Annotated in this window: 49 protein-coding genes and 2 pseudogenes (1 of these 51 running past the window's edge); 27 read left to right on the top strand and 24 right to left on the bottom strand. The window is 63.6% G+C overall.

The window, feature by feature from the left end:
• The 5 genes and pseudogenes from ACO550_RS31075 to ACO550_RS31055 form a co-directional block, all read right to left on the bottom strand.
• Positions 1-667, bottom strand: partial view of a serine/threonine-protein kinase gene (locus ACO550_RS31075; protein ID WP_315595715.1) — the 5' end (the start) only. Its footprint begins 1,028 nt before the window's first position; only the first 667 of its 1,695 coding nucleotides appear in the window; its start codon is at positions 665-667; its stop codon lies beyond the left edge, outside the window.
• Between the two features lie 25 nt (positions 668-692).
• The gene (locus ACO550_RS31070) at positions 693-1,547 is read right to left on the bottom strand and encodes a PP2C family protein-serine/threonine phosphatase (RefSeq protein ID WP_315595714.1); all 855 of its coding nucleotides are present in this window, start codon (positions 1,545-1,547) and stop codon (positions 693-695) included.
• Between the two features lie 13 nt (positions 1,548-1,560).
• A complete protein-coding gene (locus ACO550_RS31065) occupies positions 1,561-3,192 on the bottom strand; it encodes a trypsin-like peptidase domain-containing protein (RefSeq protein WP_315595713.1) in 1,632 nt (543 codons plus the stop codon).
• A gap of 254 nt (positions 3,193-3,446) precedes the next feature.
• Positions 3,447-6,068, bottom strand: a pseudogene (locus ACO550_RS31060) (autotransporter family protein); the annotation flags it as partial.
• Positions 6,069-6,083: 15 nt separating this feature from the next.
• Positions 6,084-6,377, bottom strand: a pseudogene (locus tag ACO550_RS31055) (Ig-like domain-containing protein); the annotation flags it as partial.
• Positions 6,378-6,920: 543 nt separating this feature from the next.
• Between ACO550_RS31055 and ACO550_RS31050 the strand changes: the two are divergent.
• The 6 genes from ACO550_RS31050 to ACO550_RS31025 all read left to right on the top strand — a co-directional run bounded on the left by ACO550_RS31050 (position 6,921) and on the right by ACO550_RS31025 (position 14,170).
• Entirely contained in the window at positions 6,921-7,310 is a 390-nt protein-coding gene (locus ACO550_RS31050) for a VOC family protein (RefSeq protein ID WP_315595711.1), read from the top strand.
• Positions 7,311-7,556: 246 nt separating this feature from the next.
• The gene (locus ACO550_RS31045; RefSeq protein ID WP_315595710.1) at positions 7,557-8,843 is read left to right on the top strand and encodes a Bcr/CflA family multidrug efflux MFS transporter; all 1,287 of its coding nucleotides are present in this window, start codon (positions 7,557-7,559) and stop codon (positions 8,841-8,843) included.
• Between the two features lie 323 nt (positions 8,844-9,166).
• The gene (locus tag ACO550_RS31040; RefSeq protein WP_315595709.1) at positions 9,167-10,069 is read left to right on the top strand and encodes an amidohydrolase family protein; all 903 of its coding nucleotides are present in this window, start codon (positions 9,167-9,169) and stop codon (positions 10,067-10,069) included.
• Positions 10,070-10,109: 40 nt separating this feature from the next.
• Positions 10,110-11,024, top strand: a complete 915-nt coding sequence (locus tag ACO550_RS31035; RefSeq protein ID WP_315595708.1) for an amidohydrolase family protein — start codon at positions 10,110-10,112, stop codon at positions 11,022-11,024.
• A gap of 115 nt (positions 11,025-11,139) precedes the next feature.
• On the top strand, positions 11,140-12,549 hold the full coding sequence (locus ACO550_RS31030) for a UbiD family decarboxylase (RefSeq protein WP_315595707.1): 1,410 nt from the start codon (positions 11,140-11,142) through the stop codon (positions 12,547-12,549).
• A gap of 220 nt (positions 12,550-12,769) precedes the next feature.
• Positions 12,770-14,170 carry a solute carrier family 23 protein gene (locus ACO550_RS31025; protein WP_315595706.1) on the top strand — a complete coding sequence of 467 codons (1,401 nt, stop codon included), beginning with the start codon at positions 12,770-12,772 and terminating at the stop codon, positions 14,168-14,170.
• 21 nt (positions 14,171-14,191) lie between these two features.
• Here the strand turns inward: ACO550_RS31025 and ACO550_RS31020 are convergent, their stop codons facing one another.
• Positions 14,192-15,109, bottom strand: coding sequence for a LysR substrate-binding domain-containing protein (locus ACO550_RS31020; RefSeq protein ID WP_315595705.1), 918 nt, complete (start codon positions 15,107-15,109; stop codon positions 14,192-14,194).
• A gap of 167 nt (positions 15,110-15,276) precedes the next feature.
• Between ACO550_RS31020 and ACO550_RS31015 the strand changes: the two genes are divergently transcribed.
• The 5 genes from ACO550_RS31015 to ACO550_RS30995 are packed head-to-tail and all read left to right on the top strand — an operon-like array spanning position 15,277 to position 20,657.
• The gene (locus tag ACO550_RS31015) at positions 15,277-16,137 is read left to right on the top strand and encodes a xanthine dehydrogenase family protein subunit M (RefSeq protein ID WP_315595704.1); all 861 of its coding nucleotides are present in this window, start codon (positions 15,277-15,279) and stop codon (positions 16,135-16,137) included.
• On the top strand, positions 16,137-16,643 hold the full coding sequence (locus ACO550_RS31010) for a (2Fe-2S)-binding protein (RefSeq protein WP_315595703.1): 507 nt from the start codon (positions 16,137-16,139) through the stop codon (positions 16,641-16,643). Before ACO550_RS31015 ends, ACO550_RS31010 begins: the two co-directional genes overlap by 1 nt.
• Entirely contained in the window at positions 16,643-18,928 is a 2,286-nt protein-coding gene (locus ACO550_RS31005; protein ID WP_315595742.1) for a xanthine dehydrogenase family protein molybdopterin-binding subunit, read from the top strand. Before ACO550_RS31010 ends, ACO550_RS31005 begins: the two co-directional genes overlap by 1 nt.
• Positions 18,925-19,551 carry a UbiX family flavin prenyltransferase gene (locus ACO550_RS31000; RefSeq protein WP_315595702.1) on the top strand — a complete coding sequence of 209 codons (627 nt, stop codon included), beginning with the start codon at positions 18,925-18,927 and terminating at the stop codon, positions 19,549-19,551. The genes ACO550_RS31005 and ACO550_RS31000 overlap by 4 nt, the downstream gene beginning before the upstream one ends.
• Positions 19,548-20,657 (top strand): GTP-binding protein, encoded by a 1,110-nt coding sequence (locus tag ACO550_RS30995; protein ID WP_315595701.1) that lies wholly within the window; start codon positions 19,548-19,550, stop codon positions 20,655-20,657. The genes ACO550_RS31000 and ACO550_RS30995 overlap by 4 nt, the downstream gene beginning before the upstream one ends.
• Positions 20,658-20,765: 108 nt before the next feature.
• Here ACO550_RS30995 and ACO550_RS30990 read toward each other — a convergent pair whose 3' ends face one another.
• Complete coding sequence (locus ACO550_RS30990) at positions 20,766-21,782, bottom strand: AraC family transcriptional regulator (protein WP_315595700.1); 1,017 nt, start codon at positions 21,780-21,782, stop codon at positions 20,766-20,768.
• Between the two features lie 158 nt (positions 21,783-21,940).
• Between ACO550_RS30990 and ACO550_RS30985 the strand changes: the two genes are divergently transcribed.
• From ACO550_RS30985 to ACO550_RS30975, 3 genes are all read left to right on the top strand, one after another.
• Positions 21,941-23,293, top strand: coding sequence for a solute carrier family 23 protein (locus ACO550_RS30985; protein ID WP_315595699.1), 1,353 nt, complete (start codon positions 21,941-21,943; stop codon positions 23,291-23,293).
• 3 nt (positions 23,294-23,296) lie between these two features.
• Positions 23,297-24,697, top strand: coding sequence for an amidohydrolase family protein (locus ACO550_RS30980; RefSeq protein ID WP_315595698.1), 1,401 nt, complete (start codon positions 23,297-23,299; stop codon positions 24,695-24,697).
• 175 nt (positions 24,698-24,872) lie between these two features.
• The gene (locus ACO550_RS30975) at positions 24,873-25,298 is read left to right on the top strand and encodes a TIGR01841 family phasin (protein WP_315595697.1); all 426 of its coding nucleotides are present in this window, start codon (positions 24,873-24,875) and stop codon (positions 25,296-25,298) included.
• Positions 25,299-25,437: 139 nt separating this feature from the next.
• Here the strand turns inward: ACO550_RS30975 and ACO550_RS30970 are convergent, their stop codons facing one another.
• The 7 genes from ACO550_RS30970 to ACO550_RS30940 all read right to left on the bottom strand — a co-directional run bounded on the left by ACO550_RS30970 (position 25,438) and on the right by ACO550_RS30940 (position 34,053).
• Positions 25,438-26,586, bottom strand: a complete 1,149-nt coding sequence (locus ACO550_RS30970) for a hybrid sensor histidine kinase/response regulator (RefSeq protein WP_315595696.1) — start codon at positions 26,584-26,586, stop codon at positions 25,438-25,440.
• Positions 26,583-27,179, bottom strand: coding sequence for a chemotaxis protein CheB (locus ACO550_RS30965; RefSeq protein WP_315595695.1), 597 nt, complete (start codon positions 27,177-27,179; stop codon positions 26,583-26,585). Before ACO550_RS30965 ends, ACO550_RS30970 begins: the two co-directional genes overlap by 4 nt.
• An 8-nt stretch (positions 27,180-27,187) precedes the next feature.
• Positions 27,188-28,033: a CheR family methyltransferase gene (locus ACO550_RS30960; RefSeq protein ID WP_315595741.1), complete on the bottom strand. Its 846-nt coding sequence runs from the start codon at positions 28,031-28,033 to the stop codon at positions 27,188-27,190.
• Positions 28,034-28,059: 26 nt separating this feature from the next.
• A complete protein-coding gene (locus ACO550_RS30955) occupies positions 28,060-31,170 on the bottom strand; it encodes a response regulator (RefSeq protein WP_315595694.1) in 3,111 nt (1,036 codons plus the stop codon).
• Between the two features lie 148 nt (positions 31,171-31,318).
• The gene (locus tag ACO550_RS30950) at positions 31,319-31,993 is read right to left on the bottom strand and encodes a WHG domain-containing protein (RefSeq protein WP_315595693.1); all 675 of its coding nucleotides are present in this window, start codon (positions 31,991-31,993) and stop codon (positions 31,319-31,321) included.
• Positions 31,994-32,032: 39 nt separating this feature from the next.
• A complete protein-coding gene (locus ACO550_RS30945; protein WP_315595692.1) occupies positions 32,033-32,629 on the bottom strand; it encodes a septation protein IspZ in 597 nt (198 codons plus the stop codon).
• Positions 32,626-34,053, bottom strand: coding sequence for a carotenoid oxygenase family protein (locus ACO550_RS30940; protein ID WP_315595691.1), 1,428 nt, complete (start codon positions 34,051-34,053; stop codon positions 32,626-32,628). Before ACO550_RS30940 ends, ACO550_RS30945 begins: the two co-directional genes overlap by 4 nt.
• A gap of 254 nt (positions 34,054-34,307) precedes the next feature.
• Between ACO550_RS30940 and ACO550_RS30935 the strand changes: the two genes are divergently transcribed.
• Positions 34,308-34,778, top strand: a complete 471-nt coding sequence (locus ACO550_RS30935; RefSeq protein ID WP_315595690.1) for a DUF2501 domain-containing protein — start codon at positions 34,308-34,310, stop codon at positions 34,776-34,778.
• Positions 34,779-34,797: 19 nt separating this feature from the next.
• Here ACO550_RS30935 and ACO550_RS30930 read toward each other — a convergent pair whose 3' ends face one another.
• Complete coding sequence (locus tag ACO550_RS30930; RefSeq protein ID WP_315595689.1) at positions 34,798-35,538, bottom strand: FCD domain-containing protein; 741 nt, start codon at positions 35,536-35,538, stop codon at positions 34,798-34,800.
• 192 nt (positions 35,539-35,730) lie between these two features.
• On the opposite strand from ACO550_RS30930, the gene ACO550_RS30925 reads away from it, so the two are divergent.
• The 4 genes from ACO550_RS30925 (at position 35,731) to ACO550_RS30910 (ending at position 40,058) form a co-directional block, all read left to right on the top strand.
• The gene (locus tag ACO550_RS30925; RefSeq protein WP_315595688.1) at positions 35,731-37,029 is read left to right on the top strand and encodes an MFS transporter; all 1,299 of its coding nucleotides are present in this window, start codon (positions 35,731-35,733) and stop codon (positions 37,027-37,029) included.
• A 112-nt stretch (positions 37,030-37,141) separates the two neighbouring features.
• Complete coding sequence (locus ACO550_RS30920; protein WP_315595687.1) at positions 37,142-37,870, top strand: maleate cis-trans isomerase family protein; 729 nt, start codon at positions 37,142-37,144, stop codon at positions 37,868-37,870.
• 26 nt (positions 37,871-37,896) lie between these two features.
• The gene (gene hydA / locus ACO550_RS30915; protein ID WP_315595740.1) at positions 37,897-39,315 is read left to right on the top strand and encodes a dihydropyrimidinase; all 1,419 of its coding nucleotides are present in this window, start codon (positions 37,897-37,899) and stop codon (positions 39,313-39,315) included.
• Positions 39,316-39,320: 5 nt separating this feature from the next.
• On the top strand, positions 39,321-40,058 hold the full coding sequence (locus ACO550_RS30910; protein WP_315595686.1) for an aspartate/glutamate racemase family protein: 738 nt from the start codon (positions 39,321-39,323) through the stop codon (positions 40,056-40,058).
• Between the two features lie 33 nt (positions 40,059-40,091).
• Here ACO550_RS30910 and ACO550_RS30905 read toward each other — a convergent pair whose 3' ends face one another.
• The 6 genes from ACO550_RS30905 to ACO550_RS30880 form a co-directional block, all read right to left on the bottom strand.
• Positions 40,092-41,477: an FAD-containing oxidoreductase gene (locus tag ACO550_RS30905; RefSeq protein WP_315595685.1), complete on the bottom strand. Its 1,386-nt coding sequence runs from the start codon at positions 41,475-41,477 to the stop codon at positions 40,092-40,094.
• Positions 41,478-41,545: 68 nt separating this feature from the next.
• Positions 41,546-42,352 carry a peptidoglycan-binding protein gene (locus ACO550_RS30900; RefSeq protein ID WP_315595684.1) on the bottom strand — a complete coding sequence of 269 codons (807 nt, stop codon included), beginning with the start codon at positions 42,350-42,352 and terminating at the stop codon, positions 41,546-41,548.
• Between the two features lie 151 nt (positions 42,353-42,503).
• A complete protein-coding gene (locus ACO550_RS30895; protein ID WP_315595683.1) occupies positions 42,504-42,941 on the bottom strand; it encodes a universal stress protein in 438 nt (145 codons plus the stop codon).
• A gap of 82 nt (positions 42,942-43,023) precedes the next feature.
• Entirely contained in the window at positions 43,024-44,613 is a 1,590-nt protein-coding gene (locus ACO550_RS30890; protein ID WP_315595682.1) for a gamma-glutamyltransferase, read from the bottom strand.
• A gap of 80 nt (positions 44,614-44,693) precedes the next feature.
• Positions 44,694-45,689 carry a tripartite tricarboxylate transporter substrate-binding protein gene (locus ACO550_RS30885; protein ID WP_315595681.1) on the bottom strand — a complete coding sequence of 332 codons (996 nt, stop codon included), beginning with the start codon at positions 45,687-45,689 and terminating at the stop codon, positions 44,694-44,696.
• 255 nt (positions 45,690-45,944) lie between these two features.
• On the bottom strand, positions 45,945-47,210 hold the full coding sequence (locus tag ACO550_RS30880; RefSeq protein WP_315595680.1) for a 4-aminobutyrate--2-oxoglutarate transaminase: 1,266 nt from the start codon (positions 47,208-47,210) through the stop codon (positions 45,945-45,947).
• A gap of 94 nt (positions 47,211-47,304) precedes the next feature.
• On the opposite strand from ACO550_RS30880, the gene pdxR reads away from it, so the two are divergent.
• Entirely contained in the window at positions 47,305-48,837 is a 1,533-nt protein-coding gene (gene pdxR, locus ACO550_RS30875; protein ID WP_315595679.1) for a MocR-like pyridoxine biosynthesis transcription factor PdxR, read from the top strand.
• On the opposite strand, the gene ACO550_RS30870 is transcribed toward pdxR, so the two are convergent.
• Positions 48,820-50,379: a hypothetical protein gene (locus tag ACO550_RS30870; RefSeq protein WP_315595678.1), complete on the bottom strand. Its 1,560-nt coding sequence runs from the start codon at positions 50,377-50,379 to the stop codon at positions 48,820-48,822. The two genes, pdxR and ACO550_RS30870, sit on opposite strands and share 18 nt — an antisense overlap.
• Positions 50,380-50,531: 152 nt before the next feature.
• Between ACO550_RS30870 and ACO550_RS30865 the strand changes: the two genes are divergently transcribed.
• Positions 50,532-51,083 (top strand): GNAT family N-acetyltransferase, encoded by a 552-nt coding sequence (locus ACO550_RS30865; protein WP_315595677.1) that lies wholly within the window; start codon positions 50,532-50,534, stop codon positions 51,081-51,083.
• Between the two features lie 12 nt (positions 51,084-51,095).
• On the opposite strand, the gene ACO550_RS30860 is transcribed toward ACO550_RS30865, so the two are convergent.
• Positions 51,096-51,530, bottom strand: coding sequence for a nuclear transport factor 2 family protein (locus ACO550_RS30860; RefSeq protein ID WP_315595676.1), 435 nt, complete (start codon positions 51,528-51,530; stop codon positions 51,096-51,098).
• A 389-nt stretch (positions 51,531-51,919) separates the two neighbouring features.
• On the opposite strand from ACO550_RS30860, the gene ACO550_RS30855 reads away from it, so the two are divergent.
• From ACO550_RS30855 to ACO550_RS30845, 3 genes are all read left to right on the top strand, one after another.
• Entirely contained in the window at positions 51,920-52,492 is a 573-nt protein-coding gene (locus ACO550_RS30855; RefSeq protein ID WP_315595675.1) for a cupin domain-containing protein, read from the top strand.
• Between the two features lie 103 nt (positions 52,493-52,595).
• Positions 52,596-54,338, top strand: a complete 1,743-nt coding sequence (locus ACO550_RS30850) for a Na/Pi cotransporter family protein (RefSeq protein ID WP_315595674.1) — start codon at positions 52,596-52,598, stop codon at positions 54,336-54,338.
• Positions 54,335-54,757, top strand: coding sequence for a VOC family protein (locus ACO550_RS30845; protein WP_315595673.1), 423 nt, complete (start codon positions 54,335-54,337; stop codon positions 54,755-54,757). Before ACO550_RS30850 ends, ACO550_RS30845 begins: the two co-directional genes overlap by 4 nt.
• A 15-nt stretch (positions 54,758-54,772) precedes the next feature.
• Here the strand turns inward: ACO550_RS30845 and ACO550_RS30840 are convergent, their stop codons facing one another.
• A complete protein-coding gene (locus ACO550_RS30840; protein ID WP_315595672.1) occupies positions 54,773-55,135 on the bottom strand; it encodes a glyoxalase superfamily protein in 363 nt (120 codons plus the stop codon).
• Positions 55,136-55,346: 211 nt separating this feature from the next.
• Here ACO550_RS30840 and ACO550_RS30835 point away from each other — a divergent pair, with 211 nt between their 5' ends.
• From ACO550_RS30835 to ACO550_RS30825, 3 genes are all read left to right on the top strand, one after another.
• On the top strand, positions 55,347-56,477 hold the full coding sequence (locus ACO550_RS30835) for an ATP-binding protein (RefSeq protein WP_485995065.1): 1,131 nt from the start codon (positions 55,347-55,349) through the stop codon (positions 56,475-56,477).
• Between the two features lie 112 nt (positions 56,478-56,589).
• Positions 56,590-57,048, top strand: a complete 459-nt coding sequence (locus tag ACO550_RS30830; protein WP_315595670.1) for a carboxymuconolactone decarboxylase family protein — start codon at positions 56,590-56,592, stop codon at positions 57,046-57,048.
• A gap of 114 nt (positions 57,049-57,162) precedes the next feature.
• A complete protein-coding gene (locus ACO550_RS30825) occupies positions 57,163-57,561 on the top strand; it encodes a hypothetical protein (protein WP_315595669.1) in 399 nt (132 codons plus the stop codon).
• Positions 57,562-57,671 lie beyond the last annotated feature (110 nt).

Genomic DNA, 57,671 nt, shown 5'->3' with positions numbered 1-57,671 from the left:
TTTCCACCTGGGCGCGGATCAGTTCGTAGTCGCTGGTCGCGTTGAACGGCAGCCGCCCGGACAGCATTTCGTAGAGGACCGTCGCCAGGCTGTACTGGTCGCTCCGACCATCGCCCTCGTTGCCGCGCAACTGTTCCGGCGACGCGTAGGCGAGCGTGCCCACCACATCGCCCTGCCGCGTCAGGCGTTGCGAGCCCTGGATGCGGGCGATGCCGAAGTCCATGATCTTCAGCGTACCGCCCTCGGTCAACATAAGGTTCGACGGTTTGATGTCGCGGTGGATCACGCCCATCCGGTGCGCGTAGCGCAGGCCCATCACTGCCTGGATGACGACGGCGAGGCTGTCCCGTACCGGGAGGTTCCCGAGGCGCTCAAGCATGGTCTCCAGCGTATGGCCACGCACGAGTTCCATCACCATGCACACGGTGTCGCCATCGCGGAACAGCGCGTACAGGGTCGTGATATTGGGATGGTTGAGCCGGGCGAGGCTGGTGGCCTCGGCGCGGAAGCGTTCGAGAAAGCCCTTGTCGAGGCTCAGTTCGGGGCGCAAGGTCTTGATGGCGACTTCGCGCTCGAGTTCAGTATCGAACGCGCCATACACCTCGCCGATGCCGCCACGTCCCAGCAGGGTGCGGATCTCGTAGTGGCCGATTTGCCGTGGCGACATGGCGACTCCACCTTGCGCGTGATGGTCAGACGGCGCGCGTTTCGCGCGTGGTGCGGATCGACTGGTCCGACCGCGCGGCATGCGGTTGGGCCTCGAAGCCGCAGATGGCGACCGTCGCGTTATCCGCTCCGCCCGCCTCGCGTGCCAGTTCCACCAGTTTTCGGCACGCATCGACGGGCGCATGCGAGCTGACTACCGATGCCAGCATCGCAGGGTCGATCTGGTCGCTGATGCCGTCAGTACACAGTACGAGCAGGTCGCCATGCAGCAGCGGCATGCCTTGCGGCGATACGGCAGGCTGGAAATCCCTGGTGCCCAGCACGCGCTCCAGCACGTGCCGCTGGGGATGCCGACGCGCCTGCTCTTCCGTCAGCAGCCCATCGCGCACCATCGTGGCGACCATCGAATCGTCCTGCGTCAGTTGTTGGAAACCTGTGCCGCGGAGCAGATAGATGCGGCTATCCCCCACGTGCGCCACATAGGCCCTGTCGTCGACAATCGCCACTACGCTGCACGTGGTGCCCATGCCTTTGCAGGCAGGATCGGCGCCGGCCCGCTCGCAGATGGCGTCATTGGCGGCTACCAGCGCGGCGGCCAGCGCTTCAGGCGGCGGCCCGGCGCTCGCGTAGTACGCATGAAGCACCGTCCGCAGCGCGATCTGGCTGGCGACCTCGCCGGCCGCGTGCCCACCCATGCCGTCGGCCACGATAGCCAGCGCGCCGGCGACCGCGAGTGGGTCGTCGTCGCGCGGGATCATGCAGCCGACCGCGTCTTCGTTGTGCGGGCGCACGCAGCCGGTGTCGCTCTGCATCGCGCACGCCAGCCGCAGGCGCGAGACGCGTGGCAAGTCTGGCGGCGTGGAGGTGTCCAAGGCGCTCATGGCCGGCATAGCGTCAGTTCAGAAGCAACTCAAGCCCGTACTTGATCGGGACCGCGAACGTGACACGCTCGTCACCGATGGACCGGGAATATGTGAACAGGCCGATCACTTTGCCGTCGCGGTCGAATACCGGGCCACCACTGTTGCCATGGCCGGTCGCGGTCACCGTAAGCTGGTAAACGTCGCCGAGCGTATCGAAGGTCTGCACGTTGTTCTCTGTCTTCACCGTGTCGCCCACCTTGGCGATGATGCCCTCCGTCACAGTCGGTTGCGGAACGAGCTCGACGAGGCTCGTGATGTTGCCGCCTTCGCTCGACTGGATGACTGCATGCTTTTCCTCTGAAATTCCTGGATAGCCAAGCACGGTCACCCGCTCGCCCACGCTCGGGCGCGAGCCGACCGACGCGAGGTTGATGGTCGGCAGCTTGCGCGAGGTATCGACCTTGATCTGTGCGACGTCGGCCTCGGCGGATGACTTCACGAGGCGCGCCTCCACGCTCGCGCGCGTATCCGGAAACCGCACCGACAGCGTCTGGTTGCGCCCATCCAGCATGGCGAGCGACATCGTCCCGACGCCCATCCCGCCCGGCGCCGCAAAGTTCGGCCGGATCATCCGCACCGGATGCTCGAAGTCCCATCCACGCAGGCTACGGAAGGCCCGCGGATTGATGCGGGACATGCTGAAGTCACCCTGCCCCGCTGTCGTGATCTTGATGAGGATGCCGCCCTTCGCGTCGAAGTCCATGAAATCCGGCACCCTCCATCCCTGGGCGACGTGCTTGTTCGTCAGGATAAAGCCCTGGTCTTTCACCACGAAGCCGCTGCCGCGCCCGCTTACTTCGATCGGAATACCGCGGTGATCGTCGTCATCGGTGGTGAGCCAGCGCTGGACCGGGCCATTGTCGATCTGAAGGAAGCAAGGCAGGCGCAGGTTGTCCACGACGCAGATGCGTTGGTAAACCTGTCGTCCGGTGTTTTTGTCGACAATATGCCAGCGCGCTTCCACTACTACGGTGGCGGGACCGAACTCCGCGGCGATGGCTTGCGGGCTTTTGCCGATGAACCCGCCGAAATGGACGAAGGCCGCAATTGCGATCGCCACGATGGCGACCGACACGCCTGCGCCGATCAGCACCTTGTGGCTGATCGAACGCCGCTCCGTCTCCATCATCCGCAGGACGGTTTCCTTGCCCACATGATGGGCGTCGTGATTGCGGCTAGCGGTATCCGTTTCCGGTTCCCGCGCCATCACACGCGTGCCCGCCAGCTCTTTGGCGTTGACGAGCCGCGTCTCGGCGAGAACCGGTGCCGGCCGGGGTTCGAGGTCGAAGGTCAGGCGCGGTCCGCCCTCGCCCAGTTCGATGGTGTCGCCCGGCGCCAGCAGCGCTTCACCGCTGGCAGGATGGCCATTGTGGAACGTACCGTTGCTGCTGCCAAGATCGACCAGGAGGAAGCGCGGCGGATTCTCCTTCCCGATGCGGATGGCCGCATGCCGGCGGCTCACCAGATCGTCGCGCTGCGGGTCAAAGACGACGGCGGCGGCGGGATCCCGGCCGAGGATCAGCTCGTCGAACGCCTCGGCTTCGAACTGCTCGATCTGGTGCGCCTTGGATCCGGAGAGATGCGTGAGGACAATGCGAGTCATGCCGGTCTCCCACCAGGTTGCGGGTCAGGAGACACAAAAACGCCATCCCCTCCGGGCAGCGCCGGACGAAGGCATGGTGTGGACAACACAGCCGATCGACAATCCATTGCACCCCCTGCACTGGAGCAGGTTCCCCCGGGTGCCCGAACCGCGCGAGTTGTGCGCGAAATGTGATGCTGAGGTGGTTCCTCTGCAGAAAAGTATAGGTAATGTCTCCGGTGACTGCGAGCCGCCGCACCGCGACAAAGCTGCGATCAAAATGGCGCCGCCAGCGTCAGTCTCACTCCCTGCTGCAGCCCGCTCATGCCGAGCATCACGTTGTAGTCCAATCCGAACGTAACCGTCTTCGTTCGCATCTTTCCGCCCAACCACACCTGGAAGCGATCTCGGCCAAACGGCGAGCCCTTCACACTGTAGACCTGGCCGACGCCCAGCAGATCGGCGTACGACAGGTTGGCCGCGCTCTGCCCCTCGAAATCGTGCTGATACTCGACGCGAGCAAACGGCGTGAACATGCCCCAGCGGGTCGGCTGCGTGTATTCGCTGCGCAAGCCAAGCGACCCTGACACACTCGTCACCGATTGCCCGAAGTACGTCAGCGAATTGATGCCGGCACCCGATTCGGTGAAAGTATCGAGTTTGCTTGCGGCAACCAGCACGCGGCCATAGGGTGAGATCAGCCAGCGTGCATCGCGATGTTCATAGCCTGATGAAAGCGAGGCAAACCACTGGTGTCCGTCGCGCTTGCCACTGGCAAAGGCGGCCTCATCCACTGCCCAGCGGCGCGAATCAAAGCTCAGTACGCCGTACCCTGCAACGCCATCGACAAAGTAGGATGGCGCGGGTCGATAGCTACCGTACAGCGCCACGCTGAACGCGTCCGCATTGCTGTGCGTCCCGGATGAGCCGATGTCGGTCGCGTCATGCCCGTAGCCCATTCCAACGCCGGCGGTGAACTGATCCGACACGCGATAGTCCGCGCCGGCGGTCACGCCGCCGGTGGTAAACCGGAATCCCGAACGCTGTGCTGCCACATTGGCAAAACCGAAATCGACCGTACCGGCAGTCCAGAATGCGAGGCGGGTGTCGTCGGCGCTGCCGGCCCGCGCATTGTCCGTAGTCGGCAGATCGGGTAGATCTTGCGGGGCATTGCCCCTCGGCTCGTCTGCCGATGCGGCGGCACCGGGTTGCGTGGCACTGGTGCGACGATTCCTTGCCGCGCCGCGTTGGCACTCGTCGCGCGCCACCAGGCCATCCACGCCCTGGCAGGCACGCGGGTCCACGCCATCGACGCGCGGCAGCGCCACGTTCAGCGTGTTGCTGAATGCCGGTCGGCCCTTGCCGTGCAACTGCTCCAGGCGCTGGTTGTAATTGCTGATTTGCGCGGCGGCAAAGCGGCGCGCCGCCTGGATTTGCGCGTTGATCAATCCAGCGACATCGGGGTCTGTCGACGGGTCGCGGCGCGCGGCCACGATCACCTGGAGTTCGGCGGGCAGCGAGGTCGCCACGGCGTTGCTGATCGTGTATGTAATCACGGCAGTGCCCGCGAATGCAGCGGCCGGCGTGAACGTGACAACGAAGTCGCTGCCAGGCGTTCCGCCAATCGTATTCGCCGATGCCACGGTCTTCGGCGCGATACGGCTCAACCGCGCCTCCCCTGCATACTCGGGTACGACCGACACGATGGCGGCGCCTGTGAATGGCCCGCCGGTTGCATTCTCGGTAATGTTAACCGTGGCCACTTTGCCAGCCGAGGCGCTGGCTTGCGCCGAAGCCACCGGAACCGGCACTGCGGCCACGTTCACCGTGATCTGGACCGGTGCCGACTGGCCCGCGGCATTCAGCAGTGCGTACGTAAATGTGATGGCCCCGGAGGACGTCGATGCCGGGGTATAGACGATATCCAGCCCCTGGACCGCAACGGTCCCGCTGGCAGGCGGCGCCACGATAACGACGCTGGTGAATGGGCCATTGGTAGCATTTGCCGCGGCATGAATCGTCACTGGTGTGTTCTGATTCGTGCCTACGATCACCGCCGGTGCGGTTGGAATGCCCTGCCCCGTGCTCAACGAGAACGCACGTGTGGCACTGAACGGCGCGCCTGTGCCGGTACTGCTGTCAGTCACCTGGATCGTGAAAGTACTATTACCGGATGCCGTCGGTGTACCGCTGATCACTCCGGTGGCGGTACTCAAAGTCAAGCCAACTGGCAGCGTTCCTGCGCTAACGGCATAGGTGTATGGCGCCACGCCGCCCGTTGCTGTCAGCGTCTGGCTGTACGCAACGCCGACACCCGGTGCCGGCAGCGTCGCCGGTGACAGCGACAGCGTTGCGGCCGAAACGGTCAGCGTGTAGTTGCGTGAGCTCGAGAACGGCCCCAAGCCACCGCTGCTGTCCGTCGCGGTGACCGTCAAGTTGAAGCTGCCTACAGCGGTTGGCGTGCCACTGAGTACGCCGCCCGCCGACAGTGTCATGCCTGCCGGGAGCGTACCGGCGGTGATTGCGTAGGTATAGGGTGCGGTGCCGCCCGAGGCGGTGATGGTCTGGCTATAGGCCAATGCCACGCCGGCGGTGGGCAACGTGGTGGTCAAGAAGCTAATGGTGGGTGCCGCCACAGTGACGCCATAAGCCTGACTACCGGTGAAGCCATTGCCGTCAGTGGTCGTGATCGTGAAGTTGAAGTTTCCCGCTGCAGCAGGCGTGCCGGTGATGGCGCCACTGCTCGCATTGAGCGACAGGCCCGTTGGCAGCACGCCAGCGGTGACGGCAAACGTATATGCCGCCGCGCCGCCGCCACCCGTCAAGGTCTGAGCATATGCAACGCCCGCGGTGGGATTGGGTAACGTGGCCGGAGCGACCGTAATGGTTGGGGCGGTCACAGTGATACTTGCAGTGGCTGTCGCAGAGGTGCCCCCGCCATTGGCCGCACTGTAGGTGAAACTGTCCACTCCGTAGTAGCCAGCCGCAGGCGTATAGCGAATGCTCGTTCCGGAAGCTGTGGCGGTACCATGGCTAGCGCCGGACACCACGGCCACCGAGGTTGCCGTGCCCGTGATCGATAGTGTCACGTTGTTGTTGGAACTGTTGGCGGCAACCGTCGTCGCCGTGTTGGCAACGGTGGGTGCGGTGAGTGCGCCGGTACAGCGGATCGCAACCGTGCCAATGTGCGTTCCCGTTGCGATCATGAGGCTCAGGCCAGTGGCAGTCAGTTGGCTTGACGTGATGGTCAAGGAATGCAGGCCACTGACTTTCGAGCTACTGTAATAGACGTAGCCATACAGGTTCGTCGTGGCGGCATCCTGGACCAACACGTAGTCACTCGCGAAGGGCGGTATGGTCGCCGTATCTCCACCATCGTCGGTGTAGGACACGGTTACCGTGTCACCACTGGCGAACGAGGCAGCCGGGAAGCTGTTATTGTAAGAGACGGTATCCAGCGAGCCAAGCGCAGAACAGCCGGCGGACATGGCATGCGCTGTAGCAATACCAAGAGGTAGTTGCACTGCCAACAAAACCAACAAGCAAAAAAGAAGCCGGCCAAATGCCAAACTGACCGCCGAGATTGCGCTGCGCAACGTACCCTCCGATATCAAACTGCTCAAGTACGGAAGTACCGCACCGCTTTCCGCTATATATCGGCAGAATGTGGGAGTTCTTGTGCGGCGATCGCACCCTGCCTAAGGAGGGAGCCGGCGGTCTTTGGCGCCACATTTCGCGAGGATAAGAACATGGGCGTACAGCTAAACCACACCATCGTCTGGTGCAGCGACAAGCAGAAATCCGCAAGTTTCCTCGTGGAGCTGCTGGAACTCGCAACGCCAGTTGCGTTCGGCCAGATGCTGGTTGTCCAGCTGGACAACGCAGTCTCGCTCGACTTCTTCGAAAGCAACGACGCGATTTCCATGCAGCACTATGCGTTTCTGATCGGCGAGGATAAGTTCGATCGCGTCTTCACCCGTATTCGGGACAAGGGGCTTCAATACTGGGCCGATCCCGGCAAGCAACGTGCCGGTGAAACCTATTCGCACAACGGCGGACGGGGATTGTATTTCGACGATCCCGACGGCCATCTTCTTGAGGTCATGACTCGTCCTTACAAGATTGGCAGTGCTTCGTAGCGGGTGCGTCACGGCCATGCGTGGAAGGTTGTGCCCTACCCTGAGAGCGGGCTGAAATTTATGCTGCATCAGGCGCTTTTAACTGAGGCAATCCATCCGACGTCTTCGGACGGCCCACGCCGACGCGATTCATGAATGCAGCTCAAGACTGCATGCGTAAATGGCCGCTTAATCTCAAGGTCGACAGTCCGTAGCATTGGGGGTTTCGAGTTGACGCGCTTGACCCGCGCGCGCGCAGAACACCAGATGATCGCCCCCCAGTCATCCCCGACCCCGCTTCGCGCAGGAAACCCCGAGGCAAGCCTGCGCATGATGCTGATACTCAGTGCACTGATGTCGTTCGCCTCGGTATCGACCGACATGTATCTACCCGCGCTGCCCACTATCAGCCGCGTCATGCATGCGAATCCAGCCAGCCTGCAACTGACATTCTCCGCATTCCTGATCGGGTTCAGCGTTGGTCAACTTGTGTGGGGCCCCATTGGAGACCGTCATGGCCGGCGCTTGCCGATTGCCATCGGCCTGGTCCTGTTCATTATCGGCTCGGCGGGATGCGCCATGTCAGTGAACGTCTGGCAGATGATGGGATGGCGTGTGGTCCAGGCCTTGGGCGCCTGTGTTGGCCCAGTGCTGGCACGGGCGATGGTCCGCGACCTGTACGCACGGGATGACGCGGCACGTGTGTTGTCGACGCTGATTCTGATCATGGGCGTGGCGCCGCTTCTGGGCCCCTTGCTCGGTAGCCAGATCCTGGCATGGTGGTCCTGGCAGGCCATCTTCTGGAGCCTGGCTATCGTCGGCTTGCTGACACTGCTAGCAATACGCGCTTTACCCGAAACACTGCCAATCGATCGCAGGACGACCGCACCGATGCGCCATATCATGCGGGACTATGTCGCGCTCATCAGCGATCCACGCTTGATCGGCTATGCCTTCTCTGGGGGATTTTTCTACGCTGGCGCGTATACGTTCGTTGTCGCGACGCCGTTTGCCTATATCGACTACTACCATGTCAGCCCACGCACCTACGGACTACTGTTTGGCGTGAACATTGTCGGCATGATGGCCGCCAATTTCCTTAACGCGCGGTTGCTGAAGCGATTTGGCAGCGAGCGTCTGTTTCACCTTGGTACCTGGGTATTGGCGGTTTCGGGCATCGTCCTCGCGCTTGACGCACGCTACGGTTGGGGTGGCCTGACGGGACTGGTCCTGCCGATCTTCGTGTACATGTCCATGAACGGCCTGATCGTTGCCAACTCCGTTGCTGGCGCGCTCGCGGCGTTTCCCCACAAGGCCGGATCGGCATCGTCGGTAGTGGGCGCCATGCACTATGGCAGCGGCATCCTGAGTGCGGCCATGGTTGGCTGGTTTTCAGACGGCACGCCCTGGACCATGGCTTGGATCATGGGTGCAGCCGGCATTGGCAGTCTGGTCACGTCGCTGTTGTCCCGGCACCTGGCGGCGCGACCTCGCCCTGAAATGGGAGGATTGCCACAGCCCTGCTCAAGACGATGTACCGATTCCATCGGCTAATCGGTTGCCAGTCCCCACGCGGCGTGCGATGGCCTGGCCGATAGCGATGCAACAGGCGGGCCAGATCAGATCTATCCGAACATGGATTCTCCACCAGTTTCTTGCACCGCACCACAACTCACGCTTGACGCGCACGAACGCGACGCTATATAAACAACGCGTGGGTAGAAGCGGTCGATTGAACAGCAGCGGCGCAATGCCGCGAGGTTCATCTGGAGATTGCTCACTGACGGAGTTCCTGTCAGTGATGTCATGACCAGACCGGTCCCACTTCCCTGACACGACTCCAAGTCTTTCACCAGAGTCATCGTTAGGGGATCTCAATGATCATCGACACCAGTTGTTATCCGACCAACCTGGTCGACCTGGCCTGGCGGCACGACGGCGATCCGTTTACCGGCGAGCGCCTGATCCAGATGATGGACGGGCCGTTCACGATCAATGGCAAGCCGCGCCGCATCGACAAGGCATTCATCCAGCCGCCGCAAGGCAACACGATCTATACGTACACCGATGGTGTGCGTTCCGGGTCCGAGTCGATCGACGCCTACATGGCGTACACGCGCGAGATGGTGGAAAAGTATCCGGACCGCTTTATCGGCTGCTTTGTCTACAACCCGCGCTGTGGCGTGGAAAACGGCGTCAACGCGATCGAGCACTATGTGAAGCGGCTGGGCTTCAAGATGGTCCAGTTCCAGGCCAACATGCATGCGTACCGTCCGGACCGTGCACTGGACTGGCTGCGCCCCGCGCTGCAGAAGTGTGCGGAGCTGGGCGTGATGGTCAAGCTGCATACCGGCGACGGCCCGTACAGCATTCCCACCGAATGGGTGCCGATGATCAAGGAGTTCCCGACGGTGAACTTCATCATGGCGCATTTCGGCGTGCAGACCGGTGGTGTGTATTGCTTCGAGCCATTCCAGATGGCCATGGACATGCCCAATGTCTATTGCGAATCGGGCTGGTGCCTGCAGTCGCGCATCGTCGAGTTTGCGAAGGTGCTGCCCAAACACAAGATCCTGTTCGGCTCCGATACGCCGCCCAACGAGCCCGGCATGTGGCTGCGCTTGCTGGAGGTGCTCTGCTTCGAACCGCCGCAGGGCCTCAATCTCGATGAAGACACGCTCGAGGACTACCTCGGCAATAACGTCGCCCGCATGATCGGCCTCGAACCGACGCCGGTGCCGCGCACGCTCGAAGAAGCGAAGGCGCGCCTGGCGGCATGAGCACGGCCCGATCAACGAGATTCAGACGGAGCATACCAACATGATTATCGATACCCACCTGCACCCCACCAACCTCGTCGACGAGGCCTGGCGGCATACGGGCGAGCCCTTCACCGGCGAACGCCTGCTCAAGATGATGGACGGCCCCTACATGATCAACGGCAAGCCGCGCCGTATCGACATGGGCTTTATCCAGCCGCCGCCGGGCAATACCGGTTATCGGGACGGCAACCGGCGTGGCCGCGAAGGCATCCGCGACTATATGGCCTACGTGGCCAGCCTGTGCCAGAAGTATCCGGACCGCTTTATCGGCAACTTCACGTTCAATCCGCGCTGGGGTCCGGAAGAAGGCGCGCAGGAGCTGGAATTCCACGTGAAGGAGTACGGCTTCAAGATGTTGAAGCTGCACGCCAACATGCATGGCTACCGGCCCGACCGCGCGCTGGACTGGCTGCGCCCGGCGATGAAGGTCTGCGCCAAGTACAACATCGTGGTGCTGATCCATACCGGCGACGGTCCGTACACGATTCCGACGATGTTCTATCCGGTGATCCGCGAGTTCCCGATGGTCAATTTCATCATTGGGCACTTTGGCATCCAGACCGGTGGCAACTACTCGTTCGAGGCGTTCTGGATGGCCATGGATACGCCCAACGTGTACTGCGAATCGGGCTGGTGCTTCCAGTCGCGCATCGTCGAATTCGCGCGCCAGCTGCCGCGCGACAAGATCGTGTTCGGTACCGATACGCCGCCCAATGAGCCGGGCATGTGGCTGCGCGAACTGGAAATGCTGTGCGGCCCCGCGCCGCAGGGCATGGATCTGGATGAGGACGGCCTGGAAGACTATATGGGCAACAACATCGCCCGTCTGGTCGGTATCGAAACCACGGCGCCGCCCAAGACCCACGAAGAGGCCCAGGCACGTCTGAAGGATACGTACGCCAGCACGCGCTGATTCGCGCGCCGCCGCACCCTTCCCGTCTGGTCACGCACGGATGCTGCCGCCACTTGGCGGCGCGCCGTGCGCGGCAACGGTATCCCGTTGGTATTACCCCAAGCGGAGCCATGCCATGACTGCCTCATCTGCAAGCCTGCCGGCGTTCGACGACACGTCGCAGGATTTCCACGTATTTCTTGCCGCGTATCGCGCGGCGTTTCCCGACGATGTACTGACCGTGCGCGAGCCCGTCACGGCCAACCAGGAACCCACCGCGCTGGTCTGGACGCTGGCCGCGCAAAACCGCCACCCCGTATTGGTTTTCGACGACGTAGCTGGTCTGGGCACGCCACTGGTGACCAACCTGTTTGCGTCGCGCGAACGTGTGGGCCGCATGCTTGGTGGCGTAGCGCCGGCAGGCATCCACGCCGAGTATCAGGCGCGCAGCCGTCGGCAGATGGCGCCGCGCGTGCTGGAATCTGGCGCGGTCACCGGCATCGTGCAGGAACAGGTGGACCTGACCACCTTGCCGGCGATTCGGCACTTTGCCACCGATCGCGGGCCGTATATCACCAACGCGATCCTGATTGCCGAAGACCACGAACTTGGTTTCGGCAATGCCAGTTATCACCGTTCGATGCTGCACTCGCCGAGCGAGATTGCCACCAGCCTGCATTCGCGCGGCCATCTGTGGCGCATGTACCAGCGCGCCGTCGAACAAGGCAAGCCGCTGCCCGTGGCCATGGTGATTGGCGCGCATCCGCTGTTCATGCTGGCCGGCGCGGCGCGCCTGCCGTATGGCGTGGACGAGCGTCATGTGGCCAGCGGCCTGTTCGGCGCACCGCTTGAAGTCGTACGCACGCCGCGCTATGGCATTGCAGTGCCTGCCCATGCGGAAATCGTGCTCGAAGGGGTGCTCGATCCCACCGCGCGCGTGGAGGAAGGCCCGTTCGGTGAGTTCACGGGATATTCGTCCGACCGTTCGACCAACAACCTGCTGCGCGTGGAAACCGTGATGCGGCGCTCCGACGCATGGCTGGTCGACGTCGTTGGCGGCAACTCGGCGGAGCACCTGAACCTGGGCCGGATTCCACGCGAATCCGAGATGGTGGAAAAGCTGATGGAGCGCTTCCCGTCCGTCACCGCGGTGCACTATCCATCTTCCGGCACGCATTTCCATGCCTACGTGGCGCTGCGCCAGTCGCGGCCCGGCGAGGCGCGCCAGGTCATGCTGGGCCTGCTCGGCTGGGACCCCTACCTGAAGACCGTAGTGGCCGTGGACCACGACGTGGACATCACGCGCGACGAACAGGTGCTGTGGGCCATTGCCACGCATCTGCAACCGCATCTCGATGTGGTGGTGGTCGATGGCCTGCCCGGCAGCGCGCTGGACCCTTCCGCATCAGGCGTGGGTACCACGTCGCGGATGGGGCTGGACGCCACGCGCGGGCCCGGCTTCGACGGCATCCGGGCGCAAATCGACGACGACGCCATGGCACGCGCGGCAGCGCTGCTGGCGCGCATCGATACGGGAAAACACTGAGTCGTACGCAATCGAACCAGCGCCGGATGCCATTGATCGGCAGAGCCGATCGATTAATCCATGCGCCCCATTTACCCAATGTCCGGTGGCTGGCATGCTGCCCTGACAACCATACGCAGGTAGCGGAAACGTGGCATCAGACCACGGGGGGCGGCAACTGCAGCGTCCTCTTCCAGCCAGCCATGCGGGCAGTTCCGGCCTGGATGATGAAGGAGACAGCATGATCCCCCAACCCACTCCGCATGGTTCGCATGGGAAAGATCCCGTGCATCCGGTCGATGAAGTTCTTCCGCCGTTGCGTCTGGCCGCGCTTGGCCTGCAACACGTTCTTGTAATGTATTCAGGCGCGATTGCGGTGCCGCTGATCATTGGCGGCGCCTTGCACCTTCCCAAGGACCAGATCGCCTTCCTGATCGCCGCCGATCTGTTCTGCTGCGGGCTGGTAACGATGTTCCAGAGCATTGGCGTCTGGAAGATCGGTATCCGCCTGCCCGTGATGATGGGCGTCACGTTCACTGCCATTGCACCGATCATTGCCACCGGATCGAATCCGTCGCTCGGGTTGCCCGCCGTATTCGGGGCGGTGATGGTGGCCGGCGTGTTCACGTTCCTGGCCGCGCCTTATGTAAGCAGGCTAATCCGCTGGTTTCCGCCGGTCGTGACCGGTACCGTGGTGCTGATCATCGGCATTTCGCTGATGCGAGTCGGCGTGAACTGGGCGGCCGGCGGCAACCCGATGCTCAACACACCTACGGGTCCGGTGCCGAACCCCGCGTACGGATTGCCGATCCACCTCGGCATCGCGGCCATCGTGCTGCTGACGGTGCTGTGCATGATTGCGTTCTTCAAGGGGTTTCTCTGCAATGTCGCGGTCCTGGTCGGCATCACGGTCGGCTTCGTAATCGCAGTGGCGCTTGGCAAGGTGACCTTTGCCGGCGTGCATGCGGCGGACTGGGTGGCGTTGATCACGCCGTTCCACTTTGGCTGGCCCACGTTCGACCTGATGACGTCGGTTACGCTGTGCGTGGTGATGGTGGTGATCATGATCGAGGGTGTGGGTCAGTTCCTGGCGCTCGGTGAAATCGTCGGCAAGCCGGTCACGCCCGACGACCTTGCGCGTGGCCTGCGCGCGGATGGCGTTGGCGCGCTGGTCGGCGCGGTGTTCAACACCTTCACCTATACGTCGTACGCGCAGAACGTGGGGCTGGTGCAGGTGACTGGCGTGCGCAGCCGCTGGGTGTGCGCCACGGCGGGCGGCATGCTGATCGTGCTCGGCTGCCTGCCCAAGCTGGCGTTCTTTGCCGCATCGATTCCGCAATACGTGCTGGGCGGCGCGGCGCTGGTGATGTTCGGCATGGTGGCCGCCACCGGCGTACGCATCCTGGGTCATGTGGATTTCATTGAGAACAAGAAGAACGCCTATATCGTCGCGGTCAGCGTGGCGCTGGGGATGATTCCGCTGGTGGCCGACCGCTTCTTCCTGCAACTCCCTGAACTGGCCGCCAAGTTCTGCCAGAACGGCATCCTGCTGGGCACGCTATGCGCGGTACTGCTGAACGTGCTGTTCAATGTGCGTAGTTCGCAAGAGGCGCCGCAAATGCTGACCAAGAAGGCGGCCTGACCGGCGCATGCCGGCCGGTCGCTACTTGCCGAGATCGCTCCGATGCCGCATCAGCAGGTCCCGGAACGATTGCGCGGGCGGCGACAGCGACCGGTCCGCATGCGTAAGCAATGAGATTTCCCGCTCGATCACTGGGTCCTGCGGCATGACGGTCACCAGCCCGAGCGCCGAGGTCAGCCGCGTTACCGCGGTGCTCATGACCGCGATGCCCAGCCCCGCATCGACCATGCCGACCATCGTCAGCGGCAGGAAGACTTCGTGAACCCGAGACAACGTGATGCCCCGCTTTGCCAGCGCCGCATCGAGGCAATCGCGGATCGGGTTGCCCCGGTGCGGACCGATCACCGGTAGCCGGGCCACGTCTTCCCATGTCAGGTTGCGCCGACGTGCCAGCGGATGACTGGGCGGCATGACGATCACGAACGCATCGGTGGACAGGCGATGCGCGGCCAGGTCAGGTTGGCCTTCGGGGATCGTGCCAATGCCGAAATCCACTTCGCCGGCGCTGACCATGCGCGGCACCTCGTCCTCGGCTACGTCGTGCAGTTCGACCTTCACGCCCGGATGGCCCACGCAGTATTCGCGGATAAAGCGCGGCAGCATCAGCGCGGCCTGGATCGATGACGCGGCGATGGATACGCGTCCACGCCCCAGTGTGCGCAGCTCGGCGGAGCTGTCCAGCACGCTGTCGATATCGCTGACGGCCTTCTTGACCATCGGCAGCAACTCGGCACCGGCCTGCGTGATCTGCATCAGCCGCGTGTGGCGATCGAACAGCTTGAGGCCCAGGTTTGCCTCGAGTTCGTGAATCAGCGCGCTCACGGAAGACTGCGACAAGTTGAGCTTCTCGGCGGCGCGCGTGAAATGACGTTCCTCCGCCACGGCGATAAACGCGCGCAACTGGCGCAGTGAAACGTTCATGTTGCTGGTGTTGGGCATGTCTCCCCCTGCTCTGTCGTGTATTCATGGCAGTCGATTCAGAGGGTAACACGATCAATAAATCCGGTTATGGGGATTTACCGATGATCGTGTGGCAACCATCATGGATTCACGGTCAGCGGCAGGCATGGTGCGCACGGGCCGCAAGCATCCACACAGGAGCGACGATGAGAGCGTTTGAATATCTCGAACCCGCCACGCTTGCAGAGGCATCCGCGCTGCTGCACCGTTGCGGCGGTCGAGCCAGCGTGCTCGCGGGCGGCACCGACCTGCTGGTACAGATCAAGGAATCACACCGGCAACCCGCGCACGTCATCGACATCAAGAAAATTCCCGGCATGAACATGCTCGGGTTCGACCCCGTCGAAGGATTGCGCATCGGTGCGCTGGTCACCACGCGTGAGGTGGAGACGTCGTACGCGGTGCGCCGCCACTACGCCGGGCTGGCCCGCGCCGTGACCGATTTTGCATCGATCCAGGTGCGCAACCGCGCAACCGTGGTGGGCAACGTATGCCGCGCCTCGCCGTCGGCGGATTCCCTCGCGCCGTTGATCGCGGACGGTGCATCGGTACACCTGTACGGACTGCACGGCTCGCGTTCGATGCGCGTGGAAGACTTTCTGATCGGTGCCGGCAAGACCGCCCTCGAACCGGACGAACTGGTCTCGCGCATCACCATTCCCGCACCGGCACCGCATACCGGCAAGGCCTATATCAAGCACGGCCGACGGGTGCAAATGGAGCTGGCCACGGTGGGTGTGGCGGTATCGATCACGGTGGAACGCGGCCACTGTACCGCGATTGGCATCGTGCTCGCCGCCGTGGGCCCGACCCCAATCCGCGCCTTGCATGCCGAAGCGTTATTGCGTGACCGTCCCGTCAGCGACGCGCTGATCCTGCAAGCCGCCCATGCGGCGATGGAGGATGCGCGCCCGATCAGCGATGTACGTGCCAGCAGCGCGTATCGCCGCGAAATGGTAGGCGTGCTGACCCGGCGCGCCCTGGCTCAAGCCCTGGAGATGCTGTAATGCGCAGACTCATCGAACTGGAAATCAACGGCGAGCCGTACGAACTGGCGGTCGAGCCGCATGCCACGCTGCTGGACGCGCTGCGCTACGACGCCGGCCTGACCGGCACCAAGAAGGGTTGCGATGTGGGCGAATGCGGTTCGTGCACGATCCTGGTCGATGGCGTGCCGATGAACAGTTGCCTGATGCTGGCACCTGAGGCCCACGGCCGCAAGCTCACCACGATCGAAGGTATTCAACCCGATGCCGACACCGTGCATCCGATCCAGGAGCAGTTCATGCGCTGCGGCGCCGCGCAATGCGGCTTCTGCACGCCGGGCTTTATCGTGGCCATCAAGGCCCTGCTCGACGCCAATCCGACCCCCACGCGCGAGGAAATCCGCTTTGCCATCGCCGGCAATATCTGCCGCTGCACCGGCTACACCCGGATCATCGAGGCGGTGGAGAAGGCGGCCGACGCAATCAATCATCCGTGCCGCGCGCGGAACGCAACGGAGAGCGCATGATGACCCACGCCGTGATCGGACACAGCGTCAAGCGTACGGACCTGCTGGACAAGGTCACCGGCAACGCCAAATACGTTGCCGACATGCCCTTCGCGGGCCTGCTGCACGCCAGGCTCAAGCGCTGCAACGTGGCGCATGCGCGCATCCGCCGCATCGATACCACCGCAGCGCTGGCGCTGCCCGGCGTGAAGGCGATCCTCACGCACGAGAACGTGCCGCGCGTGCTGCATGCGGGCTCGCCACATCCACGTTCGGCTTCGGTCACGTGCGACCAGTACATCCTCGACGACAAGGTACGTTACTGGGGCGAAGGCGTGGCCGCCGTGGCGGCCATCAGCGAGGAGATCGCCGCGCGTGCCATCGAACTGATCGAAGTCGAGTACGAACCGCTGCCCGCGCTGTTCACCGTGGACGAGGCCGCCGCGCCGGGTGCACCGCTGATCCACGACCGTGCGCCCGGTGGCAATCTGGTACTGCCGCCCGTGGTGATCGAGCGCGGCAATCTCGAACAAGGCTTCGCGGATGCCGACTTTATCCTCGAAGGCGTCTATGAAGGCGGCCGCCCGACACCTGCCTACATGGAACCCAATGTCCTGACCTGCAGGTGGGATGGCAATGGCAGCCTGACCGTGTGGATCTCGACGCAAACCGCCTTCATGGTGCGCGGGATCATGGCCGAGGTGCTGGGCCTGCCCTTACACAAGGTGCGTGTGCTGGTAGACCATATGGGCGGCGGGTTCGGCGCCAAGCAGGATCTGTTTCAGGGCGAGTTCCTGTGTGCGCTGCTGGCACGGGAAACGCATCGGCCCGTGCGCATGGAGTACACCCGTGAAGAGACCTTCCTGGGCGGCCGCACACGCCACCCGGCGCGCATCTGGCTGCGGCAAGGGTTTCGCAACGATGGCACGATCACCGCGCGCGAAGCGAAGGTCGTGTTCAATTCCGGCGCCTATGGCTCGCATGGGCCGGGCGTGACCAACGTGGGCACGGCGGCCATGGTGTCACTCTACCGCTGCGAGAACGTCAGGCTCGAAGGCCGCTGCGTGTACACCAACAGTCCGATCGCGGGCGCGTTCCGGGGCTATGGCGTGGTGCAAACCTACTATGCGCTCGATATCCAGATGGACGAAGCGGCCGAGCATCTGGGCCTTGATCCTGCCGAACTGAAGCTGCGCAACGCGGTGCGCGAAGGCGACATCGCGCCATCGAACCACCCAATGATCGGCCACGGACTGGAGGCCTGCATCATCAAGGGCATGGAGGTGGTGGACTGGGCCGCGCGCCGCGCTGGCACGCGCCAACAACAAGGTGTACTGCGGCGCGGCTGGGGTATCGGTTGCGAAATGCACGGCAGCAGCGCGTATCCCGGCATCAAGGAACAGGGCAATGCGATCATCAAGATGAATGAAGACGGTACCGTGGTGCTCCTGACCGGCGCAGCAGGCCTGGGGACGGGCGCGCACACGGCACTGGCGCAGATCGTGGCCGAGGAACTGGCGATTCCATTTGAATCGGTCAGCGTGGTGCATGGCGATACCGATGTGGTGCCGTGGGACATCGGCGCGTTTGCGAGTCACACCACGTATATGGTCGGCCGCGCCGCGCAGATGGCCGCCGGCGAGATCAAGACGCAATTGCTGGCACGCGCCGCAAAACAGATGGAAGCCCAACCGGATGAACTGGACGTGGTCAATGGCGTGATCTCGGTACGCGACCGCGTGGGCCCCACCATGACCGTACGCGAGGCCGTGATGCCGCGCAAGGGCCTGCCCGCCGCGCAACTGGTGGGCACTGCTACCTATCACCCGACCAAGTCGTACTCGTTTGCGGCGCATTTCGTTGAAGTCGAGGTTGATACCGAAACCGGCTTTATCACGGTCAAGCAGGTGGTGCCAGTACACGATATCGGCAAGGTCATCCACCCCGTAGCCGCTGCCGGGCAGATCGAGGGCGGCATCCAGCAAGGCATTGGGCATACGCTCTACGAGGACTACCAGATCGACATGGCGACCGGGCGCTCGTTGAATGCCAACTTCGTCGACTACAAGATGCCGTTGTCCATGGATATGCCCGAGATCCACACCGTGCTACTGGAAGCGGCGCCCGACCCCGGCGGTCCGTTTGGTGCCAAGGGCGTGGGAGAGGATCCGATCGTCGCGATCGGCCCGGCCATTGCCAATGCGGTGTTCGATGCCATTGGCGTGCGCTTTCGCCACTATCCAATCAAGCCTGAGCAGGTACTCCAGGCGCTGGCGGAACAGCGCGCGGCGGAGGTCCGGGCATGAGCGCGCCACGCAGGCTGGTGGTAGCCATCACCGGTGCCAGCGGCGCGGTGTACGGCGTGCGCCTGCTACAGGCCATGCAGGCGGCAGCCGGATGGGAAACGCATCTGGTCTGCTCGCCATCGGGGCTGCTCACCGTGCATCACGAACTGGGCATGCAGCGCCCGGAGGTCGAGGCATTGGCCGGCGTGGTGCATAACGTCCGCGATATCGGCGCCAGCGTGGCCAGCGGGTCGTTCCGCTGCGACGGCATGGTGATTGCGCCGTGTTCGATGCGCACGCTGGCAGCGGTGGCCACCGGCCTGGCCGACAACCTGATCACCCGCGCCGCCGACGTAATGCTCAAGGAGCGCCGCCGCCTGGTGCTGCTGGCGCGCGAGACGCCGCTGCATCTGGTGCATCTGCGCAATATGACCACGGTGACCGAGATGGGTGCCATCGTCATGCCGCCGATGCCCGCTTTCTACGCCTGCCCGCGAACCGTCGACGATCTTGTCAACCACACAGTGGGCCGCGTACTGGACCTGTTCGACGTGGACCATGCGGGCCTGGTCGAACGCTGGCCCGGCATGCGCGCCACGCTCTCCGCAGTCAATACCGATGTCATCACCCGGGAGACACCATGACCGATATGCAACGCAACCTTCCGCCCGTGCCCGTCACCATCCTGACCGGCTTTCTTGGTGCGGGTAAGACCACGCTGCTGAACCATATCCTTACGCAGAAGCACGGGCATCGCATTGCCGTGATCGAGAACGAGTTTGGCGAAGTCGACGTCGACTCCGACCTCGTCATGACATCGGATGAAGAGATCTACCAGATGACCAACGGCTGCATCTGCTGTGTGGTCGATGTGCGGACCGATCTCGTGCGCATCTTGCAGACGCTACTGGAACGGCCCGAGCGCTTCGACCATATCCTGGTCGAAACCAGCGGACTGGCCGACCCCACGCCCGTGGCTGCCACGTTCTTCATGGACAACGATGTGGCAAAGCAGGTCACGCTCGACGGCATCCTGACGCTGGTGGACGCGGTGCATATCGAGGACCATCTCGACGACCCCCGGCTGTCCGGTTTCGACAACCAGGCCGTGGACCAGATCGTCGCGGCCGACCGGATCATCCTGAACAAGTCCGACCTGGTTTCCGAGGCGCGGCTCGATGCGTTGACCCACCGCCTGCAGCACCTGAACGAAGGCGCGCAGATCATGCGCTCCAACTACGCGCAGGTGGACTTGTCGCGCATCCTTGGCATTGGCGGCTTTACACCCGGCGTGACACAGCTTCCCGATGATGTCCATGAACACATGCACGAGCATCACGGCCATCCCCACGGCGCTCACGATGAAGACCACGTGTGCGACGAACTGTGCGATCACGGCCATGACGGAAATGGCGGCGAAGACCACACGCATCGTCATGACCCGTCGGTGACCTCGGTGTCGCTGCTGTTCGACACGCCCTTCGACCGCCAGCGGTTGGAGAGCGGGTTGCGTGCACTGCTGGCCGCGCAGGGTGATGACGTTTTCCGCATGAAAGGTATCGTGGCCGTGCAGGACGACGACCAGCGCTACGTGCTGCAGGCAGTGCACCGGCTGATGGATTTCCATGCGGCCGATGCGTGGGGCACGCAAGCGCGCGAAAGCAAGTTTGTCTTTATCGGGCGCGACCTCGATCGGGGCCGCCTGCAGACGCTGCTGCGCGTGTGCCAGCCCACCCAGATTGCCGCCTGATCACTGTCGGTTCATCCCGACTCACGCTCTGGGAACCCGCCGCGACACTGGCGGGGGATTGATGGCGCAGCCGTCTCACGTCGGCTGCGCCTTTTTTGAGTTAACCGGTCAACCACCACCACGCAACGTCGCAGAAGGCGCCTCACCAAACTCGCGCCGGTACTCGCGCGCAAACAGGCTCAGGTGCGTAAAGCCGTGGCGCAACGCAATGCTGGTAACCACGCCGGGGCCCTGCGTCGCGCGTTGCAGATCGGCACGTGCGCCCTGCAGGCGCAGCACGCGCAGGTATTCCATGGGGGTAGTGTCCTTGCTCTTGCGAAAGCCGAGCTGCAACGTGCGTTCGCAGACGCCGCAATGCGCGGCCAGCTCCTGTAGCGTGATCGGCTTGTCCAGATTGGCGCGCAGATAGCGTATGGCGCGCCGGACATAGACCGGCAGCGTCGGCAGATAGCCACGCGGCAGCAACCCGCCATCCTCGCCAAAATGATCGACCAGCAGCGTGGTCAAACAAAGCTGCTCGATGGCGCCATCGGCCGCCGGCAGGCCAGGCCGGACGGTACGCATGTCCGCCTCGGCGCGCAGCCACGTCATCATCGCGCGCCAGCGTCCCGCGCGCTGGGCGTCGGCCAATGGCTGCAATGCAAAGATCAGCGGCGCCGGGGGATCGAAGTTGAAACAGGTCCGAAACGCATCTACCAGTGCGTGCCGGCGCACCACCACGCTGAAGCGTTCGCAGCCCGCGTCCAGCACCAGGCGCACCGGCACCGACGGTGAGAACACCCACGTGCTGCCGGTTTCCATGCTCACTTCCACGCCATCCACATGCACACGGCACCGCCCTGCCGTGACGGTCTGAATCACGTACTCGTCCTTGCCCAACTGCGGAACCACCTCCATGGCCTGGCGGTAGCGCGTGGTTACCAGCGTGAGGTGCCCGATCTGGCAGGACTGCAACTGCACTTCCGGATCGGCATCGTCGCTATGCAGCCGGGTCGGGCCGAACACGCGCGCCGACAATGCCTGCACGTGATCGAGTGCACGGGCATGGCTGACGGTGTTCAGCTTCGGAGCGGCATGATGGCCCATGGTGCGTACGGGGGGACGGGCTTGCGATGGTGGCTTCATCGTAGGGAGCTTTCAGGACGCCGCGCAAGCTGCGGAAAACCCCTGCCGTTTCCGCTGCCATTTCGCTTGCGTGCGCGCCCCTTCGCAATGTTGCTACGCGCCGGAACGCCGCATCGCTAAGTTGGGTGCATACCTCATGACAAGGCAGGAGAGCCCCCATGACTACCCCCGTCCATCCCGTCGACCAGATCCTGCCCGCCCGGGCCATGGTGTCGCTTGGCTTCCAGCATATGCTGGTCAGTTACCTTGGCGCGATTGCCGTGCCGATGATCGTGGCCGGGGCGCTAAAGATGACGCCGGCGCAGACCACGCTGCTGATCAGCACGGCGTTATTCACGTCCGGTATCGCCACGCTGCTGCAAACGGTGGGTTTCTGGAAATTTGGCGTGCGCCTGCCGCTCATGCAGGGCGTGGCCTTCGGCTCGGTGGGCCCGGTGATCGCCATCGGCACCGATCCGTCACTGGGCTTTACTGGCGTATGCGGCGCGGTGATCGGGGCGGGCATGGTGACCATGTTCCTGGCCCCCGTGATCGGCCGGCTCAAGCGCTTCTTTCCGCCGGTGGTCAGCGGTTGCATCATCACCTCGGTGGGACTGTCGCTGTTTCCGGTGGCCTACCAGTGGACTGGCGGCGGTCATCACGCGAAGGATTTCGGCTCGCCGCTGTTCTTTGTGGTGGCATTCGGTACCGTGGCCTTGATCCTCTTTATCAATAGCCATGGCGGTCGCCTGGTGCGCAGCCTGGCAGTGCTGATCGGGCTCGCGATCGGCGGTGCGGCGGCGTGGCTGCTGGGCATGGGCAATTTCGACGAAGTTGCGCGGGCGCCGTGGTTCACGATGGTTACGCCCTTTGCCTTCGGCATGCCCACCTTCAACGCGGGTGCAATCGTCACCATGGTGATCGTGATGGTCGTGCAGATGGTGGAGTCGATGGGCCTCTTCGTTGCCATCGGGGACATCGTCAAACGGCCGGTGACCGAGCGCGAGGCCACCTGCGGCTTGCGCGCCAACGGCCTGGCCAGTGCCATTGGCGGCATGTTCGCGGCATTTCCGTTTATCGCGTTCATGGAGAACGTCGGGCTGGTCATCGTCACCGGCGTGCGCAGCCGTTGGGTGGTGGCGGTGTGTGGGGTGATGCTCTGCGCGGTAGCGCTGGTGCCCAAGATCGGGGCACTGTTTTCCTCGATACCGTCGGCTGCGCTGGGTGGCGCCACCATCGTGATGTTCGGGGTGGTGGTGGCAGCAGGTATCCGCACGCTCGGACAGGTCGACTACGAGCGCAAGCCCGCGAACCTGAGCGTGGTGGCCATCACACTGGCCTGCGCGCTGATGCCGGTGATCATGCCGAGCCTGCTGGAGAAGCTGCCCGCAGCGCTGCAGCCCTTCGTGCACAGCAGCGTGATCATTTCCTGTGTGGTTTCCGTATTCCTGAACCTGCTGCTCAATGGCATTCCGGCGCGCGAAGAAGACGCCGAACTGGCCATGGCCGCTGAACATGCCCCAGAGATCTGAACCATGTCGATGCCATCCACAACCACATCCACCTCCGGCAATCTGCTGATCCGCAATGCCTCCGCCGTGATGACCGGCCGTGCCGGCACCGCTTCGCGCGCGGGTGCGGTCGACCTGCGCATCCGCCATGGCCGTGTGGCCGAGCTGGCAGCCGGCCTGCTGCCGCAGCCAGACGAAACCGTGGTCGATGCCACCGGTTGTGTGGTCTATCCCGGCTGGGTCAATACCCATCACCACCTGTTCCAGAACCTGCTCAAGGCGGTGCCGGCCGGGATGAACGCCGACCTGCAGCAGTGGCTGGCCAGCGTGCCATATCCACGCCTGGACCGCTTTACACCCGAGATCTTCCGCACGGCGGTGCGGCTGGGCATGGCCGAACTGCTGCTATCCGGTACTACCACCTGCGCCGACCATCACTATCTCTATCACCACGGTCATGGTGCGGAGACCGGCGATGTGCTGTTCGACGTGGCCGAGGAGTTTGGCATGCGGCTGGTACTGTGCCGTGGCGGCGCCGTGCAGTCGAAGGCCGATCATCCTGGCATGCGTGCGACCGCGCTGGTGCCGGAAACGCTCGACGAAATGCTGGGCGATATCGAACGGCTCAAGTCGCGCTATCACGACGCCAGTGCCGACGCAATGCGGCGTGTCGTTGTGGCGCCCACCACGCCGACGTTCTCGCTACCGCCCTCGGTACTGCGCGAAGTTGCGGCGTTCGCGCGCGGCATGCAGTTGCGCCTGCATACGCATCTGTCGGAAACCGACAACTACGTACGCTTCTGCGCCGAAAAGTACCACTGCACGCCGGTGCAATTCGTCGCGGATCATGACTGGCTTGGACCCGATGTCTGGTTCGCGCATCTGGTGACAGTGACCCGCGACGAGATCCGCATGCTGGGCCAGACTGGCACCGGCGTCGCGCACTGCCCGGTCAGCAATGCGCGGCTCGGTAGCGGCATTGCCCCGGTGCGGGCCATGGCCGATGCAGGCGTGCCGGTGTCGATCGGTGTCGATGGCGTGGCGTCGAATGAATCGGGCAGCATGGTGCATGAGGCCAACTTTGCGTGGCTGATTCATCGTGCACTGGGCGGCGCCGCGCAAACGCGTGTCGAAGAGGTGCTCCACTGGGGCACGGCGGGCGGCGCACGGGTACTGGGCTTGCCCGGCGTGGGCACGCTGGAGCCCGGCCAATCCGCGGATCTGGTTCTCTACGATGTCACCGGTCTGCGCTTCGCGGGCTTTCACGACATCGCCACGGCCCCGGTTGCGGCAGGCGAACCCACGCCCGTGCGCGATGTGTTCGTGCGCGGCCGACAGGTGGTGCGCGACGGTGCGATCGTGGGCCTCGATATCGAGCGCCTGCGGCATGACGCCAGGGTGGCGCTGCAAACCTTGCTGCCGTAGCGGGACGCGCGGCATGCCGGCCGGGACGGATTTGCCGATCTTATCCTCCGGTATGGTCGCCGGGCGGGCGCAACGCGCTACACTAGGGGCACCGCGCGGCGACGGCACTGCACCAGCCGTGGTCCGGCGCGGGCCCGCTTCCTGCTTCCCCTACCCCCTGACAAGGAGTTGCGCCATGGCTACCTCGCCCAATCCGTTCACCGATTTCACGAAGTTGCTGGAACAGTACAAGCTCCCCGGCGTTGATATGGCTTCGGTGATCGAAGCACGGCGCAAGGATATCGAAGCCATCACCGAGGCAAACAAGGTTGCCTATGAAGGGATGCAGGCATTGGTGCAGAAGCAGACGGAGATCCTGAGCAAGAGCATGCAGGAACTGCAGGCCGCGGCGCAGAAGATGACCGCCGGCGGCAATCCGGCCGAAGCCATGGCCAAGCAAGGCGAATTCGTTCAGCAAGGCCTGCAGACGGCATTCAACAATATGCGTGAACTGGCGGAAATGGCCCAGAAATCGCAGGCCGAGGCGCTGGCCGTGATCACGAAACGCGCCGAGCAGAATATCGAGGAAGCCAAGAACCTGATGAAGGGAACCGGCAAGTAAGTCGATCGGTTGCTTTGTCTTAGCGGTACGGTTCCTGGTGCACGGGACGCTGGAGCATGGAGGCTTCGGCATTGCACCAGGAACCCCGCATCGCGCGCCAGGCATGGCACGCATCCTGCATGGGCGTACCCTTCCCCGCTCAGGCCCGAATGCTTCGCTGAGCGCTCCGGCATTCGCGTGGCATGCGTATCGTGAACTGCGTGATGCCTCGCGCCGCATCGGAGGTGGCCGAAATCGTGCCGCCGTGCAACGACACCAGTTCGCGCGCGATATACAGGCCGAGTCCAAGCCCTTCCGAATTGCCATTGCCCGCCGAAGCGGCTCCTTCTCCCGAGCGAAAAGCATCGAAGATGTGCGGCAGCAGTGCGTCGGCAATCGCGCCGCCATTCTCCACACTGATCACGACATCGTTCCGGTCGGTGCCATCCACGCGCACCGTCACCGGGGCGTCACGATCGCCATGCTGCAACGCGTTGCCCACGAGGTTCTGAACTACCTGGGCCATCAGGTCCGGATCGAGACTGGCCTGGGTGTCGCCCTGTCTCTCCAGTACCAAGCGGGTCTGGCCACGCGCGACTGCGCATTCGTCGACGATCGCCGCGCAGATGGCACCCAGATCGGCTTCCTGCGGCATCAGGCTTACGCGGCCGCCATGCAAGCGTGCCACATGCAGCAGCTGGTCGACCATGCGCGCCATGCGCTGGCTGCTGCGCGTGATGCGTTCGGTCGCCGGCTTGAGTTTCTCTTCCGCGCCGAAGCGGCCCAGGAACGATGCCGAGGCGATGATGGCCGAGAGTGGCGTGCGCAGGTCGTGTGCCAGTACGGCCATCAGCATCTCGTTGGTCTTCAGCAACTGCTCGGCGGTTTGAAGTTGCTCGGCCAGTTGCTGCTTCTGGCGCGCAAGTTGTACGAACACGTCGACCTTGGCGGCCAGCACGCGTGCATCCACCGGCTTGAAGAGGAAGTCCACCGCGCCTGTGGCATAGCCGCGAAACGCGCGCTGGCTGTCGTGGCCGGCAGCCGTCAGGAACAGGATGGGAATGTGGCTCGTGCGCTTGCTGCCGCGCATCAGTTCGGCTAGCTCGAAGCCGTCCATCTCGGGCATGTGCACGTCGAGGATGGCAAGCCCGAAATCATGTTCGAGCAGCATCTCCAGTGCCTGGGCACCCGAACTCGCATGGAGGATTTCCACGTCGGGCTTGGCCAGGACGGCATCGAGCGCCGTCAGGTTGGCGGCTATGTCATCGACTGCGAGGATCTTGACGGGAGCATGCATGGTAATGGTCATTCTGTAATGCGGGCCAAACCGCGGCCAATGGCTTCCAGATTCAACACGCGGTCGGCCGCACCGCGTGCAATGGCTTCTTGCGGCATGGTTTCCACCGCCGCGCTTTCCGGTGCCTGCACCCATGCGGTGCCACCGGCCGCCCGAATCGCGGCCAGCCCGCGCGCGCCGTCGTCGTTGGCGCCTGACAGCAGGATACCCAACGCGCGTTCACGCCAGGCGATGGCCGCCGACTCGAACAGTACGTCGATCGATGGCCTGGAAAACCGCACCGGTGGCTCCACCGACAGCGCCAGGCGCATCACGGCTGGCGTATCGGGGTCCTGCTCCACGAGCAAATGGTAGTCCGGCGGCGCCAGGTAAAGGTGCCCGGATTCGAGCGTCATCTTGTCTTCCGCTTCGTGCACCGGCAGCACGCAGCGTGCCTTGAACAGTTCCGGAAGCAGGCTTGGCGTCGACGCGAGCTGATGCATGACCACCACTACGGGAGGCCGGAACTGCGCCGGCAGCATCGGCAACAGCGCATTCAGCGCCTCGATGGCACCGGCCGATCCGCCGATCACCACACCGCTGCAAGCTCGCTTCGCCGGTTTCATGGCAGTCTCTAGCACTTGCGGTAAAGCCGCTCTTGCGGCAACACCGGCTCGAAATCCTGGGCATGCGCGCTGAAATGCAGGCTTTCCTTGCTGCCCAGCCCCAGGAAGCCACGGCGTGCCAGCGCATCGCGAAACAATCCGATCACACGGTCCTGCAGCGGACGATCGAAATAGATCAGTACGTTGCGGCACGACACCAGTTGGGCCTCCTGGAACACGCTGTCCGTCGCCAGGCTATGGTCCGCAAACACCGATTGCCTGATCAGCTGTGCGTTGAACTTGGCCTTGCCATACGCCGCATGATAGTAGTCCGATAGCGAGCGCTTTCCGCCGGCCGCGAGGTAATTCTCGCCAAAGCCGCGCAAGCGGCCCGCATCGTACACACCCGCGCGCGCGATGGCCAGCGCCTCCGGATTGATATCGGTTGCGTAGAACACCGTACGCGCCGCAAGCCCTTCTTCCTCGAACAGGATGGCCAGCGACCACAGTTCCTCGCCGCTGCTGCAGCCGGCCACCCACACATTGACCGATGGGTACGTCTGCAGTACCGGCACCACATGCTCGCGGATCGCACGGAAGTAGCCGGGATCTCGGAACATCTCGCTGACCTGTACCGTCAGGTACTGCAGCAGGCGACCGAACAACCTGGCATCGCGCAACATCTTGTCCTGCAGCTGCGAGAGCGTGTCCAGGCCCAGGTCGTGCAGCGCCTGCTGCAGCCGGCGCCGCAGCGACGCGCGTGAATAGCGGCGGAAATCGTGCTGGTACTTGCGGAAAATCGCTTCCAGCAGCAGTTCCAGCTCGATCTCGAAGTTGGCGTCGGGCAGCGGCGAGACCCCGTCCGCATCGGGCATGGCCAGCGCATTGGCGCCACCCGGCTTCAGTTTGCGTGTAGCCATACGCGACACAGTGAAAGCAGCTTGTCCACATCGATCGGCTTGGCGATGTAGTCGCTGGCGCCTGCCTGCAGGCAGGCTTCGCGATCCGACTGCATGGCCTTGGCGGTCAACGCGATGATCGGCAGCCGCGCGTATTCCGGCATCTGGCGGATATGCCGCATCGCGGTAATGCCGTCCATCTCGGGCATCATGATGTCCATCAGCACGAGGTCCACGTCACGGACCTTCTCCAGCAGGTCCAGCGCCTCGCGCCCGCTGCGGGCGATTTCCACCGTGGCGCCAAGCGGCTCGATGACTTTCGATAGCGCAAAGATATTGCGCGCATCGTCTTCCACAAGCAGCAGCTTGCGACCGTCGAAGGCGTCGTCACGACTGCGCGCGGCGCGCAGCATGCGCTGATGTTCGGGCGGCAGCGACGACTCCACGCTGTGCAGGAACAGTGTCACCTCGTCGAGCAGGCGATCTGGCGAACGCGCACCCTTGATGATGATCGACTTCGAATACCGGCGCAGTTGCCGCTCATCATTGGCCGACAACTGCCGGCCGGTGTAGACGATCACCGGGGGCATGGCGCCGGTATCGGACTCGGCCATGCGGGCCAGCAGATCGTGGCCGGTGCCATCGGGCAGCACCATGTCCAGCACCACGCAATCGAACGGCGCCCCGTTCAGCGCGTCGACCGCACCGGCAACCGTGCCAGTGGTCACGATCTCCGCATCCAGCGATTTCAGCAACGCGCGGATGCTTTCGCGCAACGTCGGGTCGTCCTCGATGACCAGCACGCGACGCTGGCCCGCCGTCATGCGCGCTTCAAGCCCGCGGATGACCATGGCGAGCTTGTCGCGCTCGCTTGGCTTGAAGGTGTAGCCCACCGCGCCAAGATGCAGCGCGGCCTCGGCATGGTCGCCGACCGATATCAGGTGCGTGGGAATATGGCGCGTGGTGGGATCGCGCTTGAGCCAGTCCAGCAACGTCAGGCCCGATTGGTCGGGCAGCGCCACGTCGAGCAGGATGCCGCATGGCTGATGCTGGCGCGCGAGCTCCAGGCCTTGCGCGGACGTGGTGGCATGGATGCAGTCGAAATCGAGTTCGTGGGCCAGCGTGTAAAGGATGCCGGCGAAGTCGATGTCGTCCTCGATCACCAGAATCAGTCGGCTGCCACGCGTGCGCTGGGCGCGGTCGTCGGGAATCGGCGTCGGATAACCGCGCGAGGCTGGCTCGACCGGTTCCGGTACCGGCATCGGCATCGGCGCGGGAACCGGGACCGCCACGGGCGGCGCTATCTGCGGCACCGCAGACATCGCTGGTGCCGGCACATCGGCCACCAGCGTCAGCGGAACGGTCAGCGCGAATACACTGCCCTGCCCCGGTTCGCTGGCCACCGTGATGGCGCCGCCAAGCAGCCGCGCCAGTTCGCGCGAAATGGACAACCCCAGGCCCGTGCCGCCAAAGCGACGGCTGGTGGTGCCATCGGCCTGCTGGAATGCCTCGAAGATGACCTGCTGCTTGTCTTTCGGAATCCCGATGCCCGTGTCGCGCACTTCGAAACGCAAGGCATCCTCGCCCTGGGTTGCCATGGACAGCGTTACCGAACCTTCCGCGGTGAACTTGAATGCGTTCGACAGCAGGTTCTTGAGTACCTGTTGCAGCCGCTGGCCGTCTGACACGATGGCGTCGGGCAGGCCCGGCATGAACTCGGCCCGGAACGTCAGGCCCTTCTGCGCCCCGATGGGACCGAACATTTGCTCCAGCGTACCGGCCAGCTTGCGCAACTCTACCGGTTCGGCTTCGATCACGAGGTGTCCGGCTTCGATCTTCGACAGGTCCAGGATGTCGTTGATCAGGTTCAGCAGGTCGGTGTTCGCGTCGTGGATCGTGGCCGCGTAGCGTACCTGCTCGCCGGTCAGCGTACCTTCCTTGTTCTCCTGGAGCAGCTTGGCCAGGATCAGTGCACTGTTCAGCGGCGTGCGCAACTCGTGCGACATATTGGCCAGGAACTCACTCTTGTACTGGTTCGATCGCTCCAGATCGCGCGACTTGGCCGCCAGGTCCGTCTGGAACACGAGCATTTCGCGCTTCTGTGCCTCCAGGCGCTGGGCATGCTCTTCAAGCTGGACGTTGGTCTGCTCCAGTTCAGCCTGTTGCGCTTCGAGCCGGGCCTGCGAATCCATCAGCGCGTGCCCGCGTTCCTCCAGTTCCTCGTTGGATACACGCAGCTCTTCCTGCTGGACCTGCAGTTCCTCGCTCTGGCGCTGCGTTTCGCCAAGCAGCGTTTCCAGCCGTGTGCGATAGGCGGCCGCGCGCAGGGTCATGCCAACCGATTCGCCAATCCGTTCAAGCAGTTCCACCGCGTCCGCGGTGTCGCGTCGCGTAGTAACGAAGCCGAGTTCGACCACGCCGATCACCTCGCCCTCGGATGTCAGCGGTGCGGCAATGATCTCATTGGGGGTCGTGCGGCCCAGCGCCGAGGCCACCTGCAGATACCCGGCAGGCAGCCCGCCCAGCGCGATGACGCGGTTTTCCGCCACAGCCTGGCCGGCGAGCGTCTCGCCCGGTGCCAGCGTCGAAGGCAGGGTTGCGTCGTTGGCCAGCGCCCAGGCGGCCACACGGCGCAACTGGTCGCCATCGCGCTGGTAGACCACGCCTACGTGCGCATCCAGTGCCTGGGCCAGCGCGCGCACCAATGCATCGCCGACATTGCCGGCCGACTGCGGGTTGCGAACGGCCTGATGCACGCTCACCTGCGCCAGTTGCAGCCAGACCGCGCGTTGCGTGGCAAGCTGGGCCACGATATAGCGATACACCACCACCGCCAGGAACCACAGCATGACTACGCCAATGCTGCGGTTGATGATGGCAAAGACCGGATTGACGTTGCTGACCGGTGAAATTACATATCCGATGCCGATCAGCACCGTTCCCGCCGCGGCCGAGATCAGCGGCAGGCGCGGATCGGCGCTGTACAGCGTCATGCAAACCGGAACCAGATAGAACAACCACGACGCGATGCCTAGCGGTGTAAGCGCGTCGATCCCGAATACCACTACGATCGCCACCGGAACGACTATGGTGCCGAACAGAAATCGTTGCATGGAGGACGAATACATACGGTCGGGAACGGAAATGACGGGCGGCCGCGCGCCGAGGCCATCCCCGGCACGAAGCGCCTTATCCTACCCTGCAGAGTCCGATATGGCTGTCGGTGTCACGCCGACACGTGATGCAACGCACCAACCTCGCTCAACCTGCCGGCTGCGAGCATGCACGTAGCGCCTGAAGGCAGAATTCGGCCACCACGTCGGCCATCTGGTCGACGTCGAGCGGCTGCGCGGAGATGGCCGATATACGCTCGTTGCTGGCGGTGATCGTTGCCAGCCCGTGGGCGGCGATCCACACCGCAAAGGCGAGTTTTTCTTCCGACAGATTGGCCGCGTCCCGACCGTCCAGGCACGCCGCGACCGCATCGCGTACACGTGTGAACGAGTTTCCCGCGGCCTGCACCAGTTCCGGATACTCGCTGCGGCGTTCGATGGCCGGGCCGAACATCAGATGGAAGCGCGCCGGATACGCATGCGCGAATTCGGCATAGCCGACCAGCAGGCCGCGTAGCCGGTCGGCCGGCGTCTGGTTCGGCAAACGGGCAGCCCGGCTGCTCCGGAAATCCTTGAGCTCGCGGAATGCCTGCGCCGCAATCGCCGCCAACAGGCCATTGCGATCCTGGAAGTGATGCGACGGCGCACCGGGCGACACGCCCGCAAGCCTGGCGGCCGTGCGCATGCTCATGGCCGAGATGCCCTCGGTGTCGAGCAGATGCAGGCCCCACGCAATCAGCGAAGCGCGCAAGTCGCCATGGTGCCACTGCCCTTCAGGCTTGGTGGCACCGCCCGATGCGTTCCTGGGTGGTCGGCGTGACATTTCGCTTCAGAAGGTCAAAAGCAAAACCAGGACTCGATCCTACATGGCGATGCCGCTGTCGAGGGTTTCCTGCGGCGCGGCGACAGGCGCGGTGGCGGGACGCTTGCGCAATGCCATCTTCACGGCGGCATACTGCACACAGAACAGCACGGCCTTGGACGCAGCCGGATAGATCGCGATAAATACCGGCCATGACGTGGTGTGCCAGACCGCCACTACCAGATTCAGCACGGCCGAAACCAGCATCAGCGCGGCCCACGCATACCCGAAGCGCGTCATTTCCGGCTGGATGCGCGGCACTAGTTCGGCCGGTACATAACGGTTCATCCAGCCCTTGCGCAGCATGACGAGGCCAATGATCAGGAACAGGACGCTGGGCTTGGCCATGACAAAGCGTGGATCCGAGGTCAGCCAGGTGGCGACGGACGACACCACCACCGATGCCAGGCTGATCCATTGCAGCACGGCCACCCGATGGCCGCGTAGCAACTCCCGGCCTACCACGGCCAGCGCCACGGTCAATCCCGCCAGCGTGGCGATCCGTAGATCGACCTTCAACGCCATCAGCACGGCAAAGACCAGCACCCCAAGCGTATCCAGAATGACTGGCCATGCCACACGCAGCAGCTTGCTCATGCGAGTTCCCCTTCCACCCAGTTGCCATGAAAGCCGAATGGCACGCGCTGCGGCAACGCCACCTTCGCGAGCGGGCCGGCCGCGATGTCGCATGCCTCGAAGACCAGCAGTTCGCTGGTATTGGATGCGCTGCGCCACACCACCGCCAGAATCCAGCCATCACCTTCCTGCTGGCCCCGGGCAGCGAACACCGGCTCCGAGGTGATGTCGCCACGCGGCAACCAGTACTCGCGCTGCCCGCCCTCCGCAGCACCCGAAGCATCAACGTGCACCAGTCCGCCCAGTGTGTCTTCCCCTGGCCGGCTCGCGGCAAACCAGCCGTGGCGATGCCTGCGCCCTGCCACCCGATCGTCGATACGCGGGAATTCGCCGGGAATGTCGCACAGCCGTTGGCTGGTGAACACCTTGCAGCCGGGCGTCAAATCAAAGGTCCAGCGGGTCAGGAATGCCTGCTGGCGCGATGGATCGCCGGACGACCCATCCGCGCGCGGAAACAGCGGCGCTTCGTCATAGGCCATCACGTCTGCAATGATCGCGTTATCGGTTTCCCATGCATTGAGCACGTGGAATACGTAGCACGGCGGACCTTCGTACCAGCGCAGCACCGGCGACGCAGCATCGCGCGCCATCACACCGATCATTGCTGGCCGTTCTGGCTCGAATGCATAGGCCGGCAGGCGTTGCTCCGCACGCTCGCGGCTGCCGGTCAGCGGCAGGATCGGGAACAGCAGATGCCGCGATGTCATCATGAAGTCGTGCACCATGCTGCAATACGGGGCTTCGAACTTCATGTAGCGGGCCAGGCCACCATCTGCATCGATCGTCCCGACACTAATGCCGCGTGTGAACAGGCCATCGGCGTTATAGCCGAAGAAGAACATCTCGCCGGTGTGCGGATCGATCTTCGGGTGGGCGGTAAATGGGCCTTGCTGCGCGCCGTACTCGGCATAGCCAACGGTATCCAGCGTTGCCGCGGACAGCTGCGTGGGCCGGTGCCCCTCTTCAAGCGCCAGCAAGCGGTGCGCATGCCAGACGATATTCGTATTGGCCACGCCGCTGTCGGTGCCAGCCCACTCGGGTGCATCGGGCACCTTGCCAGCGAAGGTGCGAAACAGCGCGCGGCCCGCGCGATCCTCGTCGATCCAGCGTGGCGTGCGCACCCAGCGGTTTCGATACGCGGCCCGGCCATTGGCCAGGGAAATGGCGTGGATCATGCCATCGCCGCCAAACCAGTGGGTTGCCGGTGTCGGATAGCGCGGATTCGGGCCGTTGCGGTACAAGGTCCCGCTCAGGCCCGAAGGCAGAGCCCCATCGATCGACAGCCCGGTAGCCTCGATCTCGCGCTGCACCGGCGCGTAGTTGCCGGTGGACCATATGCCCAGCGGCATTTTCGTGACCGTGCCCGCGTCCTGTCGTGGATCCACATCGGCCTCCCCATTCATCTGATCACTGTTTAGTTTGGGGTATTGAAGATGGCGGGCGATGCCAGGTCAAGGGAATTGTCGGGAGTTACTCGGGAAATGTCGTGAACCGCCGTCACGGCGTCGCGAACGGCAGGCTTGCGCAGGTTTGCCACATGATGCTGCATCGCGATGCAAAAAACCTTCACATCTCAGGCGCCGCCACACGCGTATATTGAGGAGGCCATTCAAGGCATGACCGCATAAGGAGTCTTCCCATGGCCGTGTTCACCGTTTCCGCCACGTTGCGTCGCACGCTAACGCTTGCCGTACCCGCGTCCCTGATCGTTTTTACCGGCATCGCCAACGCCCAGCTTGGCGACCTGATGAAATCGTCGCCACTGTCGTCGGGCAGCGCCGGCCAGAGCGCCACCGGTGCGCTGGGCAACCTGGGCGGGCTGTCGGTGTCCTCGCTCAGTTCCGGCAGCGCCGGCAATGCGGCCGGCGTGATCGAATACTGCGTCAAGAACAACTACCTGAATGCCGACTCGGCGACTTCCGCGGTGAAAGACAAGCTGCTCGGCTCTGTGTCGGGCGGCACCAAGGACAGTGGCTATGGCGAGGGCTCGCGCGGCATCCTGTCCACCAGCAACGGCAAGCAGTTCGATCTCAGCAGTAGCGGCCTGAAAGCCGAAGTCACCAAGCAGGTCTGCGACAAGATTCTTGCGCAGGGCAAGTCGATGCTTTGAGGCTGGTTGGTGTGAGCGGCTAGCTCGCCCGGGCCAGCTGGCGGCGCGGGGTGTTGGCGGCCTGCGCTGCCGGTTCGGCCAGCGTCAGCTCGACAACCCGCAGCACTTCCCTGGCGGTGTTCTCGGAATGCTCGCGCAGGATCTGCGCCAGGCGCGGGCGGCCGGGTTCGCGCAACGCGGCCATGATGTCCTCGTGCTCCTCGTGCGATTCCTGCCAGCGCAACAGGTCGGCGTTGGCCGCCCCGCGGGCGCGATGCACCTTGCTCATCAGCATGGCGTAGATGCCCGATAGCACGGCGTTGTCCGCGCTATCGATGATCAGCTGATGGATCTCCTGGTTGATGCGGAAGTAATCGGTGCGCCGGCTCGCGGCGTGCGCATCGATCATCGCCTGATGCTTGCGCTCGATTTTTGTCAGCGCCGCGTCCCCGATGCGCAGCGCAGCCAGTTCTCCGGCGTGCGCTTCGAGGCCATGCAGCGTCTCGAACGTCTCGCGCAATTCGTTCAGGTCCAGCGGCGCAACGCGATAGCCGATGTATTGGCGATGCAGCACCAGCCCTTCGGACACCAACACCTTGAGCGCTTCACGCAGCGGCGTCTTCGAGACATCGAACGCATCGCAAAACGCCTTCTCGTCGATACGCACCCCTGGTGGAAGTTCGCCCTCCTGAATCATGGTGCGCAGCCGCGCCGCGATCTCGGCGGACATGCCAAGTGTGCGGAGTCGGGCGGTTTTGGGCAGCGTTTGTGTCACGGACATCACCAGGATGGGGAAATTGCACTGAAACGAAGACTATCACACCCAAAATTGGTGCTTACCCTATCTATATAAATCAACAACTTACAAGCGTTGTAATTACAGATTACTTATCCTATACTGCGTCCAGTTGCGCGACACCTCAAACAGAAAGCCTCGAAACGCAGCACCAAGGAGCAAAGGAGACCCCCCGTCATGTCCACCACAAGTCAGGCCACAACCATGTCGGCCACGCGCAGCGGCGTCCGCTGGAAGATCTTCCTGATGATGCTGTTCCTGATTGCGATCAACTACATCGACCGCGCTTCGCTGTCGGTAGCCATGCCGTTGATCGCCAAGGAATTCGACCTGAGCCCCACCATGCAGGGGCTGATCCTGAGTTCGTTCTTCTGGACCTATGCGCTGATGCAAGTGCCGGGCGGCATGCTGGCCGACAAGTACAAGCCGCGTATCGTGATTGCCTGCGCCACCGTGTTCTGGGGCGCGTTCCAGGCCCTGGCCGCGGTCTGCACCACGTCTACCGCGTTGCTGCTGACACGCCTGGGCCTTGGCGCTGCCGAAGCACCGATCTACCCGGCTGGCGGCAAGCTCAATGCAATCTGGATGACGCAGAACGAACGCGGCCGTGGTGCCACGCTGCTCGATGGCGGCGCACCGCTGGGTGCGGCACTGGGCGCGATCATCATTACGTGGCTGATCGCCTCGCTTGGATCGTGGCGCCTGGCGTTCGTGGTGGCCGGCGTCGGCACCGTGATTGCCGGTGCGATGGCCTGGTGGTACATCCGCAATTCACCGCGTGAACATGCTGGCGTCAACGAACTCGAAGCACGTTATATCGAGGAAGCCCAGGCCAACGAAAACCGCGCCGAACCGGCCAACCTGTCGGGCCGCTCGCTCGACTTCTTCAAGTACCGCTCGGTCTGGTGCATGGCCATTGGCTGGATGTGCTTCAACACCGTGTTCTATGGCCTGCTGACCTGGATGCCCAACTACCTGAACAAGGTGCACGGCTTCGACATCAAGGCCATGGGCGGCGCCAGCTTCATCATCTTTTTCTGCGGCTTCATCGGCGAACTGATTGGCGGCTGGATTGCCGACAAGTGGAAGGAAGCCGGCGGCCGACCCAACGTGGTCATGCGTACGCTGTTCGGTATCGCCGCCGTGGTGGCCACGGTCTCGATCTTCTCGGTGGCCTACGTGACCAATCCGGTGGTGGTGGTGGCCCTGCTGTCGTCCACGCTGTTCTTCCTGCGTTGGTGCGGCCTGTTCTGGTGCATCCCGTCGATCCTCGGCACCCGCAACAAGATCGGTTTCCTGGGCGGCGTGATGAACCTCGGCGGTAATATCGGTGGCATCAGCGTGCCGATCATCGTCGGCATGATCGTGCAGTTCACGGGCTCGTACTTCCTGGCGCTGATGTTCTTTGCAGCCGCCGGCGTGGGCCTGCTGCTGGCATCCACGGCCATCGACTACGAAAAGAAGCTCCCGGTCTGACAACAGTCGGCTGGAGGTTTCCCGCCTCCAGCGCCGACCTCGAACAATAAAACCAATATCCATCCCGAGGCATCGCGCCCAGACGGTGCCCGACAACTCTTGAGAACCAACCATGAGCAAGCAGATTCGCCTTGGCATGCTGACGCCCTCTTCCAATACTGCGCTGGAGCCCATTACCAGCGCGATGGTCAGCGGCCTGCCCAACGTCAGCGCGCATTTCTCGCGCTTTACCGTCACCGAGATCTCGCTGCGTGACCAGGCGCTGGGCCAGTTCAACCTGGAAAAGATCCTGGCCGCGGCCAGCCTGCTGGCCGATGCCCGCGTCGACGTGATTGCCTGGAACGGCACGTCGTCGGGCTGGCTCGGCTTCGAGAAGGATCAGGCGCTGTGCAAGCAGATCACTGAAGCCACCGGCATTCCCGCCACCACCTCGGTGCTGGCACTGAACGAGATCCTCGAGAAAACCGGTGCGCGCCGCTTTGGCCTGGCCACGCCCTACCTCGGCGACGTACAGCAGCGCATCATCGCCAACTACCAGCGCAGCGGCTTCGACGCTTCGGCCGAACGCCATCTGGAACTGCATGTGAACTACAGCTTCGCCGAAGTGGAAGAAGACACCATCCGCAAGATGGTGCGCGAGCTGGCAAAGGAAAACGTGCAGGCCATCACCACGTTCTGCACCAACCTGCACGCAGCGCACCTGGCCGAGGAACTTGAGGCCGAGACCGGCATCCCGCTTTACGACACGATCTCCACCGTGGTGTGGAAGTCGCTGCGGCTGGCGGGTGTGGACACCAGCGCCCTGAAGGGCTGGGGCCGTCTGTTCCGCGAAGTGGCGTAAGCAAGCAGCATCGGAGAGTGATGACCATGCCCGCAGACAACAATCTTGACCTGGTGATCCGCAATGCCGACGTGGTCACCGCCTCCGACCGCTTTCGTTGCGATATCGGTGTACGTGGCGGCAAGATCGTGGCGTTAGGCCACGGCTTGCCCGCCGCGCAGCAGGAAATCGACGCCACGGGCCTGCTGGCCCTGCCCGGCGGCGTCGACGGACACTGCCATCTGGACCAGCCCATGCCCGACGGCATGCGCATGGCCGACGACTTCTTCACCGGCACGCGCGCGGCCGTATGCGGCGGCACCACCACCGTAATCCCGTTCGCCGCCCAGGAAAAAGGCGCCTCGCTCAAGGCGGCCGTGACCGACTATCACCGCCGGGCCGATGGCCGGGCCGTGATCGACTATGCGTTTCACCTGATCGTGGCCGATCCCACGCCGGCCGTGTTGCAGGACGAACTGCCCGCGCTGATCCGCCAGGGCTACAGCTCGTTCAAGGTCTACATGACCTATGACGACCTCAAGCTGTCGGATCGCGAAATGCTCGAAGTGCTCGATGTCGCGCGCCAGAACAAGGCGCTGGTGATGGTGCATGCCGAGAACGCCGACTGCATTTCGTGGCTTACCGACAAGCTGGTTGGCGAAGGCCGCATCGCGCCGCGCTTCCATGGTCTGGCACGCCCGGCCGTGGTGGAGCGTGAAGCCACGCATCGCGCGATATCGTTTGCCGAACTGGTCGATGTACCGATCCTGATCGTGCATGTGTCCGGCAAGGAAGCCATCGAACAGATCCGCTGGGCCCAGGGCCGGGGCATGAAGATCCTGGCGGAGACCTGTCCGCAGTACCTGTACCTGACCGCCGAGGACATGGGCCTGCCCGGTGACGACGGCTACGAGGGCGCGAAATGCGTGTGCAGCCCGCCGCCGCGCGACCCCGAGAACCAGGCCGCGGTGTGGCGCGCGCTGACCAACGGCGTGTTCAGCGTGTTCTCGTCGGACCATGCGCCGTTCAACTATGACGACCCCGAGGGCAAGAAGCTCGGCGGCAGCGCACAACCGTTCGACCATATTCCCAACGGCGTGCCCGGTATTGAAACGCGCCTGCCGCTGCTGTTCGATGGCGTGACGCGCGGCAAGCTGTCGCTGCACCAGTTCGTCGACCTGACGTCGTATCGGCCAGCCAAGATCTATGGCCTGTATCCGCGCAAGGGCACCATCGCGATTGGCGCCGATGCCGATATCGTGCTCTGGGACCCTTCGCGCAAGGTGCGCATCGCCAACACCAACCTGCATCATGCGGTGGACTACACGCCGTACGAAGGTATTGAAGTCACCGGCTGGCCCATGACCACGTTCTCGCGCGGCGAGATGATCGTGCGCAATGGCGAATACCTGGAGCCCGCCGCAGGCCGCGGCAAGTTCCTTGAAGCCGGCCAACCGGAACTCTGAATCCCATGAACCTCCTGATCGTCAATCCCAATATCAGCGCGTCGGTCACCGACCTGATCCATGCGGAAGCCCAGCGCACAGCCGCACCGGATACCCGTATCACAATGGCTACGGCGGCATTCGGCGTGGCCTATATCGAAACGCGCTTCGAGGCGCTGGTGGGCGGCTATGCCACGGCCTGCGCGGCAGCCGAACATGCGGGCAAGTTCGATGGCCTGGTGGTCGCTGCGTTTGGTGATCCCGGGCTGGCCGGGCTCAAGGAATTGTTCGATGTCCCGGTGGTCGGCATGACCGAGGCCGCGCTGGCCAGCGCCTGCCTGCTGGGCCAGCGCTTTTCGATCATCGCGATCTCGCATCGGATTGAAGCGTGGTATCGCGAATGCGTCGCCGCCAATGGATTGGCATCGCGGCTGGCCAGCATTCGTTCGCTGCAGTCGCCCCTGCGCGACATCGGCAGCGTGCAGGAGGATCACGCGGCAAGGCTCGAAGAACTGAGCCTGCAAGCCGTGCGCGAAGACGGCGCCGACGTGATCATCGTGGCCGGTGCGCCGCTGGCGGGGCTGGCCCGCTCGCTCAAGGGCAAGATTCCGGTGCCGGTGGTCGATGGCGTCAGCAGCGCGGTACGTCACTGCGAATCGCTGGTGGCACTACAGGCCGGCAGCGCGCGCGAAGGCAGCTTTGCCCGGCCGCCGCAAAAGACGAATGCCGGCTTGCCGCCGGCGCTGGCGAGCCTGCTCGCCTAAGGCAAGTAGCGAAGCACCAGGCCGACGTCGGGCCTATGGCGCCGACAACTCGCCCAAGATCGTGGGAATCAGTTCCGACACCGTGGGATGGATCGCCATGGTCCGCGCAAGCTGTGTATACGGGGCTTGCGCGGCCATTGCCGACAGCACGAAGTGCACGGCCTCGTCTCCGCCGGGCCCAAAGATGGCGGCGCCGAGAATACGCTCGGTTTTGGCGTCGACCACCACGCGCATCGATCCCTGCGCCTCTCCTTTCTCGACAGCCCGCATCACGCGGGTCATCGGCCGCTTGCCGATTCGCACGCTGTGTCCGGCTGCGCGTGCCTGCGCCTCGGTCATGCCGACCCGTCCGAGCGGCGGATCGATAAACAACGCATAGACGGGGATGCGGTCGGCCACCGAACGCTGTTCGCCATCCAGCAGATTGGCGGCGACGATCTCGAAGTCGTTGTAGGCGGTATGCGTGAACGCGCCGCGGCCATTGCAGTCGCCCAGCGCCCAGATACCATCGACGTTGGTGCGCAACTGGTCATCGACCACGATATTGCCGTGCGCATCGGTTTGAACGCCGGCCTTGTCGAGGCCAAGATCGTCGGTATTGGGGAGTCGCCCGACCGCCACCAGCACATGGCTGCCCACCACCGCAGGCTCGCCGGATGCGCAGTCGACACCCACCTGCACGCCATCTGCATGCCGGCTGACCGTGATGCAGTTCGCGTTGGTACGCACAGCAATACCTTCGGCCTCAAGAATCTGTTGCACCTGGGTCGATACTTCTTCGTCCTCACGTGCAATCAGGCGTGGCCCGCGTTCGACGAGCGTGACTTCGGCGCCAAACCTGCGGTATACCTGCGCGAATTCGAGTCCGATATAGCTGCCGCCCACCACGATCAGGTGGCGCGGCACGGTGTCCAAAGCCACCATGTCGACATTGGTCAGATGTGGGGTCTGCGGCAATCCATGAATCGCTTCCGGTACCAGGGCACGGCCGCCGACGTTGATAAAGATCCGCTCGGCCGTCAGCAATCGCTGGTCGACCCGCACGGTATGCGGACCTTCGAAACGCGCGTGGCCGCGGATCAGCGTGGCCCGTGGCATGCCCTCGATCCAGCGTGTGACGCCGTTGCGGCTTTTGGCGATGATCGCCTGCACGCGGTCGCGTACTGCAGGCATGTCGATATGCGGTGCGCCCGGCAACACTACGCCATACTCTGACGCGCGTGCCGCCATGCGCGCCACATAGGCGCTTGCCACCATCGCCTTGGTAGGCGTGCAGCCAACGTTCACGCAAGTCCCGCCCACCAGCTCGCGCTCGATGACCGCCACCGACATGCCGGCGGCGGTCAGGCGATTGGCCAGGGCGGGAGCGGCCTGACCGGTGCCAATCAGGATCGCGTCGAAGTGATCGGAAGTGGTCATCGATAGGCTCCCGGCAAGGTAGTCGATCGATTATAGGCAGTGCCAAGACGAGACCCACCATGTCCGGCTCAGTCGGGCATCAGGGCATCGCCACGCTGGTACGCATCCACAAAGCGGTCGAGGCCATGGACACCGCCATTGACCAGCCGCCGCGCTGCCTGGAAGTTGCCGCTCAGCAATGCGTCCTTGATCGACAGTTCCCGATCGCCGATAAACATGGCCAGCAACGCCGCTGCCACGGTGGGATCGTTGGCGCGTTCGGGCTGGTTGACCAGGTCTTCGCGCGGCGACAGGCGCGGACCATACGTGGTGTAGTTATGACGCCCCGTCAGTTGCACAAAGCCACGCCCCCGGTAGCTGGCGCCATCCGGCCTGCCCTTGTTGCCAAGATCGCGGCGACTGTCATACAGGTCGAACTGGTGTCCGGTCGACGATGTATTGAAGCGCGAGATCCCTTCATTGATGGGACGAAAACTCTCGGTCTCCGCGCGGATCGTGGCCAGCGCCATCAGGATCATCGGCTTGTCGCGCAGTTGGTGGTCAAGCAGCCCCTGCAATACAAACGGCAGGTTGGTCTTGATATTGGCCAGCGGCGTCTGCGGGAACATCTGGCTGACAATCTGTACCGTCACGTTACCGGTCGCATCAGGCAGCGTGTTGTCGGCCAGCAGGCCCATCGCGGTCAGCGTGCGAGGCCCGGCAATGCCATCGGCCAGCAGGTTCTCGCTGCGCTGGAAACCGATCACTGCCGCCGCCGTACCTTGGCCAAACTCGCCATCGATAACGCCGGGACTGAAGCCCAGCTCCTTGAGCCGGTTTTGCAGACGCAAGACGGCTGGTCCGATATCGCCAACCCGGAGTGTTTCGGTTGCCATGCCGGTCCTCCCTTGGGCCACAGTGGGGGCCCTGGCCGAACTTCCGGTCGAAGTCTAGGCAGCGCCAGACCGGCCGGACAGTGGCCTGAAGTTGGACCCTTCAATACCCAAACGGGGGAAAAACCGGTGATGTCACCGCAGGCTCTGCCACTTATGGATGGGTCTCCGCATCCTTGGCATTCACCACAATCGTGGGGACCGACGACTGCGCCACAACCTTCGAAACGACCGACCCAGTCAGCGCGGCCTTGAGGGCGCCGATGCCCTTGGCGCCAAGCACCACGAGGTCGGCGCCATGTTCCGCGGCGAAACCGGCAATCGAATCGGCGGCGTCGCCGCGTAGCCAGTGATCATGGATTTCGTCGGCATGGCCGTCGAGTATGCGACGTGCGCCTTCGAATGCCAGGCGCGCCGACTCACGGTTCTCCTGTTCGAAGTCGACCGCACTGAAACCGGTGCGGCCCAGCATCGGCGAAACATGCAATACATGGACCACGCGCGGCGTGGCCAGCGCCCGGGTGTCTGCCACCCAGGACGCAGCGCCAAGGCTGTGGGCCGAACCGTCTACTGCCAGCACGATCACCGTCATCGGGCGCTCCTGTGAAGATTGTCGGTAGCGACACAGGATACTGCATGTAGCGCTCCGATTCCTTCTGCGTGCGCAGCCCGCGTCAGTAGCCCACTGCCTGTCCATCGCGTCGCGAATCAGACGCGGCAACGTATCCGTGCGCGGCCTTGTAGATCAATTGCGCGGAACCGAATTCCAGGCTGTCACGCGGCGCCACCTCTACGCGGTGGCCGCGCTCACGCAATGTGGCCACCACGTCGGCAGGCAGATGCGCTTCCACATTGACCACCGGTCCATGCTCCACGCGGAAGCGCGGTGCATCGCTCATGGCCTGCGGGTTCTGTCCGAATGCGGCCAGTCGCGCCATCATCTGCACATGGCCCTGCGCCTGCATCGACCCACCCATCACGCCGAAAGCCATCACCGGTGCGCCATTGCGCGTGACAAAGCCGGGGATGATGGTATGCATCGGTTGCTTGCCCGGGGCCACGCAATTGGCATGGCCCGGCTTCAGGTTGAAGCCCTCGCCACGGTTATGCAGCGAGATACCGGTGCCCGGCACCACCACACCCGAGCCAAAGCCACGATAGTTCGACTGGATAAACGACACCATCGATCCTGCCGCATCCGCAGCCGCCAGATAGACGGTGCCGCCAGTCTTCGGCGTGCCGGCCGAGGGCGTGCCAGCGCGCTTCAGGTCGATCAGCGCGGCACGTTCCGCAAGGTAGGCCGGATCAAGCAATTCGGCCGCCGTATGCCGCATCGTCGCCGGATCGGACACATGGCGATGCAGGTCGGCAAACGCCAGTTTCATGGCCTCGATGCTGACGTGATAGAAGTCCGGGCTATCGACACCCATGCCTTCGAGGTCAAACCGATCGAGGATACCCAGGCCGATCAGCGCGGCGATGCCCTGCCCGTTCGGCGGAATCTCGTGCAGCGTATAGCCACGGAAATCCTGGCTGATCGGCGTGACCCATGACGGTGTATGCGCGGCCAGATCGTCGCCGCGAATCGCCCCGCCGGTTTCCTCGGCGAACGCGACGATGCGTGCCGCAAGTTCGCCCTTGTAGAAGCTCTCACCATCGCTTTCGGCGATCTTGCGCAGCGTGGCGGCCTGCTCCGGAAAACGCCAACGCTCACCGGCCACCGGCGCGCGGCCATCGCGCATGAACGCGGCGGCAAAGCCCGGTTGTTCGCGCAGCACCGGCACCTGCGCGGCCCACTGGCGCGCGATCTGCGGCGACACCAGGAAGCCCTGCTCCGCATACTCGATGGCCGGGGCAAACAGGCGTGCGAACGGCAGCTTGCCGAAGCGCGCGGACAACGCTTTCCAGCCTGCCACCTGACCCGGCACGGTCACGGTATCCCACCCGACGGACGGCATGCGATCGCGGCCCGCGAAATACTCGGGGGTCCAGCGTGCTGGCGCGCGGCCGCTTGAATTCAGTCCGTACAGTTGCCCTTCGTGCCAGACCAGCGCGAACATGTCGCCGCCGATACCGTTCATGACGGGTTCCACCACTGTCAGCGCAATCGCACTCGCAATGGCGCTGTCGATGGCATTGCCGCCTTCGTACAGCATGCGCAGGCCAGCCTGCGCGGCCAGCGGCTGGCTGGTGCTGACGGCATTGGCGGCCAGCAGCGGCATTTTCTGGGAGGGATACGGGAACGACCAGTCGAAAGGCAACATGGGAAATCAGGTAAGGAAGATGAAAATGGCGCCACGGTGCGAGGATGCAAGAGTGCCACTGGCACCGTGGCATGAAGCACTTACTGCAGGGTCACGCCCGATTGCTTGACGAGCTTCTCGGTGCGGGGAATTTCCGCGCCAATCATCGTGTTGAAATCGGAGACGCTGCCGCCGCGCGGTTCGGCACCGGTCACGGCCAGCTTCTCGCGGAAGTCCGGCGTGCTCAGCAGCTTGTTGATCGACGTATTGAGCTTGCCAACCACATCGGCCGGCGTACCCTTGGGGGCCACAATGCCGTACCACGGCGCGATATCGAATCCGGCATAACCCTGTTCGGCAATGGTCGGGATCTCTGGCGCCTGTGGCGAGCGCTTGGCGGTGGACATGCCCAGCGCGCGCAGCTTGCCGGCCTTCACATATGGCAGGCCGGTCATGATGGTGTCGAAGTACATCGATACCTGGCCCGACAGCAACGCAGGAATGGCCTCGCCCGCGCCCTTGTACGGGATATGGACGATATCGATGCCCGCGGCGGCCTTGAGCATTTCACCGGCGATATGCGAGGTGGTGCCGGTGCCGAACGACGCGTAGCTGAGCTTGCCCGGATTGGCCTTGGCATAGGCCACCATCTCGGGCAGGGTCTTGAACGGCAGCGACGGATTCGACAGCAGGATGTTCGGCGTGATGGCCACCACGGCAACCTTCTCGAAGGCGTCCGGATCGTAGCTCAGCTTCTTGTACAGGAACCGGTTGGTCACCATCGACGCCGGCCCCGACATCAGCAGCGTGTAGCCATCGCCGGGCGCCCGCGCGGCGGCTTCGCTGCCGATCATGGCTGCCGCACCGGGGCGGTTTTCCACCACGAACGTCTGGCCGTACTCCTTCGACAAGCCCGCGCCCAACTGCCGCGTGATCAGGTCGGTGGCCGAGCCGGCCTGGAACGGCACCACGATACGCACTGGCTGCGTGGGCCAGTCGCGCGCACCCTGGGCCATGGCCAGCGACGATGCGGCCAGGAGCGTGACTGACAGTAGTGCCCCGACCGGTGCCCGGAAAGAAGAGAAACTGAAACGCATATCTTGTACCCTCGTTGATTCGAATGAAGACCATCCTCGGCAAATGCGCTGCGAATGGCCCTCTTCATTCCGCAATTTGCGTGCCACGGGCATTGCGGCATGTGCGACGCGAGCCCCTGCCGCCCCCTTCGGCGTGTCGAAGTTTGCGTGGCTTGCGCACCGGTTTGGTTCTGGTCTTGCCGGTGCGAATGGGGCTGGCGTTGTCTCCTGGTGCCGGGGCACCGTCGAGGTGCCCGGCGTTCTCGTTTGTTTGGGCTATGCGGTCAATGCCTGCGCCAGCGTTGCCAGCGCTGCGTCGAACTGGTCCTGCGGAATCGTGAGCGGGTACAGGAAGCGGATCACGTTGCCGTAGCTGCCGCATGTCAACAGCAGCAGTCCGGCCTGCAGCGCGCGCTCCTGCACGCGTTTGGCGTGATCGGCACTGGGTGCGCCGGTGGCGGGATCGCAGAATTCGGCCGCAATCATCGAACCGAGCCCGCGCACCTCGGCCAGCGCCGGACATTGCTTGCGCAGGTGGTTCAGGTGTTCCTGCAGTTGCGCACCCAGGGCGGCGGCGCGCTCGCACAGTTGCTCGGCTTCGATGGTGTCGATCACCGCATGCGCGGCGGCCACGGCCAGCGCGTTGCCGGCATAGGTACCACCGAGGCCGCCCGGCAGCGGGGCATCCATGATCTCTGCGCGGCCAGATACGGCGGACAGCGGCATGCCGCCAGCCAGGCTCTTGGCCATGGTGATCAGGTCGGGCTGCACGTCGTGGTGCGACATCGCGAACAGCTTGCCGGTGCGGCCGAATCCGGTTTGCACTTCGTCGGCAATCAGCACGATGCCGTGCTTGTCGCACACCGCGCGCAGGCCTCGCATGAATTCCGTTGGCGCGGGCAGGAAGCCGCCCTCGCCCTGTACGGGTTCAACGATGATCGCCGCTACGCGTTGTGGATCGATATCGGACCTGAACAGGTTGTCCAGCGCCTGCAACGCTTGCTCGGTGGTAATGCCGTGCAATGGGTTCGGGAACGGCGCGTGGTAGATGTCCGACGGAAACGGGCCAAAACCCACCTTATACGGCACCACCTTGCCGGTCAGCGCCATGCCGAGCAGCGTGCGCCCATGAAACGCACCCGAAAACGCGATCACGCCGGCGCGGCCGGTATGGGCACGCGCGATCTTGATGGCGTTTTCCACGGCTTCGGCGCCCGTCGTGAACAGCGCGGTCTTGTTCAGGCCCGTGATTGGCACCAGTGCGTTGATGCGCTCGGCCAGCGCCACATAGCTCTGGTACGGCACCACCTGATACGCGGTGTGCGTAAAGCGTTCGAGCTGCGCGGCCACCGCCTGCATCACGCGTGGATGGCGGTGCCCGGTATTGAGCACCGCGATGCCGGCGGCAAAGTCGGTGTAGGCACGGCCTTCCACGTCCCACAGCGTCGCGTTCTCGGCACGGTCCGCATAGAAATCACACATCACGCCGACACCGCGTGGTGTGGCAAGGGCACGGCGTTGATTCAGTTCGATATTTTTCATGGTCGTGGAGCAATCAATGGCACAGCGATGTTGCACATTTCATCAGATTTGGCTCTACAATCCAGCGCCACTTTGATAAATCCAATGGTGCCAATTGAAATCGATCTGCGGTGACCTGTTGCTCCAGCGCCTGGGACCCGAGGGCCTGGCCGCGTTCGGCAAGCCCTTGAACCGGGGGCTCTACGCATGTATCCGGGGCGCGATTCTCGATGGCAGCCTGGCGCCGGCCACGCGGCTGCCGCCGCAGCGTGACCTGGCAGCCGAGTTGGGGTTGTCGCGCAATACGGTGATGTTTGCGTACGAGCAGTTGCTGGCCGAAGGCTATCTGCGCGCGCGTACCGGCAGCGGTACCTTTGTGGCCGACACGGCGCCGGAAAGCTATCTCAACGCCACTGCCGAGACCGTCACCGAGTCAGCGCCACGCGCCATGCCGGGCATCTCGCCAAGAGGCCAGCAACTGTTGGCGAACGCGTCGGCATCGCCCACGCAATGGGGTGCATTCATGCCCGGTGTGCCTGACCTCAGGCGGTTTCCACATCGGCGCTATGCCCAGATTTCGGCGCGGCTGTGGCGACAACCGCAACCGGAATGGCTCAGCTATAGCCACGGGGGCGGCCTGCCCGCCTTGCGTGAGGCCGTGGCGGCGCACCTGCGCGTGGCACGCTCGGTGCGCTGCGATGCCGCACAGGTGCTGATCACCGAAGGCATCCATCAGGCCATCGACCTGGTGGTTCGGCTGCTGGGATCGCCCGGCGATCAGGCATGGGTGGAAGAACCGAGTTACTGGGGCATTCGCGGCGTGCTGCAGGTCAGCGATATCGGCATGAGGCCGATGCCAGTGGACGATGAGGGCTTGACGCTTCCTACATCGGAGAATGACCGAGACCAGCCTGCGCCGCGCTTTATCTTTGTCACGCCCTCGCACCAGTATCCGCTCGGGGCGGTCATGAGCCTGAGGCGGCGGCGTGCGCTGCTGGAATTTGCACGGCAGAACGGCAGCTGGATCGTGGAAGACGACTACGACAGCGAGTTCCGTTTCTCGGGCCAGCCGATTCCGTCGCTGCAAGGCATGGAAGCCGACGCGCCGGTGATCTACATCGGCACGTTCAGCAAGACGCTATACCCCGGCTTGCGCATGGGCTATCTGGTATTGCCGCGCCCGTTGGCCGACGCGTTCCAGACCGCCCACGCCGAGCTCTACCGCGCGGGCCACCTGATGACGCAGGCCACCTTTGCGGAATTCATGCAGGCTGGCGACTACGCGGCGCATATTCGACGCATGCGGCCGCTCTATGCCAGGCGGCGCGCGGTGCTGGCCGCACTGGTCGAACGTTACCTGGGCCCCTCGGCACTGAACACGCACGGCAGCAATGCCGGCCTGCACCTTGTGCTGCGCCTGCCCGACGATGCGGACGACGTGGCCATTACCGCGGCAGCCCGCGCCAGGGGTATCGTGGTACGCCCGCTCTCGCGCTACTACCTTGGCAAACCCGTGCAGAAGGGATTGCTGCTTGGCTATGCGTCGGTGCCCGAAGAGGACATCGGGCCAGCCTTCGAGGTGTTGCTGGGCTGCCTGCCAGCCGGCCGGATGCGCCAGAGGGCTGGAGGATCAGCCCAGCAGCGCTGACGTATGCGGCTCCAGCATGACCTTGTCCTCCATGCCGGCCAGGACGTTCTCCTGCACCTGCTGATTGCCGCGCAAGCCGTCGCGGCTGTCCTTCTCGGCCGCCTTGACCAGCGCCAGCACGTCGACGGTACGGGTGCGCGACGTGGGCGTTGTGGTATCCGACTCCAGTTCGCCAATCACGTACTTCTGGGTGCGTTGCGACTGCTGGGCCGATTGCGTCAACGTGGCGCTGACCAGCTTGCCCTTGCGATAGGCGAACTGGCTCTGGCTGCTGGCGCTGTCGTGGATCTGGTCGTAGTAATAGCTCTGCGAATACTTGCTTTCGGTCAGGGACAGTTTTGCATCCGCGGACAACGCGCGATGGAAACTCGCATCGAGGCTCGACTGCTGTTGCTGTGTCACGGCGCGATCCGCCTGGCTGCGGCCCTGCAACTGCGTATCCTGCGAAACCTTGTAGGCGAATGAATCGACTTCGTCGGTCCGCAACGGATTGCTTGAGGTGGGCGTCTGGGTGACGGATGCCGAGAAATCGGCCAGCCCCGTCAGCATGCCGTGATCGCCCTTGCTGAGCGTAAAGCGCGACTGCTGCGTGGTGGCCGTGTTGTAGTGGCTGTGCAAGGCACTGAACGCGTCCTTGAACATGCTCATCAGCGCGGCATCGCCCTGGCCTCGCGACCTGGCGTCGTCAAACTGCTGCAGATACTTGCTGACGGCCTTGGCCTGCTGTGCGGGCGTGCCAAAAATCGCCGCGTTGGCCATGTCGACGCTCAGTTTCAGCGTGCCGGTCGGACCGGTCGACGTGACCGAGCGTTGCTGGTCGTCGGCCTGGAATTCGACGGTCTGCACCTGGTTGTTGCCGACGGCAACGCTGGCCTGCAACTTCACAGATGCCAGCGCGGTGCTGTCGTACTGCGTCAGGCCGGAGATGTCGAGCCGTGGCGGCACTTCACTCAACGCGTCGATCGATTGCTGGAACGACTGCGCCAGCTTGCCGATTGCCGCCCGTTCCGTATCACTGAGCTCGCCGTCGCTGACCGACAGTTTCACGGCCAGTCGATCGCCATCGCTGCCTAGCGTGATGCCAACCGTGGCACCGCCGCGCGTGGTGATAGTCAGCTTGATCTCATTGGCGGCCTGCGTATGGAAATCCGTTGCGGACACCGTATCGACCGAGGTCCCCGGCGCCAACTGGATCACCGCCTGCGAGAAACTGGAGCCGCCATCCCTGACCTGATCGAGCAGCGTCGCGCCAAGGCCGCCAAAGCGGCCGGACAACTTCGAGGCCGACATATTGCCTGCCATGCGCAGCGAAACCAGGTCGTTCGGCGCGCTTTCCCAAACCGGCGTCGGGGCGGTCTGGACGGCGGAATAGGTTGGCGATACGCTCGACTGGCCCAGCGTAACCACCGTCGACGGTGATGCCGATGCCGTGCTGGCGACTGGAGCGACCGGGGTCGAGGCGGCGGATGTGGCAGCCTGGCTGGCTGCGGTCTGCTGCTGCGCGATCAGGCTTTGCGAGCCCACTGAGGAAATGGCAACCATACAAGCACCGGTATCATCTTGATGCAGTGCCTTAACGGCTACTTTTTGCTCGGCTTGAGGCTTGGCGCATGCACGGCGCTTGCCTACCATGACATCACGCCGACTACCGGACCCCGCCGATGCCTGCCGACCCCGCCCCGCTGCCCTGCTCCATGCCCCAACTCCCGGCGCGCGTGACCTTGCGCAACGGACAGCAAATACTGTTGCGCCAGATTCGCGCAGACGACAAGGCCGGCGTGCTCGACGCGTTTCAGCTGCTTTCCGACGATTCGCGCTACACGCGCTTCATGGCCATGATGAAGGACCTGCCCGAAGCGCTGCTCGACCATGTCGTGCACCCGCAGCCCGGACGCGAATGCACGCTGGTGGCGGTGGCGAATCCCGACAAGACCGGCGAACTGGTCGGCGGTGCCAGCTATACCGCGATTGCGGGCCGCGATGCCTGCGAGTTTGCCGTGACCCTGCTCGACGGCTGGCATGCGCAGGGACTAGCGCGGGTGCTGATGCAAACCCTGATCGAGGCAGCCCGCGCCGGCGGCTTTCATATGATGGAGGGCTATGTGCTGGCCTCCAACACCGCGATGCGCGGGCTGGCCCATCGGCTCGGCTTCACCGACACGATCTGCGCGGACGACGCCACGCTACGGGTGGTGACTCTCGAACTGAACCCGGCCGGTATCGCGGTAGCAGGTGCTCCCGCCTAGCGGCCAACGATCTTACTTTCCCCCCTTCAGTACGGCCTGCTGCGAAGCCAGCTTTGCGCCCATGGCCTCGGCCAGCGCATGCAGCCCGGACATCGGCCGCACCATGACTTCGAACTCCTCGATCTTGCCGGCCTCGTCAAAGCGCAGCATGTCGATGCCTTTCAACGCCTTGCCATCGATCTCCGCACTGAACTCCAGCACCACGCCCTGTCCGTCTGCCGTGGCAAACACGCGGTGATAGGTGAAATTCTGAAAGACCGTGTTCACGGTCTTCAGCACCAGCTTGATTGCCGCGCGCCCCGGATACGGGCTATGTGCCACGGGCGAGCGGAACACGATCCGGTCTGACAGCAGCGGATCCAACTCCTCCATGGCATTGCGCTCCAGCAATTGATGCCAGGTGTCCAGCGTTTGCTGAGCGGCGGGTATCAGGCCTTGAACGTCCATGCGGGTCTCCTTGGTTTAGTTTTTTATGCAACTGGTTGCATAAGACACATCGTAGCGGCTTCCGGAGTGAAGCACCAGCCTTCTCCATTGATGACCGGTTGGGATTAACCCGCTGCCAGTCATGCACCGCAGGCATATTGACAGCAAAGCTGCACACAAAATGCTAGAAATGCAAAATCAGACAAAGACCTACAGCCGGGCGATGTGCCGCACTCTACGATTCTTCTCAGGACCTGACCCGTCCTTTTCAACCTCCCCCTGCAAGCCCGCCTGCATCCCTGTCAGGCGGGTTCTTTTTTTGCCCTCCCGCCCGTCCGCTTTGGTCCGCTTGGGTCCGTTTTGTGCGATTCCGCATATAGCCATCTGTCACATTCGGGAAACATGCGGCCATGCCAACGGATCGACGGGAGAAGTCCACCATGGGCGATACGCCGCATGACCTGCGCCAGTCCGGCACATTCCAACCTGTTCAAGGCTGGCCCGATAGCCCATGTCCGATCGAGCCGGCATGGATACGCAGCGGCACCCCCGTGACGCGCTGCAACGAACACTCCACCACCGCGGACGGCCTGGCCTGGACCATGGTCTGGGATTGCACGCGCAGCACGTTCGAATGGCACTACAGCATCGATGAAGTGGTCGTGATCCTGGAGGGCAGCGTGCGGGTCACCGACTGCCATGGCACAAGCCATACGCTCAACGCTGGCGATGTGGGCTATTTTCCGTGCGGGTCGTCATGGCTCTGGGAGGTGGACCATTACGTGCGCAAGGTTGCCTTCTGCCGCAACGAGGTACCGCGCGCGGTCCGTCTGCCGCTGCGGGTATGGTGGCGACTCAAGCGCGAACTGCATGGCAACGGTTCATTGGCGCGTGCCGGACGGGTGTTGGAGCAGTACCTGCACCGCCTGGTCGGGGTCGGGCGTACGACTGCCACGCTCATGCTGATCGGCATGCCGCTGTAGCACACCGCAGGTTCCGAAGTCCGTTGCCGCCAGCGGCCACGGCCATAGGCGCGCGCACGGACACGCCGTACAATGGCAGCCCCGTGGTCCTGAATGCCAAACCATGCAGCCCGGTGCCTCTTTGAACCTGCCTGAAATCGTTGGCCTGCTGGTTGGCGGGCTGGCCTTGTTCCTGTATGGCCTCGATTGCATGACCGGCGCGCTGAAGGCCATCGCCGGGACCCGCTTGCAATCGCTGCTCGGCACCCTGACCGCCAGCCGCTTGCGGGGCGTGCTGGCCGGCGCCGGCATCACCGCACTACTCAATTCCTCGACCATCACCACGGTCCTGCTGGTTGGCTTTGTTTCGGCCGGACTGATGACGCTGGCGCAGTCGATTCCGGTGATCATGGGTGCCAATATCGGCTCCACGCTGACCGCGCAGATCATCGCCTTCAATATCTCGGCGATCATTCCCTACCTGCTCGCGGCTGGTTTCCTGCTGCACGGATTCTCGAAAAAGGAGCTGCTGCGGCAACTGGGCAGCGTGCTGCTGGGCCTTGGCCTGCTGTTCCTTGGCATCGAGTTCATGGGCAACGCTACCCGGCCCCTGCGCAACTACGAGCCGTTTATCGCCGTAATGCAGGACATGCGCAACCCGCTGCTCGGCATCCTGATTGGCGCGGTCTTCACGGCGATCGTGCAAAGCTCGGCGGCCACGCTGGCCATTGTGATCGCCCTGGGCAGCCAGGGGCTGATCCCGCTGGAATCCGGCATTGCCCTGATCCTTGGCGCCAATGTCGGTACCTGCGGCACGGCGCTACTGGCCGCCATCGGCAAGAACGCCGAGGCCACGCAGGTCGGGGTGGTACACCTGCTGTTCAATATGCTGGGCGTGCTGTTCTTCGCCTTCATCATTCCGCAATTCGCGGATGTGGTGCGGATGCTGTCGCCAAGCGCACCGGAGTTGACCGGTGCCGCACGCCTGGCCGCCGAAACGCCGCGCCAGGCCGCCAACGCCCATACCATCTTCAGCGTGGTCAGCACCGCGCTGCTGATCTGGTTCACGGGTCCGATCGGCTGGCTTGCCCAACGCATTGCGCCGTCGTCGCGCAAGGTCTTGCACGATCCCGGCGTGCCACGCTTTCTGGACGAAGCGCTGCTCGACATGCCGGCACTGGGCATTGCACGTGTGCAGCTGGAACTGGCAAACCTTGGCAAGCAGGTGCAGGAACTGGTCCAGCGTAGCGCGGCCACGGCCATGCGTGGCACCGCGCACGACATTGTTGCGCTGGCCGAGCACGACCGCGCGGCTGACGAGCTGAACACGGCCATCCTCGGCTATATCGGCAAACTTTCCGATGGTGATCATTCCGAAGACGAAAGCCGGCAACTGGTGGACCTTACGCGCATTGCCGCCGGTCTCGACGCCATTCGCGAGGTGGCCACCACCAGCATGTTGGCATTGAGCCAGCGCCGGATGGCACAAGGCGCGGACCTCGACCGACTGCGCAATCCGCAGACCGGGGCGCTGGCCACGGCGGTGCTCGGGTATTTCGGGCAGGCCGTGGACCGGATCGTCCATCCCGACGCCGAGGACGTGGCACGCATGGTGGCGGCCAAGGCCGATATCGAGAATCTTGCGGCATCCGCCAGGCAAGGCATCATGGCCGCGTTGCCGTTGCGCACCGCCGACGACGTCGTGAACTTTCGCCTGGCCAACGACATGTTCGAGCATCTCAACGAGGTTGCGCGGCTGTCGCGCGCCGTAGCCAAGGCCACGGTCCTGCTGCACGACGTGCGCGTGGCCGAACCCACCCGGGCAGAGATACCAGCCCCCGCCAATCCGTTGCAGGAGTTGTCATGAAAGCGCGCATTTCCGTCCTGACGCTTGGCGTCACCGATCTCGAGCGCGCCGTCGCGTTCTATCGCGACGGTCTGGGCCTGCCCACGCAAGGCATCATCGGCAAGGAGTTCGAGCACGGCGCGGTCGCGTTCTTCGAGCTGCAGGCGGGGCTGAAGCTGGCATTGTGGGCACGCGACAACCTCGCGTGGGATACCGGACTACCGCTCGGCACGCCCTGCCCCACGGGCTTTTCGGTTGGCCATAACGTCGGCAGCAAGGCCGAGGTAGACCAGGTGATGGCGCAAGTCGCCCAGGCCGGCGGCAAGCTCGTCAAGCCGGCGCAAGACACGTTCTATGGCGGCTATGCGGGCTACTTCCAGGATCCGGATGGCAACCTCTGGGAAGTGGTCTGGAATCCGTCGCTGATTCCCGCCGAATGAGGTGGCGCTGGCCGGTCAGTCCTTTTCCTGCGAGAAGCAGAGGCGGTTGCCGAACGGATCGGTAATGCGTACCTGGCGCGCCCAATCCTCCTCTACGACACCGGGCTTTGCATAGGTGTACTGCTTGGCGATCAGCTCTTGCTGCAGGCTATCGACGTCGTCGATCCGCACATAGACGGCCGAGCCCGGTGTGGCGTCGCCGTGGTGTTCGCTAAGGTGCAAGGTCAACCCCGAACGCGACACCTGCATGTAGAGCGGGAAGTCTTCACCGAATCGATGCTGCCAGTCGACCGTGAAGCCAAGGAAATCGACGTAGAACTCCCTGGCCTTGTCGACGGAAAAAATGCGCAGGATGGGGATGGCGGGCGACAGGTTCATGGCTCTTCGATCCGGAATCGATGTGTGACGCATTGTGCCAGCCTTGATACGTTAATGTCCGGGAAACGCCACAAAAGTGGCGCTAAGTAAACTTTCAAAGCGTTCTGGGGAGCCGTTTTACTTGTAATTATGGAAAGCCTATAATTATTGAAATTCAATGATTCAGACTAAGTGCCTCATGAGCTACCTATTCAGTCGCCCCAGACTCGCCATGCAGATGGCCCGACAGCTGCTGTACCCGGGCGTGCTCGATGAGGGCTTGCGTTCCGGCCTGTTCCTGTCCGGCTTGAGGCGCATCGGCAAGACCACGTTTCTGCGCAACGACCTGATACCCGCGCTGGAAGAACTTGGCGCCATCGTGATCTACGTGGACCTGTGGAGCGACACCCAGCGTAGTCCGGCCGCACTGATACTTGCCGCGGTCAAGAAAGCACTGCTGGATCTTGAGTCGCCGTCCAGTTCGGCCGCGCGCAAGCTCAAACGTCTTGCGGGTGCCGATGTCGGCGCGTTTGGCTTCAAGTTCGGCTTCAAACTTGAAAACCTCGGTGAAGCTGGCGGCGCGACGTTGGCGCAGGCACTTGGCGAGGTCGTCGATCAGGCCCGGACCGATGTCGTACTGATCGTCGACGAGGTCCAGCACGCCATTACCTCGGACGAAGGCAACCAGATGCTGCTGGCGCTCAAGGCCGCGCGCGATGCCATCAACCCACGCCCCGACACGCCCGGGCACTTCCTGTTCGTAGGCACCGGCTCGCACCGTGCACTGGTGGGCGAACTCACGGCGCGGCGCAACCAGGCGTTCACAGGCGCCACGTCGGTGGCCTACCCGGTATTGGACAAGGAATATGTGTCCTACCTGCTCGACCGGCTTTCGGCGGAGGGTTTCGCGTCCTTGCCGACGCTCGAGGTGGCTGTGCAGGCATTCCAGACACTGGGCAACCGGCCCGAGGAAATGATCAAGGCGCTGCGCCAGCTGCATTTCCATCTACCCCAGGGCAGCAACCCTGACGAGCACCTACCCGTCATCGCCAATACGCTGCGCTCGGCCGCCGCCGATATCGAACTGATGAAACTGGAGCAGTTGGGTGGCCTGGCCACGGCGATCTTCGACCGCATCGCCTCGGCCGCAGGCGACGCACGGGGGCTGTTTTCGGCCGAGGCCGCCGCTGAGTACTCAAAGGCCATCGGCCGCGAGGTGAAGGTGGAAGAAGCGCAACCATTGGTCAATGAACTGATGGCCACCAACCTGATCATGCGCAAGGGCCACGGCCTGTATGGCATCACCGATCCGTTCGTGCAGGAGATGTGGCGCGAACGCAAGACGATCGAGGGCAAGCTCTGATGCGAAATTATTTCTGAAATCCTGTCACAACCGCGTTCGCCGGTTCGTCTTATGGACAAACGGATGCAGATTGCCGCATCCGCCTCCATCAACCTGACGAAAGGTGAACATCATGTCTGCACGTCTCAACTTCTTCAAGCTGGCCCTGCCGAACCAGAAGGCCCTGATTGCGCTGTCCCAGGCCTGCAAGACTGGGCCACTTGGCGAGCGCCTGGTGGAACTGATCCAGTTGCGCGTATCCCAGATCAATGGCTGCGGGGTTTGCATCGACATGCACTGGCGCGACCTGATCAAGCAAGGCGTCGACCCGCGCCACCTGAACGCGATCGCCGGCTGGCGCGAGGCACCGTTCTTCGACGCCCGCGAACGCGTCGCGCTGGCCTGGGCCGAAGCGGTCAACGCCCTGCCGCATCGTGACGACACCGACGCCGTATATCCCGAACTGCGTGAGCACTTCAGCGAAGAGGAAATCGCGCAGATGTTGTACACGATCGCCGCCATCCGCGGCTGGAACGTGATGAACCTGAGCCTGCGCAACCAGATTCCGGTGAACCCGCCGCCGGGCATGTAAAAAGCCCCGACCCCGGGGTATGTGGCATCAGGTTGCATACCCCACTTCGGCGCTGCTGCGGACGTGGCAGCCACGTGATAGCGTGTGCCCCGCCTTCCACTCTGTCGACCGAAGATGATTGTCTACCTGCTGCTGATCGCCGCGTTCCTGTTCATGGCCTTTATCTTGCCGCTCAAGGTGACGATCGGCATGGTGCTGCTGATCGTGGTGATCGGCTTCGTGGTCAAGATCGTGGCTCGCATGGTTACCGGCAACGACCCGACCCTCGGTGAGTCGCTCAAAGCCGTCGCCCTGGCGGTTTTCTTCAACGCAATCATCAGTACTGCACTGGCAAAAATCGCCGGTGGCCCGGTGACCGGCATCTCTGCACTGGTGGCTTCGGTCATCGGCTTCCTGGCATTTGCGCTGGGCTTTGCGATGATGCTGCAGGCCACGATGAAACAGAGCGCGGTGATCGCGCTGGTATCAACACCAATCGCTGGCGTGATGCTCTATGGCGCGCTGAAACTCTGAGGGTTTTGGCTCCCCTCTTTTTTTCTCCCCTCTCCCGCGCCGCGGGAGAGGGGCTGGGGGAGAGGGCATGAGGTTCTGCTTGCCGACTGTCGCAATTTGAGCCGCTGGCC

The organism is Cupriavidus sp., assembly GCF_057315035.1.
The sequence above is the reverse complement of the archived record's forward strand: the minus strand, read 5'-3'. Positions and strand labels throughout refer to the sequence as shown.

Coding starts and splice junctions, on each gene's coding strand:
- ACO550_RS30895 (WP_315595683.1), bottom strand. CDS start 42,941: ATGACGGTGATCGTGCTGGCAGTAGACGGTTCGGCCCACAGCCTTGGC.
- ACO550_RS30920 (WP_315595687.1), top strand. CDS start 37,142: ATGAGCAAGCAGATTCGCCTTGGCATGCTGACGCCCTCTTCCAATACT.
- ACO550_RS30990 (WP_315595700.1), bottom strand. CDS start 21,782: ATGAAGCCACCATCGCAAGCCCGTCCCCCCGTACGCACCATGGGCCAT.
- ACO550_RS30825 (WP_315595669.1), top strand. CDS start 57,163: ATGATTGTCTACCTGCTGCTGATCGCCGCGTTCCTGTTCATGGCCTTT.
- ACO550_RS30885 (WP_315595681.1), bottom strand. CDS start 45,689: ATGCGTTTCAGTTTCTCTTCTTTCCGGGCACCGGTCGGGGCACTACTG.
- ACO550_RS30865 (WP_315595677.1), top strand. CDS start 50,532: ATGCCCCAACTCCCGGCGCGCGTGACCTTGCGCAACGGACAGCAAATA.
- ACO550_RS30840 (WP_315595672.1), bottom strand. CDS start 55,135: ATGAACCTGTCGCCCGCCATCCCCATCCTGCGCATTTTTTCCGTCGAC.
- ACO550_RS31070 (WP_315595714.1), bottom strand. CDS start 1,547: ATGAGCGCCTTGGACACCTCCACGCCGCCAGACTTGCCACGCGTCTCG.
- ACO550_RS30975 (WP_315595697.1), top strand. CDS start 24,873: ATGGCTACCTCGCCCAATCCGTTCACCGATTTCACGAAGTTGCTGGAA.
- ACO550_RS31035 (WP_315595708.1), top strand. CDS start 10,110: ATGATTATCGATACCCACCTGCACCCCACCAACCTCGTCGACGAGGCC.
- ACO550_RS30850 (WP_315595674.1), top strand. CDS start 52,596: ATGCAGCCCGGTGCCTCTTTGAACCTGCCTGAAATCGTTGGCCTGCTG.
- ACO550_RS31045 (WP_315595710.1), top strand. CDS start 7,557: ATGATCGCCCCCCAGTCATCCCCGACCCCGCTTCGCGCAGGAAACCCC.
- ACO550_RS30910 (WP_315595686.1), top strand. CDS start 39,321: ATGAACCTCCTGATCGTCAATCCCAATATCAGCGCGTCGGTCACCGAC.
- ACO550_RS30955 (WP_315595694.1), bottom strand. CDS start 31,170: ATGCAACGATTTCTGTTCGGCACCATAGTCGTTCCGGTGGCGATCGTA.
- ACO550_RS30925 (WP_315595688.1), top strand. CDS start 35,731: ATGTCCACCACAAGTCAGGCCACAACCATGTCGGCCACGCGCAGCGGC.
- ACO550_RS30945 (WP_315595692.1), bottom strand. CDS start 32,629: ATGAGCAAGCTGCTGCGTGTGGCATGGCCAGTCATTCTGGATACGCTT.
- ACO550_RS31005 (WP_315595742.1), top strand. CDS start 16,643: ATGACCCACGCCGTGATCGGACACAGCGTCAAGCGTACGGACCTGCTG.
- ACO550_RS30835 (WP_485995065.1), top strand. CDS start 55,347: ATGCAGATGGCCCGACAGCTGCTGTACCCGGGCGTGCTCGATGAGGGC.
- ACO550_RS31020 (WP_315595705.1), bottom strand. CDS start 15,109: ATGCCCAACACCAGCAACATGAACGTTTCACTGCGCCAGTTGCGCGCG.
- ACO550_RS30890 (WP_315595682.1), bottom strand. CDS start 44,613: ATGTTGCCTTTCGACTGGTCGTTCCCGTATCCCTCCCAGAAAATGCCG.
- ACO550_RS30845 (WP_315595673.1), top strand. CDS start 54,335: ATGAAAGCGCGCATTTCCGTCCTGACGCTTGGCGTCACCGATCTCGAG.
- ACO550_RS30900 (WP_315595684.1), bottom strand. CDS start 42,352: ATGGCAACCGAAACACTCCGGGTTGGCGATATCGGACCAGCCGTCTTG.
- ACO550_RS30960 (WP_315595741.1), bottom strand. CDS start 28,033: ATGCCCGATGCGGACGGGGTCTCGCCGCTGCCCGACGCCAACTTCGAG.
- ACO550_RS30995 (WP_315595701.1), top strand. CDS start 19,548: ATGACCGATATGCAACGCAACCTTCCGCCCGTGCCCGTCACCATCCTG.
- ACO550_RS30930 (WP_315595689.1), bottom strand. CDS start 35,538: ATGTCCGTGACACAAACGCTGCCCAAAACCGCCCGACTCCGCACACTT.
- ACO550_RS31010 (WP_315595703.1), top strand. CDS start 16,137: ATGCGCAGACTCATCGAACTGGAAATCAACGGCGAGCCGTACGAACTG.
- ACO550_RS31040 (WP_315595709.1), top strand. CDS start 9,167: ATGATCATCGACACCAGTTGTTATCCGACCAACCTGGTCGACCTGGCC.
- ACO550_RS30935 (WP_315595690.1), top strand. CDS start 34,308: ATGGCCGTGTTCACCGTTTCCGCCACGTTGCGTCGCACGCTAACGCTT.
- ACO550_RS30870 (WP_315595678.1), bottom strand. CDS start 50,379: ATGGTTGCCATTTCCTCAGTGGGCTCGCAAAGCCTGATCGCGCAGCAG.
- ACO550_RS31025 (WP_315595706.1), top strand. CDS start 12,770: ATGATCCCCCAACCCACTCCGCATGGTTCGCATGGGAAAGATCCCGTG.
- ACO550_RS31000 (WP_315595702.1), top strand. CDS start 18,925: ATGAGCGCGCCACGCAGGCTGGTGGTAGCCATCACCGGTGCCAGCGGC.
- ACO550_RS31015 (WP_315595704.1), top strand. CDS start 15,277: ATGAGAGCGTTTGAATATCTCGAACCCGCCACGCTTGCAGAGGCATCC.
- ACO550_RS30965 (WP_315595695.1), bottom strand. CDS start 27,179: ATGAAACCGGCGAAGCGAGCTTGCAGCGGTGTGGTGATCGGCGGATCG.
- ACO550_RS30985 (WP_315595699.1), top strand. CDS start 21,941: ATGACTACCCCCGTCCATCCCGTCGACCAGATCCTGCCCGCCCGGGCC.
- ACO550_RS31050 (WP_315595711.1), top strand. CDS start 6,921: ATGGGCGTACAGCTAAACCACACCATCGTCTGGTGCAGCGACAAGCAG.
- ACO550_RS30860 (WP_315595676.1), bottom strand. CDS start 51,530: ATGGACGTTCAAGGCCTGATACCCGCCGCTCAGCAAACGCTGGACACC.
- ACO550_RS31030 (WP_315595707.1), top strand. CDS start 11,140: ATGACTGCCTCATCTGCAAGCCTGCCGGCGTTCGACGACACGTCGCAG.
- hydA (WP_315595740.1), top strand. CDS start 37,897: ATGCCCGCAGACAACAATCTTGACCTGGTGATCCGCAATGCCGACGTG.
- ACO550_RS31065 (WP_315595713.1), bottom strand. CDS start 3,192: ATGACTCGCATTGTCCTCACGCATCTCTCCGGATCCAAGGCGCACCAG.
- ACO550_RS30855 (WP_315595675.1), top strand. CDS start 51,920: ATGCCAACGGATCGACGGGAGAAGTCCACCATGGGCGATACGCCGCAT.
- ACO550_RS30980 (WP_315595698.1), top strand. CDS start 23,297: ATGTCGATGCCATCCACAACCACATCCACCTCCGGCAATCTGCTGATC.
- ACO550_RS30830 (WP_315595670.1), top strand. CDS start 56,590: ATGTCTGCACGTCTCAACTTCTTCAAGCTGGCCCTGCCGAACCAGAAG.
- ACO550_RS30970 (WP_315595696.1), bottom strand. CDS start 26,586: ATGACCATTACCATGCATGCTCCCGTCAAGATCCTCGCAGTCGATGAC.
- ACO550_RS30905 (WP_315595685.1), bottom strand. CDS start 41,477: ATGACCACTTCCGATCACTTCGACGCGATCCTGATTGGCACCGGTCAG.
- ACO550_RS30950 (WP_315595693.1), bottom strand. CDS start 31,993: ATGTCACGCCGACCACCCAGGAACGCATCGGGCGGTGCCACCAAGCCT.
- ACO550_RS30880 (WP_315595680.1), bottom strand. CDS start 47,210: ATGAAAAATATCGAACTGAATCAACGCCGTGCCCTTGCCACACCACGC.